The 55,520-nt window shown below is 69.5% G+C and carries 56 protein-coding genes; 30 read left to right on the top strand and 26 right to left on the bottom strand.

Annotated elements, in window-relative coordinates; translation table 11 throughout:
- Positions 1-78: 78 nt before the first annotated feature.
- On the top strand, positions 79-711 hold the full coding sequence (locus tag ACZ7SW_RS34260; protein ID WP_470234512.1) for a class I SAM-dependent methyltransferase: 633 nt from the start codon (positions 79-81) through the stop codon (positions 709-711).
- A 94-nt stretch (positions 712-805) separates the two neighbouring features.
- Complete coding sequence (locus ACZ7SW_RS34255) at positions 806-1,681, top strand: SGNH/GDSL hydrolase family protein (protein ID WP_470234511.1); 876 nt, start codon at positions 806-808, stop codon at positions 1,679-1,681.
- A gap of 313 nt (positions 1,682-1,994) precedes the next feature.
- Here the strand turns inward: ACZ7SW_RS34255 and ACZ7SW_RS34250 are convergent, their stop codons facing one another.
- Positions 1,995-4,622: a valine--tRNA ligase gene (locus ACZ7SW_RS34250; RefSeq protein WP_470234510.1), complete on the bottom strand. Its 2,628-nt coding sequence runs from the start codon at positions 4,620-4,622 to the stop codon at positions 1,995-1,997.
- Positions 4,623-4,682: 60 nt separating this feature from the next.
- On the opposite strand from ACZ7SW_RS34250, the gene ACZ7SW_RS34245 reads away from it, so the two are divergent.
- The 4 genes from ACZ7SW_RS34245 (at position 4,683) to ACZ7SW_RS34230 (ending at position 9,476) form a co-directional block, all read left to right on the top strand.
- Positions 4,683-5,024 carry a hypothetical protein gene (locus ACZ7SW_RS34245; protein ID WP_470234509.1) on the top strand — a complete coding sequence of 114 codons (342 nt, stop codon included), beginning with the start codon at positions 4,683-4,685 and terminating at the stop codon, positions 5,022-5,024.
- Between the two features lie 232 nt (positions 5,025-5,256).
- Complete coding sequence (locus tag ACZ7SW_RS34240) at positions 5,257-5,703, top strand: MarR family winged helix-turn-helix transcriptional regulator (protein ID WP_470234508.1); 447 nt, start codon at positions 5,257-5,259, stop codon at positions 5,701-5,703.
- A 70-nt stretch (positions 5,704-5,773) separates the two neighbouring features.
- The gene (locus tag ACZ7SW_RS34235) at positions 5,774-7,117 is read left to right on the top strand and encodes an MFS transporter (protein ID WP_470234507.1); all 1,344 of its coding nucleotides are present in this window, start codon (positions 5,774-5,776) and stop codon (positions 7,115-7,117) included.
- 46 nt (positions 7,118-7,163) lie between these two features.
- Positions 7,164-9,476, top strand: coding sequence for an FdhF/YdeP family oxidoreductase (locus tag ACZ7SW_RS34230; protein ID WP_470234506.1), 2,313 nt, complete (start codon positions 7,164-7,166; stop codon positions 9,474-9,476).
- A 206-nt stretch (positions 9,477-9,682) separates the two neighbouring features.
- Here ACZ7SW_RS34230 and ACZ7SW_RS34225 read toward each other — a convergent pair whose 3' ends face one another.
- The 3 genes from ACZ7SW_RS34225 to ACZ7SW_RS34215 all read right to left on the bottom strand — a co-directional run bounded on the left by ACZ7SW_RS34225 (position 9,683) and on the right by ACZ7SW_RS34215 (position 12,325).
- Positions 9,683-11,068: an LCP family protein gene (locus ACZ7SW_RS34225; protein WP_470234505.1), complete on the bottom strand. Its 1,386-nt coding sequence runs from the start codon at positions 11,066-11,068 to the stop codon at positions 9,683-9,685.
- Positions 11,069-11,162: 94 nt separating this feature from the next.
- Entirely contained in the window at positions 11,163-11,906 is a 744-nt protein-coding gene (locus ACZ7SW_RS34220; protein ID WP_470234504.1) for an SDR family NAD(P)-dependent oxidoreductase, read from the bottom strand.
- Entirely contained in the window at positions 11,903-12,325 is a 423-nt protein-coding gene (locus tag ACZ7SW_RS34215; protein ID WP_470234503.1) for a VOC family protein, read from the bottom strand. Before ACZ7SW_RS34215 ends, ACZ7SW_RS34220 begins: the two co-directional genes overlap by 4 nt.
- Positions 12,326-12,397: 72 nt before the next feature.
- Here ACZ7SW_RS34215 and ACZ7SW_RS34210 point away from each other — a divergent pair, with 72 nt between their 5' ends.
- Complete coding sequence (locus tag ACZ7SW_RS34210) at positions 12,398-13,075, top strand: GntR family transcriptional regulator (RefSeq protein WP_470234502.1); 678 nt, start codon at positions 12,398-12,400, stop codon at positions 13,073-13,075.
- A gap of 43 nt (positions 13,076-13,118) precedes the next feature.
- Positions 13,119-13,466, top strand: coding sequence for a hypothetical protein (locus tag ACZ7SW_RS34205; protein WP_470234501.1), 348 nt, complete (start codon positions 13,119-13,121; stop codon positions 13,464-13,466).
- 87 nt (positions 13,467-13,553) lie between these two features.
- Here ACZ7SW_RS34205 and ACZ7SW_RS34200 read toward each other — a convergent pair whose 3' ends face one another.
- The 4 genes from ACZ7SW_RS34200 to ACZ7SW_RS34185 form a co-directional block, all read right to left on the bottom strand.
- Positions 13,554-14,798, bottom strand: a complete 1,245-nt coding sequence (locus ACZ7SW_RS34200; RefSeq protein ID WP_470234500.1) for an MFS transporter — start codon at positions 14,796-14,798, stop codon at positions 13,554-13,556.
- Complete coding sequence (locus ACZ7SW_RS34195) at positions 14,795-15,337, bottom strand: ArsR/SmtB family transcription factor (RefSeq protein ID WP_470234499.1); 543 nt, start codon at positions 15,335-15,337, stop codon at positions 14,795-14,797. Before ACZ7SW_RS34195 ends, ACZ7SW_RS34200 begins: the two co-directional genes overlap by 4 nt.
- Before the next feature lie 69 nt (positions 15,338-15,406).
- Positions 15,407-15,538, bottom strand: a complete 132-nt coding sequence (locus tag ACZ7SW_RS34190; protein WP_370935588.1) for an MFS transporter small subunit — start codon at positions 15,536-15,538, stop codon at positions 15,407-15,409.
- Positions 15,538-16,890, bottom strand: coding sequence for an L-lactate MFS transporter (locus tag ACZ7SW_RS34185; RefSeq protein WP_470234498.1), 1,353 nt, complete (start codon positions 16,888-16,890; stop codon positions 15,538-15,540). Before ACZ7SW_RS34185 ends, ACZ7SW_RS34190 begins: the two co-directional genes overlap by 1 nt.
- 153 nt (positions 16,891-17,043) lie before the next feature.
- Here ACZ7SW_RS34185 and fdhD point away from each other — a divergent pair, with 153 nt between their 5' ends.
- Complete coding sequence (fdhD, locus tag ACZ7SW_RS34180) at positions 17,044-17,868, top strand: formate dehydrogenase accessory sulfurtransferase FdhD (RefSeq protein WP_470234497.1); 825 nt, start codon at positions 17,044-17,046, stop codon at positions 17,866-17,868.
- Here fdhD and ACZ7SW_RS34175 read toward each other — a convergent pair whose 3' ends face one another.
- Positions 17,869-19,182, bottom strand: a complete 1,314-nt coding sequence (locus ACZ7SW_RS34175; RefSeq protein ID WP_470234496.1) for a carotenoid oxygenase family protein — start codon at positions 19,180-19,182, stop codon at positions 17,869-17,871.
- Positions 19,183-19,247: 65 nt separating this feature from the next.
- Between ACZ7SW_RS34175 and ACZ7SW_RS34170 the strand changes: the two genes are divergently transcribed.
- Both ACZ7SW_RS34170 and ACZ7SW_RS34165 read left to right on the top strand, forming a co-directional pair.
- Positions 19,248-19,898, top strand: a complete 651-nt coding sequence (locus ACZ7SW_RS34170; protein WP_470234495.1) for a TetR/AcrR family transcriptional regulator — start codon at positions 19,248-19,250, stop codon at positions 19,896-19,898.
- Positions 19,899-19,946: 48 nt separating this feature from the next.
- Positions 19,947-20,876 (top strand): alpha/beta hydrolase, encoded by a 930-nt coding sequence (locus tag ACZ7SW_RS34165; RefSeq protein ID WP_470234494.1) that lies wholly within the window; start codon positions 19,947-19,949, stop codon positions 20,874-20,876.
- A 16-nt stretch (positions 20,877-20,892) separates the two neighbouring features.
- Here ACZ7SW_RS34165 and ACZ7SW_RS34160 read toward each other — a convergent pair whose 3' ends face one another.
- From ACZ7SW_RS34160 to tig, 6 genes are all read right to left on the bottom strand, one after another.
- Positions 20,893-21,381 carry a hypothetical protein gene (locus ACZ7SW_RS34160; protein WP_470234493.1) on the bottom strand — a complete coding sequence of 163 codons (489 nt, stop codon included), beginning with the start codon at positions 21,379-21,381 and terminating at the stop codon, positions 20,893-20,895.
- A gap of 41 nt (positions 21,382-21,422) precedes the next feature.
- Positions 21,423-21,821 carry a hypothetical protein gene (locus ACZ7SW_RS34155; RefSeq protein WP_470234492.1) on the bottom strand — a complete coding sequence of 133 codons (399 nt, stop codon included), beginning with the start codon at positions 21,819-21,821 and terminating at the stop codon, positions 21,423-21,425.
- A gap of 70 nt (positions 21,822-21,891) precedes the next feature.
- Positions 21,892-23,187, bottom strand: coding sequence for an ATP-dependent Clp protease ATP-binding subunit ClpX (gene clpX, locus ACZ7SW_RS34150; RefSeq protein ID WP_009081145.1), 1,296 nt, complete (start codon positions 23,185-23,187; stop codon positions 21,892-21,894).
- Between the two features lie 223 nt (positions 23,188-23,410).
- The gene (locus ACZ7SW_RS34145; RefSeq protein WP_009081146.1) at positions 23,411-24,064 is read right to left on the bottom strand and encodes an ATP-dependent Clp protease proteolytic subunit; all 654 of its coding nucleotides are present in this window, start codon (positions 24,062-24,064) and stop codon (positions 23,411-23,413) included.
- A gap of 25 nt (positions 24,065-24,089) precedes the next feature.
- Positions 24,090-24,695, bottom strand: coding sequence for a ClpP family protease (locus ACZ7SW_RS34140; protein ID WP_067595252.1), 606 nt, complete (start codon positions 24,693-24,695; stop codon positions 24,090-24,092).
- A 144-nt stretch (positions 24,696-24,839) separates the two neighbouring features.
- Positions 24,840-26,231, bottom strand: coding sequence for a trigger factor (gene tig / locus ACZ7SW_RS34135; protein ID WP_470234491.1), 1,392 nt, complete (start codon positions 26,229-26,231; stop codon positions 24,840-24,842).
- A gap of 175 nt (positions 26,232-26,406) precedes the next feature.
- Here tig and ACZ7SW_RS34130 point away from each other — a divergent pair, with 175 nt between their 5' ends.
- The 6 genes from ACZ7SW_RS34130 (at position 26,407) to ACZ7SW_RS34105 (ending at position 35,015) form a co-directional block, all read left to right on the top strand.
- The gene (locus ACZ7SW_RS34130; RefSeq protein WP_470234490.1) at positions 26,407-27,255 is read left to right on the top strand and encodes a fructosamine kinase family protein; all 849 of its coding nucleotides are present in this window, start codon (positions 26,407-26,409) and stop codon (positions 27,253-27,255) included.
- Between the two features lie 400 nt (positions 27,256-27,655).
- A complete protein-coding gene (locus ACZ7SW_RS34125) occupies positions 27,656-29,179 on the top strand; it encodes a sensor histidine kinase (RefSeq protein ID WP_470234489.1) in 1,524 nt (507 codons plus the stop codon).
- 39 nt (positions 29,180-29,218) lie between these two features.
- On the top strand, positions 29,219-31,030 hold the full coding sequence (locus tag ACZ7SW_RS34120) for a glycosyltransferase family 39 protein (protein WP_470234488.1): 1,812 nt from the start codon (positions 29,219-29,221) through the stop codon (positions 31,028-31,030).
- A 103-nt stretch (positions 31,031-31,133) separates the two neighbouring features.
- Positions 31,134-32,399 carry a bifunctional glycosyltransferase family 2/GtrA family protein gene (locus ACZ7SW_RS34115; protein WP_470234487.1) on the top strand — a complete coding sequence of 422 codons (1,266 nt, stop codon included), beginning with the start codon at positions 31,134-31,136 and terminating at the stop codon, positions 32,397-32,399.
- Positions 32,400-32,407: 8 nt separating this feature from the next.
- Positions 32,408-34,225: an ArnT family glycosyltransferase gene (locus ACZ7SW_RS34110; protein ID WP_470234627.1), complete on the top strand. Its 1,818-nt coding sequence runs from the start codon at positions 32,408-32,410 to the stop codon at positions 34,223-34,225.
- A gap of 88 nt (positions 34,226-34,313) precedes the next feature.
- Positions 34,314-35,015, top strand: a complete 702-nt coding sequence (locus ACZ7SW_RS34105) for a PP2C family protein-serine/threonine phosphatase (protein ID WP_470234486.1) — start codon at positions 34,314-34,316, stop codon at positions 35,013-35,015.
- Between the two features lie 6 nt (positions 35,016-35,021).
- Here ACZ7SW_RS34105 and ACZ7SW_RS34100 read toward each other — a convergent pair whose 3' ends face one another.
- From ACZ7SW_RS34100 to ACZ7SW_RS34085, 4 genes are all read right to left on the bottom strand, one after another.
- Positions 35,022-35,507 carry a DUF2127 domain-containing protein gene (locus ACZ7SW_RS34100; protein WP_470234485.1) on the bottom strand — a complete coding sequence of 162 codons (486 nt, stop codon included), beginning with the start codon at positions 35,505-35,507 and terminating at the stop codon, positions 35,022-35,024.
- 435 nt (positions 35,508-35,942) lie between these two features.
- A complete protein-coding gene (locus tag ACZ7SW_RS34095; RefSeq protein ID WP_470234484.1) occupies positions 35,943-36,416 on the bottom strand; it encodes a hypothetical protein in 474 nt (157 codons plus the stop codon).
- A 43-nt stretch (positions 36,417-36,459) separates the two neighbouring features.
- Positions 36,460-36,690, bottom strand: a complete 231-nt coding sequence (locus tag ACZ7SW_RS34090; RefSeq protein WP_470234483.1) for an HC3 family zinc finger protein — start codon at positions 36,688-36,690, stop codon at positions 36,460-36,462.
- A gap of 541 nt (positions 36,691-37,231) precedes the next feature.
- On the bottom strand, positions 37,232-37,858 hold the full coding sequence (locus tag ACZ7SW_RS34085) for a maleylpyruvate isomerase family mycothiol-dependent enzyme (RefSeq protein ID WP_470234482.1): 627 nt from the start codon (positions 37,856-37,858) through the stop codon (positions 37,232-37,234).
- 486 nt (positions 37,859-38,344) lie between these two features.
- Between ACZ7SW_RS34085 and ACZ7SW_RS34080 the strand changes: the two genes are divergently transcribed.
- From ACZ7SW_RS34080 to ACZ7SW_RS34060, 5 genes are all read left to right on the top strand, one after another.
- The gene (locus ACZ7SW_RS34080) at positions 38,345-38,683 is read left to right on the top strand and encodes a hypothetical protein (RefSeq protein WP_470234481.1); all 339 of its coding nucleotides are present in this window, start codon (positions 38,345-38,347) and stop codon (positions 38,681-38,683) included.
- 940 nt (positions 38,684-39,623) lie between these two features.
- On the top strand, positions 39,624-39,902 hold the full coding sequence (locus tag ACZ7SW_RS34075) for a DUF397 domain-containing protein (RefSeq protein WP_470234480.1): 279 nt from the start codon (positions 39,624-39,626) through the stop codon (positions 39,900-39,902).
- 153 nt (positions 39,903-40,055) lie between these two features.
- Entirely contained in the window at positions 40,056-40,934 is an 879-nt protein-coding gene (locus ACZ7SW_RS34070; protein WP_470234479.1) for a helix-turn-helix domain-containing protein, read from the top strand.
- Positions 40,935-40,965: 31 nt separating this feature from the next.
- Positions 40,966-41,835, top strand: coding sequence for an SAM-dependent methyltransferase (locus ACZ7SW_RS34065; protein WP_470234478.1), 870 nt, complete (start codon positions 40,966-40,968; stop codon positions 41,833-41,835).
- Positions 41,836-41,875: 40 nt separating this feature from the next.
- Positions 41,876-42,424, top strand: coding sequence for a phosphoribosyltransferase family protein (locus ACZ7SW_RS34060; RefSeq protein ID WP_470234477.1), 549 nt, complete (start codon positions 41,876-41,878; stop codon positions 42,422-42,424).
- Here ACZ7SW_RS34060 and ACZ7SW_RS34055 read toward each other — a convergent pair whose 3' ends face one another.
- Positions 42,425-43,267 (bottom strand): NAD(P)H-binding protein, encoded by an 843-nt coding sequence (locus ACZ7SW_RS34055; RefSeq protein ID WP_470234476.1) that lies wholly within the window; start codon positions 43,265-43,267, stop codon positions 42,425-42,427.
- A gap of 89 nt (positions 43,268-43,356) precedes the next feature.
- On the opposite strand from ACZ7SW_RS34055, the gene ACZ7SW_RS34050 reads away from it, so the two are divergent.
- Complete coding sequence (locus ACZ7SW_RS34050) at positions 43,357-43,734, top strand: winged helix-turn-helix transcriptional regulator (RefSeq protein WP_470234475.1); 378 nt, start codon at positions 43,357-43,359, stop codon at positions 43,732-43,734.
- On the opposite strand, the gene ACZ7SW_RS34045 is transcribed toward ACZ7SW_RS34050, so the two are convergent.
- Both ACZ7SW_RS34045 and ACZ7SW_RS34040 read right to left on the bottom strand, forming a co-directional pair.
- Positions 43,731-43,883 (bottom strand): hypothetical protein, encoded by a 153-nt coding sequence (locus ACZ7SW_RS34045; RefSeq protein WP_470234474.1) that lies wholly within the window; start codon positions 43,881-43,883, stop codon positions 43,731-43,733. The two genes, ACZ7SW_RS34050 and ACZ7SW_RS34045, sit on opposite strands and share 4 nt — an antisense overlap.
- A 236-nt stretch (positions 43,884-44,119) precedes the next feature.
- Positions 44,120-44,959, bottom strand: coding sequence for an MmyB family transcriptional regulator (locus ACZ7SW_RS34040; RefSeq protein WP_470234473.1), 840 nt, complete (start codon positions 44,957-44,959; stop codon positions 44,120-44,122).
- Positions 44,960-45,060: 101 nt separating this feature from the next.
- Here ACZ7SW_RS34040 and ACZ7SW_RS34035 point away from each other — a divergent pair, with 101 nt between their 5' ends.
- The gene (locus ACZ7SW_RS34035; RefSeq protein WP_470234472.1) at positions 45,061-45,825 is read left to right on the top strand and encodes an SDR family oxidoreductase; all 765 of its coding nucleotides are present in this window, start codon (positions 45,061-45,063) and stop codon (positions 45,823-45,825) included.
- 10 nt (positions 45,826-45,835) lie between these two features.
- Here the strand turns inward: ACZ7SW_RS34035 and ACZ7SW_RS34030 are convergent, their stop codons facing one another.
- On the bottom strand, positions 45,836-47,290 hold the full coding sequence (locus ACZ7SW_RS34030; RefSeq protein WP_470234471.1) for an amidohydrolase: 1,455 nt from the start codon (positions 47,288-47,290) through the stop codon (positions 45,836-45,838).
- A gap of 322 nt (positions 47,291-47,612) precedes the next feature.
- Here ACZ7SW_RS34030 and ACZ7SW_RS34025 point away from each other — a divergent pair, with 322 nt between their 5' ends.
- The 3 genes from ACZ7SW_RS34025 to ACZ7SW_RS34015 all read left to right on the top strand — a co-directional run bounded on the left by ACZ7SW_RS34025 (position 47,613) and on the right by ACZ7SW_RS34015 (position 49,034).
- Positions 47,613-47,948: an ArsR/SmtB family transcription factor gene (locus tag ACZ7SW_RS34025; RefSeq protein ID WP_470234470.1), complete on the top strand. Its 336-nt coding sequence runs from the start codon at positions 47,613-47,615 to the stop codon at positions 47,946-47,948.
- Between the two features lie 130 nt (positions 47,949-48,078).
- Positions 48,079-48,414, top strand: coding sequence for an SRPBCC domain-containing protein (locus ACZ7SW_RS34020; RefSeq protein ID WP_470234469.1), 336 nt, complete (start codon positions 48,079-48,081; stop codon positions 48,412-48,414).
- Entirely contained in the window at positions 48,414-49,034 is a 621-nt protein-coding gene (locus ACZ7SW_RS34015; protein ID WP_470234468.1) for a dihydrofolate reductase family protein, read from the top strand. Before ACZ7SW_RS34020 ends, ACZ7SW_RS34015 begins: the two co-directional genes overlap by 1 nt.
- Here the strand turns inward: ACZ7SW_RS34015 and ACZ7SW_RS34010 are convergent.
- Complete coding sequence (locus ACZ7SW_RS34010; RefSeq protein ID WP_470234467.1) at positions 49,029-50,258, bottom strand: alkaline phosphatase; 1,230 nt, start codon at positions 50,256-50,258, stop codon at positions 49,029-49,031. The genes ACZ7SW_RS34015 and ACZ7SW_RS34010 overlap by 6 nt on opposite strands.
- Positions 50,259-50,393: 135 nt before the next feature.
- On the opposite strand from ACZ7SW_RS34010, the gene ACZ7SW_RS34005 reads away from it, so the two are divergent.
- Positions 50,394-51,116 (top strand): dienelactone hydrolase family protein, encoded by a 723-nt coding sequence (locus tag ACZ7SW_RS34005; RefSeq protein ID WP_470234466.1) that lies wholly within the window; start codon positions 50,394-50,396, stop codon positions 51,114-51,116.
- On the opposite strand, the gene ACZ7SW_RS34000 is transcribed toward ACZ7SW_RS34005, so the two are convergent.
- Positions 51,113-52,246: an ROK family transcriptional regulator gene (locus ACZ7SW_RS34000; RefSeq protein WP_470234465.1), complete on the bottom strand. Its 1,134-nt coding sequence runs from the start codon at positions 52,244-52,246 to the stop codon at positions 51,113-51,115. The genes ACZ7SW_RS34005 and ACZ7SW_RS34000 overlap by 4 nt on opposite strands.
- Positions 52,247-52,325: 79 nt before the next feature.
- Between ACZ7SW_RS34000 and xylA the strand changes: the two genes are divergently transcribed.
- Both xylA and aspS read left to right on the top strand, forming a co-directional pair.
- Complete coding sequence (xylA, locus tag ACZ7SW_RS33995; RefSeq protein ID WP_470234464.1) at positions 52,326-53,474, top strand: xylose isomerase; 1,149 nt, start codon at positions 52,326-52,328, stop codon at positions 53,472-53,474.
- Positions 53,475-53,865: 391 nt separating this feature from the next.
- Positions 53,866-55,110, top strand: a complete 1,245-nt coding sequence (aspS, locus tag ACZ7SW_RS33990; RefSeq protein WP_470234463.1) for an aspartate--tRNA(Asn) ligase — start codon at positions 53,866-53,868, stop codon at positions 55,108-55,110.
- Positions 55,111-55,156: 46 nt separating this feature from the next.
- Here aspS and ACZ7SW_RS33985 read toward each other — a convergent pair.
- A partial coding sequence (locus ACZ7SW_RS33985; protein ID WP_470234462.1) for a transposase occupies positions 55,157-55,520 on the bottom strand: 364 nt, incomplete at its 5' end.

The raw sequence follows: 55,520 nt of genomic DNA, 5'->3' as shown, positions 1-55,520 counted from the left end.
CCGGGCCCGCCTCGCGCCCAGCGGCCCCGGGGCTTCGGCGTGATCACGCCCGCAACGATCCGTGGCAAGGTCGGGTCCATGCCCTTCGACCACAACCATCACTATCACCCGACACTGCTCCGGCTCCTGCCGCCAGGCCCCGGCCGAGCCCTGGACGTCGGCTGCGGCGAAGGCCGGTTCGCGCGCGGGCTCGCCGCCGCCGGGATGACCGTCGAAGGCATCGACACCTCGGACGAAATGGTCACGCGAGCGACCGCCGCCGGTTCTCCAGGACCGGGCACTGTGGAATACCGCCGCGCGGACGTGACCACCGAACCCCTGGAACCCGATTCGTACGCGTTCATCTCCTGCCTGGCGTCCCTGCACCACGTCCCGTTCGAAACCGTCACGAGACTCCGCGACGCTCTCGCCCCCGGCGGCGTGCTCGCAGTGCTCGGCTGTGCCCGCCCGAGCCGTCCGAGCGACTTCGCCCGCGAGTTCGTCGCCGCCCCCGCGAACGCACTGGCCAGGCTGGTCGTCTTCGCCGGAGACCAGCTCAACGGCGGTCCCGACCCGATCGCCAAGGCTCCCGTGCACATGAAATTCCCGCCGCTGAACGACGTCCGCCGGGACGCCGCGCGCCTGCTCCCCGGCAGCACCGTCCGCCAGCTGGTGTTCTGGCGGTACCTGCTGACCTGGCGGAAACCCGCAGATCACCCCGCAGCCGGGTGAAAACCCGCCCCGACCACCCGATCGGCGGAGAGCGCTCATGCCCCGGTTGCCGAAAGGTAAAGCGGGTCGTACCGCTCGGGAGGACGGGGTTCGCATGCGCATCATCCGGATAGTGCCGGCCGCAATCGCCGCGGCCGCACTGCTTCTGTCGACGGCGGCGGCCGCGAGCGCCGCGCCCCGGCATTACCGCCACTACGTCGCCCTAGGCGACTCGTACACGTCGGGGCCGCTCATCCCGCTGCCCCGGCTGGATCCGTTCGGCTGCTTCCGCTCGACGTCCAACTACCCGTCGATGGTGGCTGATTCCCTGGACGTGGACCGCTTCACCGACGTCAGCTGCGGCGGTGCGGACACGTCCGACATGACCAACCCGCAAAACGTGCCGCTAGGCCGGAACGCCCCGCAGTTCTCCGCCCTGCGCCCAGACACCGACCTGGTCACCGTCGGCATCGGCGGCAACGATTCGGGCCTGTTCGGCAAACTGGTAGACACCTGCCCGACCCTGCGCGGCTCGGACCCGACCGGAAACCCGTGCCAGCAGCACTTCACGGTCGACGGCGTAGACACGATCAAGGCGCTGCTGCCCAAGACGCAAGCAGCCATCCAGCAGGTACTGGCCGGAATCCACGCCCGCTCACCCCACGCCAGGGTGCTCGCCATCGGCTACCCGCGCATCGCCCCCGCGACGGGCTACTGCCCCGATGTCCTGCCCTTCGCGAACGGCGACTACGCCTGGCTCTCCAGCGTCGAACAGGCCCTGAACTCCGCCGTAAGCAACGCGGTCGCGGCCGACGGCCAATCGTCCTATGTGGACACCTACACCCCCTCCTTCGGCCACGACGCCTGCCAAGGCCCAGGCGTCGCCTGGATCAACGGCAAAGACCTGAACCTGCTAGCCGCAGCCCCCTACCACCCGTTCTACGCAGGAATGGCAGGCGAAGCAAAAGTAATCCGCCAACAACTCCGCTGACCCCGCCGCTCCCGCCGTCTGTGAGGGGAACCCTGAGGGAATCTGATTCCCTCAGGGTTCCCCTCACAGACGCCCCGCTCACCGCCCGCCGGGACCGCGAACCGCAGCCAGAGCACCCAACCCAGGCAGGCACCCACACCACCCCCGCACCCCAATACGAAGCCAAAAACGCGGACGGCGGGTGCTTGTCAAGGCATCTTTCCCGCCTTGACAAGCACCCGCCGTCCGTCGTCACAATCAGCTTCGGGGTGCCCCTCAAACCACCCGGGCGCAATGTCGCCGCCAGGCGACGAGCCCCCCCGCCCAACCGACCTCAGGCCCCAGGCAACGCAGCCAACCGAGCCTCAATCCGCCCAATATCGGCCACCGCGGTCTCCCGCCGCACCTTGATCTTCTCGATCACCTGCTCCGGCGCCTTCGCGATAAACGCCTCATTCCCCAATTTCCCCTCAGTCTGCGCCAATTCCTTCCGCGCGGCCCCGAGGTCCTTCTCCAACCGCTTCCGCTCAGCAGCGACGTCGATGGTCCCGGAAGTATCCAACTCCACCGTCACGACCCCGCCAGCCAGCGCGACCTCCAGCGAAGCACTGGCCGAGAACCCGTCCTCCGGCTCAGTAAGCCGCACCAAGGACCGAATCGCACCGGCATGCCCGTCCGGGAACGCCTCCCCCGACAACCGAGCAGCGACCTTCTGCCCCGGCTTCAACCCTTGATCAGCCCGGAACCGCCGAATCTCGGTAATCAGCTTCTGCACATCAGCGACCCGAGCGTCCGCGACCGGATCCGCATACCCCTCGACCGCCGACGGCCAAGCCGCGATCACCAACGACTCGCCGCCAGTCAACGCCGTCCACAACTTCTCCGTCACAAACGGAACGAACGGGTGCAGCAGCCGCAGCACGGTGTCCAGGACATGCCCAAGCACCTTCCGCGTAGCCTCAACCCGCGCGGAATCCCCTTGGTACAGCTGAACCTTGGCCAGCTCCAAATACCAGTCACACAGCTCATTCCAGGTGAACTGATACAGCGCATTGGCGACCTTGGCGAACTGGAAGTCCTCGAACAACCCGTCCACTTCGGACACCAGCGCGGCGAGCCGCCCGAGAATCCACCGATCCGACTCGGTCAGCTCCGCGGCGTCCGGCAGCGAACCCTCGACGGTCGCCCCGTTCATCATCGCGAACTTGCTGGCATTCCACAGCTTCGTGCAGAAATTCCGCGACCCCGCGGCCCACTCGTCCGCCAGCGCCATGTCCGTCCCCGGATTGGCCCCGCGAGCGAGCGTGAACCGGGTGGCGTCCGCCCCGTAAGCGTCCATCCACTCCAGCGGATCGATGACGTTCCCGCGCGACTTGGACATCTTCTTGCCGTTGGCGTCGCGAATCAGCCCGTGCAGGTAAACGTGGTCGAACGGCTGCCGCCCGTCCATCTCCTGCACGCCGAACATCATCATCCGCACGACCCAGAAGAACAGGATGTCGTACCCGGTGGACAGCACGCTGGTCGGATAGAACTTCGCCAGATCCGCGGTCTCCCCCGGCCAGCCCATCGTCGACATCGGCCACAGCCCGGACGAGAACCACGTGTCGAGCACGTCCGGGTCCTGCGTCCAGCCCTCGCCCGACGGCGGCTGCTCGTCCGGACCGACGCACACGACCTCGCCGTCCGGCCCGTACCAGACCGGGATCCGGTGGCCCCACCACAGCTGGCGCGAAATCGTCCAGTCGTGCATGTTGTCGACCCAGTCGAAGTACCGCTTCTCCAGTTCGGCCGGGTGGATCTTCGTCCGCCCGTCGCGCACCGCGTCGCCGGCGGCCTGGGCCAGCTCGGCGACCTTGACCCACCACTGCAGCGACAGCCGCGGCTCGACGACCGTGTCGCAGCGGGAGCAGTGCCCGACCGCGTGCACGTACGGCCGCTTCTCCGCGACGATCCGGCCCTGCTCGCGCAGCGCGGCGACCACCGCGGGCCGCGCCTCGAACCGGTCGAGGCCCTCGAACGGACCGGGCACGGTGACCTCGGCGCGCTCGTTCATCACGGTCAGCATCGGCAGGTCGTGGCGGCGGCCGATCTCGAAGTCGTTCGGGTCGTGCGCCGGGGTCACCTTGACCGCGCCGGTGCCGAACTCCGGGTCGACGTGCCGGTCCGCGACCACCGGGATCTTCCGCCCGGTCAGCGGCAGCTCGATCTCGGTGCCGACCAGGTGCGCGTAGCGCTCGTCGTCCGGGTGCACGGCCACCGCGGTGTCGCCCAGCATCGTCTCGGCGCGCGTGGTGGCCACGACGATCGAGGCGTCGCCGTCGCCGTAGCGGATCGAGACGAGTTCGCCGTCGTCGTCGCTGTGGTCGACCTCGATGTCCGACAGCGCCGTCTGGCAGCGCGGGCACCAGTTGATGATCCGCTCGGCGCGGTAGATCAGGCCGGCGTCGTAGAAGTTCTTGAACACAGTCTGGACGGCCTTGGACAGGTTCTCGTCCATGGTGAAGCGCTCGCGGGACCAGTCGACGCCGTCGCCGAGCCGCTTCATCTGGCCGAGGATCTTGCCGCCGTACTCGGCCTTCCACTCCCAGACGCGCTCGACGAACTTCTCGCGGCCCAGGTCGTGGCGCGACAGGCCCTCGCCGGCCAGCTGGCGTTCGACGACGTTCTGCGTCGCGATGCCCGCGTGGTCCATGCCCGGCAGCCACAGCACCTCGTAGCCCTGCATCCGGCGCCGGCGGCTCATCGCGTCCATCAGGGTGTGGTTGAGCGCGTGGCCCATGTGCAGGCTGCCGGTGACGTTCGGCGGCGGCAGTACGATCGAGAACGGCGGCTTGTCCGACCCCGCGTCCGCGGTGAAATAGCCCGCGGCTACCCAGCGGTCGTACATCGGGGCTTCCTCGGCGGCCGGGTCCCAGGCACCCGGAAGGTCGGTTTTCTGCTGCGGAGCGTTCTCGGTCACAATGGACAAGTCTACGAACCCGCCGCGGCGGGGTTACGCAGGGGGAAAGGCGGTGCGCCGATGACTCGGCCGGAGGATCCGGACGACCGGATGGAAACCCATCCGGACCTCATGGACCCGGAGTGGCGCAAGCACGCCCAGCGGGACGCGTGGCTCGGCGCGAAGAAGGACTTGAAGAAGCGGCGCAAGCGCGAACGCCGCAGCGCCCCGGCCCCGGCGTACGGCCGCGGCGGCGCGGCGCCGAGCCGGTGGCCCGGCATCGCCGCGATCGTCGGCCTGGTGCTGCTGCTCGCCGCGGCGATCGTGGTGCACCAGGTTCAGCCGATCGGGGTGAACGACCAGAAGATCGGGTACATCCTCGGGCTCGGCTCTCCCGCCTCGGCCAGCAGCCAGCCGCTCTAGGCGTTCAGGATCGCGGCGCCGTCCGCGATGCTCTTCACCGTCACCAGCCGTCTGACCTCCGTGCCCGGCATGCCCTCCGGGCGCCACGCGACCTCGAAAGCGCTGCCACCGCCGAGGTAGAGGGCGGCGGTGGCAGCCTCTTTTCACGGTGGTCCCGAGGCTTCACCGTGGTCCCGAGCGGGACTGTCGGCCGAGGATGCACAGGCTGGACTCAACAGGCTAGACTGTGCTTATGTCCGAAGACCCGTCCGTCCCGCCGCGCGTCGCCGAGTCCGCCGGCTGGATCCGCGGCGTGGTCGGCCAGCTGCACCGCAGGCTGCGGCAGGTCGACAACGCCGAGATCCTCACGCCGACCCAGACCGCGGTGCTCAACCGGCTGCATCGCGAAGGCCCCGGAACCCAGGCCGAACTGGCCGCCGCGGAGCACGTCCGGCAGCAGTCCATGGCCGCGACGCTCGGCGTGCTCGACACGCTCGGCTATCTGAGCCGCACGCGCGACCCCGCCGACGGCAGGCGCGTCGTGATTTCGCTCTCCGATCTCGGGGCCAAGACCGTCATCGGGATCCGGCAGCACCGCGACGAATGGCTCGCCTCCGCGCTGGCCGACGAGCTGACCGAGGACGAACTCGAAACGGTCCGGCGCGCGCTGCCCTTGCTGCAGCGGATCGCCCAGCGCTGACCCCTGAACCCGAGGAGCACTGACGAACACCGCGACCGCCCCCGCGAAATCCCGTTTCGGCGCGCGCCTGGTGACCCCGCTGGTCGCGAGCGCCGTGCTGAATCCGATCAACTCCACGCTCATCGCCGTCGCGCTCGTCCCGATCGGACAGGCCTTCGGCGCCGGACCGGGCCGCACGGCCTGGCTGATTTCCTCGTTGTACCTGGCCACGGCGGTCGGGCAGCCGGTCGTCGGGCTGCTCGTGGACCGCTACGGCGCGCGGCGCGTGCTGCTCGGCGGCGCGGCCGTGGTGATGGTGGCCGGGATCGCCGGCATGATCCCGATCTCCGTCGAATGGCTTACTGGGGTGCGAGCCGTGCTCGGCATCGGCACCTGTGCCGGCTTCCCCGCTGCGATGGCTGTGCTGCGAAGGCGTGCCGACCAGATCGGCGAAGGCGTTCCGGCGCGGGTGTTGTCCGTGCTGGCGATGTCCGCGCAAACAGTGATGGTGATCGGCCCGACGCTCGGCGGTGTGCTGATCGCGCTCTTCGGCTGGCCCGCGATCTTCGCGGTGAACCTGCCGCTGGCTGGTATCTCCCTCGTGCTGACGCTGCTGTGGGTGCCGAAGGACACTCCCACCGAGAAGCCCGCCGAGCGGATCGACGTCGCCGGGATCGCGCTGTTTTCCGCCGCGCTGCTGGTGTTGCTGTGCTATCTGATGGCGCCCGGCATCGGCGATCTGTGGCTGCTGGCTGTGGCGATCGTGCTCGGCGCGCTGTTCACGAGGGTGGAACTGCGCGCCCGCAAGCCGTTCATCGACCTGCGGATGCTCGCCGCCAACGGTCCGGTCCTGCGCACGTATTTGCGGCAGGCACTGAGTTTCCTCGCGATCTACACGATCATGTTCGGCTACGTGCAGTGGCTCGAAGAGGCGCGCGGGTTCGCCGAATCCGCTGCGGGACTGCTGCTTCTGCCGATGTCCGGGGTCGCGGTGGGCGCGGCCGCGCTGTCCGGCCGTCCGACCGGCATCCGGCTTCGGCTGCTGCTGGTCGGCGCCGCGCTCCTGGCCGGATCGGTCGCGCTCCTGTCCGTGAACGACGGCACCGCGCTGATCTGGCTGCTCGTGCTCGCCGCGCTGTTCGGTCTGGCGCAAGGGCTCACCAGCGTCGCCAACCAGACGACGCTGTACCGCGATACCCCGGCCGAGACGATGGGCACCGCGAGCGGGCTTTTCCGGACCGCGCAATACCTCGGCGCGATAGTCGCGGCCACGGTCATCGCCCAGTGCTATGGCGGGCACGCCGACTCCGGCGGGCTGCACCGGCTGGCCGTCGTGCTGATCGTGACCAGCGGGTTGCTGCTGATCGTGACCGCCGCGGACCGCGCGCTGCCGCGGGCCGAACGCCGGGAACGAGCCCGGCAGGACGCGGTGTGACCACCCCCGTCTTGGGTTCTCGGGCGCCAAGGCGGACGATGTGCCCATGACTCGCGAAGCTCCGACTGGTGACGTGGACGAAGCCCGCCTCGAGGTGGGCAAGCCGAAAGGCTGGGCGGCCGGAATCCCGGGAGTCGCGGTTTCGCTCGCGCGCGGAGTGGAGCAGATGGGCCCGGTCCGCACCGCGCGCACGCTGCGGCTGCTGAACCAGCGGGACGGCTTCGACTGCCCGGGATGCGCGTGGCCCGAGCCGCGGCAGGTCGACGGCGAGAAGCGGAAGCTCGCGGAGTTCTGCGAAAACGGCGCGAAGGCGGTCGCCGAGGAGGCGACGAAACGCCGCGTCGGCCGTGAGTTCTTCGCCGCGCATCCGGTGTCCGAGCTGAACGAGCGCACCGACTACTGGCTGGGCCAGCAAGGCCGGCTCACCGAACCGATGGTCTTGCGCGAAGGAGCTTCGCACTACGAGCCGATCTCCTGGGACGAGGCGTTCGGCGTGATCGCCGGCGAGCTGCGCGGCCTGGCGAGCCCGGACGAGGCGATCTTCTACACCTCCGGCCGCACCAGCAACGAGGCCGCGTTCGTGTACCAGCTGCTGGTGCGCGCGTACGGCACGAACAACCTGCCGGACTGCTCGAACATGTGCCACGAATCGTCCGGCGCGGCGCTGTCGGCGACCACCGGCATCGGCAAGGGTTCGGTGTCGCTGGCCGACCTCCACCAAGCCGACCTGATCGTGGTCGTCGGGCAGAACCCGGGCACGAACCACCCGCGGATGCTGTCCGCGCTGGAGCAGGCGAAGGGCAACGGCGCGAAGGTCGTCGCGGTCAACCCGCTTCCCGAGGCCGGGCTGATGCGCTTCAAGAACCCGCAGAACGTGCGCGGCGTGGTCGGCAAGGGCACGCCGCTGGCCGACGAGTTCGCGCAGATCCGGCTCGGCGGCGACCTGGCGCTGTTCCAGGCGGTCGGGCATCTGCTGCTGCGGTGGGAGGACGCCGCTCCGGGGTCCATTGTGGACCGCGAGTTCGTGGAGAAGTCCACGCACGGCTTCGAGGACTGGGCCAAGCAGCTGCGCGAGATCGACTGGCCGGAGACCGAGAAGGCGACCGGCCTGCCCCGAGAGCAGATCGAGCACATCGCGCGGATGATCGCGACGTCCGAGCGCACGATCTACTGCTGGGCGATGGGGCTGACCCAGCACAAGCACGCGGTGCCGACGATCGCCGAGGTCGTGAACCTGGCGCTGGTGCGCGGGATGATCGGCAAGCCCGGCGCGGGCCTGTGCCCGGTGCGCGGCCACTCGAACGTGCAAGGCGACCGCACCATGGGTGTGTGGGAGAAGATGCCCGAGCCGTTCATGGACGCGCTCGACCGCGAATTCGGCATCACGGTGCCCCGTAACCACGGCTGGGACACCGTCGACTCGATCCGCGCGATGCTCGACGGCCGCGGCAAGGTGTTCTTCGCGATGGGCGGCAATTTCGCCTCCGCCACCCCGGATTCGGACCGGACCGCGGACGCGCTGCGGTCGTGCTCGCTGACCGTGCACGTGTCCACGAAGCTCAACCGCTCGCACGTCGTCCCCGGCCGCACCGCGCTGATCCTGCCGACGCTCGGCCGCACCGAACGCGACGAGCAGGAATCCGGCCGCCAGTTCGTGACAGTCGAGGACTCGATGTCGCAGGTGCACGCCTCGCGTGGCCGGCTGGCTCCGGCGAGCGACGAACTGCTGTCCGAGGTCGCCATCGTCTGCCGCCTGGCGGAGAAGCTGCTCGGCGCGGACCACTCGGTGCCGTGGCGGTCGTTCGAGAAGAACTACGACCTGATCCGCGACCGCATCGCCGCCGTGGTGCCGGGCTGCCACGACTACAACCAGCGCGTCCGCGAACCGGACGGTTTCGTGCTGCCGCACGCGCCGCGCGACTCGCGGGAATTCACCGGCACGGCGACCGGCAAGGGCACGTTCACGGTGTCGGAGCTGGAGTATCCGGAGGTGCCCGAGGGCCGGTTGCTGCTGCAGACGCTGCGCAGCCACGACCAGTACAACACCACGATTTACGGGCTGTCCGACCGGTATCGCGGCATCGAGGACGGGCGCCGGGTCGTGTTCGTGCACCCGGACGACCTGACCGCGCTGGGAGTCGCGGACGGGGAGATCGTGGATCTGGTCTCGGAATGGCGGGACGGGGACCGGCGGGCTCCGAGCTTCCGCGCGGTCGCGTACCCGACGGCTCGCGGGTGTGCGGCGGCGTACTTCCCGGAGGCCAATGCGTTGGTGCCGCTGGATTCCGTTGCGGAGAAGTCGAATACGCCGGTGTCGAAGGCCGTCGTGATCCGGCTGGAGCCGCATCGTCACGCGTGATCCGCGTTAGCCGTGCTGACTCAGGGATTGGATCGCGGGATGACAGTCGCCGTGAATTTCAGCGGCGACCGTCCAACGAACACCGGCGACTCGACACCCGGGATCACCTGATGCGCACGCTGGGCGGCTTCGCGGCCTGGACCTGGGCGGCCGCCCAGCCCTCCGACCGTCGCCTTCCTTGCCGTGCCTAAGCGCCCGCGACGCCGTCAGTCGATGCAGTTGTCGCCGTCCGACGTCAGGGGCTGCGGCTGGTCGGACTTCGCCGGCACGCCCACCGAAGACCCGCCGTCGGACACCCCCGGTCCCGAGTAGACCTTCCCCAGCACCACCTGGATCTGCCCGGCCGGAACGTCCGTTGATTCCTTAGCGGACAGTCCGCCCAGCTCCTTCGCCACCTCCGCGCCCTCGGCGGCGAGCCCTGCCGGGTACCGCACGATCGACGTCCGCTGCGACGGCGCGTTGCCCGCGGCGGTGGCGGCGAATCCCTTGCCCTTCAGCACATCCGCCACCCGCGCCGCGAGGCCGGAGGCGCCGCCGGCGTTGGAAATCTCCACCGCGGCCTTCGGCGCGGCGGGCGGGGCGGCGGGCGGCGCGGCGGTGCCGATCAGCCCGGACGCAAACGTTTTCACCTGCGCGGGATCGACCTGCACCGCGGTCGCCGTGGGATGGGTCCGGTCGTAGCGGTAGTCCGGGTTGACCACCGGGATCGTCGTGAACTGGATGCCGCCGCCGGACACCCCGCGCATCTTGCCGACGAAGTCCAGGATGTCCCACGACTGGTCCAGCACCACCGACCGCTTCACCGCGTCGATGAGATCGCTCAGCTTGCCCGGATCCGCGAGCGTCCCGGCCGAGAGCACCTGGTGCGCCATCGCGGCGAGGAACACCTGCTGCCGCCGCATCCGGCCGAAGTCGGTGCCGGGCAGGTTGTCGCGCTGCCGCACGAAAGCGAGCGCGGCGCCGCCGGAGAGCCGCTGTTTGCCCGCCGGGAAGTCCGCGCCCGAGTTCTCGTCCTTGGTGGCCTTCTTCAGGCACACCTCGACCCCGCCGACCGCCTTGCTGATCTCGGAGAAGCTCAGCAGGTTGACCTCGGCGTAGTGGTCGATGGTGATGCCGGTGAGGTCCTCGACCGCCTGCCGCGTCGCCTTGCGCGCGGCGGTCATCGAGTCCTGCTCGATCTTGTCCTTGTCGGTTTCCCCGGCCGCGCGCATTTTCGAGGCCTCGGCCGCCTTGCCGCGGCCGAAGGCGGCGTTGATCTTGCTCTTCCCGCCGGGCATGGCGACGTACGAGTCGCGCGGGATGGAGAACGCCTTGACCTCCTGCTGCCCGTCCGGGATCCGCATCACGATCAACGTGTCGGTGAGGTCGTCGCCGTTCGCGCCCGCGCGCAGTTCGTCGAGCACGCTCTGCGGCAGCGGGGTGCCGTCCGGGCCTTTGCGCGCGTCCCGGCCGACCAACAGGATGTCCATCGCCCCGTCGGCGTGCTTCTGGCCCTCGTCCACCGATCCGCCGCCGATCACGTCGCTGCGCGTGATGTCGTCGAGCGCACTCAGAGTAGAGAACCCGTAGGCCGTGCCCGCGAAAACCACCATCGAAAGCGCGCCGGCGATAACTTTTCCTGCGATCCGCACGCTCTCTGGACGTCTCAGGTCACCCATCCGCTGCATTCGTGACGCAGCTCACAGGTCAACGCAGGTGCGAGGCCCCGTTCAGGTCCAGGATCGAGCCGGACGCCCAGGGCGTCTCCGACGACGCCAGGAACACCACCGCCTCGGCGATCTCCTCCGGTTCGGCGACCCGGCCGAACGGGCTCTGCTCCCGCACCTCGCCGGTGAGCCGGCCGGCGACCCGCTCGGTCGCGGTGAAGCCCGGGGCCACCGAGGTGACCGAAATGCCGTGCGGGGCCAGCTGGACCGCCAGCGACTGGCCGAACGAATGCAGCGCGGCCTTGCTCGCCCCGTACGCCAGGTACTCCGGCTCGCCCCGGAACGCCCCGCGCGACCCGATGTTCACGATCCGGCCCGGCACGCCGCGAGCGATGAGGTGGCGGGCGACGTGGAAGGAAACGTTGGCCGCGCCGAGCAGGTTGACGTCCAGCGTGCGCCGCCACGCCTCCTGCCAGTCCGCATAGGACATTTCGCCGATCGGCGTGCGAGTGGCCGGAGTGGTCCCGACCGCGGCGTTGTTGACCAGCACGTCGACGCCGCCGAGCTGTTCCTCGGCCACGTCGGCGATCCATTGCGCGGCGTCGGGGTTGCCGAGGTCGCCGGACACGAGCACGTGCCCGGAACCGGGCAGCGCCTCGAGCGTCTCGCGCGCGGCCTCCCGGTTGGATCCGCAGTGGACGGCGATCCGGTCGCCCCTGGTGGCGAAGGCGACGGCGATGGCGCGGCCGATCCCGCGCGAGGCTCCGGTGACGAGGACGTTCATTTCGCGAACAACTGCGTCTCGTCGCGGAAAGCCTTGAACTCCAGCGCGTTCCCGGCCGGGTCGTGCAGGAACATCGTCCACTGCTCCCCCGGCTCGCCGGCGAACCGCTGGTAGGGCTCGATCACGAACTCCGTGCCCGCGGCGCGCAGCCGCCCGGCCAGTTCGTGGAAGCTGCCGACGTCGAGCACCAGCCCGAAATGCGGCACCGGCACGTCGTGCCCGTCGACCGGATTGCGTCCGGCTTCCGCGCGGGCGCCCGGGACCACGTGCGTGACGACCTGGTGGCCGTGGAAGTTCCAGTCGACCCACGCGTCCGCCGAACGGCCCTCCGCCAGCCCGAGCACGGCGCCGTAGAACTCGCGGGCCTTCGGCAGGTCGTCGACCGGTATGGCCAGGTGGAAGGCGGGGCGGACGGCCATCAGGCACTCCTTCGGCGCGGGGATCGGTCTCCTCACGTTGACTGGCTGATGTCCGAATGTCAACATTAGCCCGTGGAAGTCACCCCGCTGAGGAAGGCGGCGCGCCGCGGGCTCGCCGACGAGGCCGCCGACCGGGTGCGCGAAGCGATCTTCGCCGGCCATTTCCGGCCCGGCGCGCCCCTGCGCGAGGTCGAATTGGCCGCGTCGCTGGAGATCAGCCGCGGTTCGGTGCGCGAGGGCATCGCCCAGCTCGCCCGGGAAGGCCTGGTCCGCTGCGGCTGGCATCGCCCGACCACGGTGGTCGACGTGACCGCCGAGGACGTCGACGAGGTCTACTCGGTCCGCGCCGCGCTGGACCGGCTCGCCGCGGTCACTGCGCGCACCAGCGCGACCGACGAGGATCTGGACGCCTTGGACGCGCTGGTCGCCGATCTGGCGACGGCGGTGCGGTCAAAGGCCGACGGGCCGCGACTGCTGGCGCTGGACATCGCGTTCCACGACCGCGTTTACGCCGCGGCGGGCAACGGCCGCCTCACCGAGGCGTGGGAAGCCGTGCGGTCGCAGGTGTTTCTGTTTCAGCTGCAACGGGTTTCGCTCGGACACGAGCATTACCGGGCCCGGGTGGTCGCCGAGCATCGCGAACTCGCGGAACTGATCCGCGGCGGTGACCGGGAGCGGCTCGCCCGGGTCGCCGAGCAGCACGTGGAATCCGCCAGGGAAAGCCTGCTCGGCCGCATCCGAGCCGAGTAGTTCCCCGCATCCGCCGACGGCGACGGCCTGGCAGGATCACGGCGTGCCCGCCGAAACCGCCCAGCCGAGCCGAGTCCGCGTCGCGCTCACCGGCGCCTTGCACGGCATCAGCGCGCTGTTCGGCTGCGTCCTTGTGCTGTGCGGGATCTCGGCCGTATTGCTGGCCGCCGGACAGCTGCTCAGCGGCCCGGCCATCGTCGGGGCCATTGTGCTTGCCAGTTACGTGCACGTCGGGATCTATCTGGTGCCCATCGCCGCCGGTGCCGGGGCGGTCGCCGCCTCGCTCGGTGCGCCGGAGCGAGCGAAGCGGCGAGTGTGGATCACGGTCTCCGTGCTCGCGGTGCTGTTCCCGATCGTCGTGTTCACCACGGCGACTATGCAACTGGCGTAACGTCTTTCGGCCGAGCGCCCGGCACGTTGCACGGCCTCGGCGCGTGCCTGGTCTCCGCCCTGGCACTGTGCGTGCTCGCCGCGACGGCTACGCGACCGGCATAGCCTCCTTCGCCCGCGCGAGCGCCTCTTCGATCCGCTTGTTGCTCGTCATGCTCATCGTCACCACAGTCATCAACACAAGCACCCCCGCCGCCGCCACGTACGGCACCCGCACTCCGGCCGTCGCGGCGAGCCAGCCGCCCAGTGCGGCGCCCGCCGGTGCCGCCGAGGCCGAGACCAGGCGCGACGCCGCGGCGACCCGGCCCATCAGCCGCGCCGGGACCACGACCTGCCGCAGCGATCCGCCGAGCACCATGGTCGCCGCCATGGCGCAGCCGCACAGCGCGAACATCGCCCCGGCCAGCCACGGATCCCTGGCGAGACCGAACACCAGCACCGCGCCGCCCTCGATCACCGCGGTGACGGTGAGCGCGGTGCCGGTGCCCAGCCATTTCTCCAACGGCCCGGCGAGCATCATCGCGCCGACCAGTCCCCCGGCGGCTTCCGCGGCGAGCAGGAAACCGTATCCAGCGGAGTGCAGCCCCAGCGCGTCCTTCGCGAACACCACCAGCACCGCCCCGAATGCACCGAACGCCAGGTTACCGACCGCGGGCCGCAGGGCGAGACCGAGCAGCAGCCGATCCTTCACTACGTAAGCGAAACCCTCTTTCGAGTCCGCCCACACCGAGCGTCCCGGTTCGCGTTTCGGCACCGGGGCCGGCGGCAGCGTCCGGATCAGCAGCGCACTGGCCACGTAGGTCAGCGCGTTCACCGCGAACGGCAGCGTTCTTCCCACGGTGAAAAGGAAACTCCCGACCGGCGGCCCGGCGAACTGCCCGGCGGCGGTGGACGCCCCGCGCAGGTAGCCATTGGCCCGGCGGAGCAACGTCTGGTCCCGCGCGAGCAAATCCGGCAGGTACGCCTGCGCCGCGGTGTCGAAGAACAACGTGCCGGTGCCGAGCAGGAACGCCGCCACGAGCAGGACCGGAATGCTGAGCCAGCCGAACGCGCCCGCGGCCACCGTCAGCACCAGCAGCACTGCCCGCGCCAGGTCCGCGATCCACATCGTGCGCCGCCGGTCCCAGCGGTCGACCAGTGCGCCGGCGAACAGCCCGGCCACCGGATACGGCGCGAGCACCGCCACCGTCACCAGGCTGACCACCAGCGGGTCGCTGTCCAGCAGCAGGGCCAGCAGCGGCAGCGCGGCGGTATACGCGCCGTCGCCAAGGGAACTGACCGTCGCGGCTGTCCACAAGCGACTGAACGCGGGAGGCATCTTCGACTCGGTCATCTGGCCGCACCCGGCCCCGGACGGAAGAACGCGACCGCGACGGTGGCGGCCGCCTCGTCGGCGTCGCGCGCGTCCCGCAGTTCGTCGAGCAGTTCGGCCAGCCGGCGCTCGAACTCCTCGAACTGTGCCTCGCCGATCCGCGTGTGCTGCATCCGGACGTACCGGTGCGAGCCCTCCGGAGCTGTCGCGAGGTCGTTGATCGCGTGCTGCATCAGCACATCCCGCTGTCCCGCGGCGGGTTCGGGCAGCTCGATGCTCTTCCCGACGTGCGCGTAGTAGCGCTCCAGCACGCCGCGCACCTTCCGCGTGCGCACGACGTGCACGAGCCCGGCCCGCTCCAGCACCCGCATGTGGTAGCTGGAACTGCCTTTCGCGATGTCCAGCTGCTCGGCGACCTGCGTGATCGTCGCCGGCCCGTCGCGCAGCACCGCGAGCACGCGGTGCCGCACGACGTTGCTCACCGCGCGCAGCTGATCGGTCGTCTCCACCTGGACAGATTCTTGGGGCGGGACGTAGCCCGCCTGGTCGTCCCCAGTCATGGGGACAATGGTCAACGACTCTTGACCATTTGTCCAGCCCTTATTCCGGGCGGCGCCCTCCGGCGGCCCTCAGCCGCCGAACAGCCCGACCACCTTCCGGATCAGCTCGACCACGCCGTAGGCGAACGGGGCGAGCACCCACAGCCAGGCGATCACCAGCAGGACCGTCCGGCCGCTGGAACGGCCCTCGGCACTAGTCATCACGCCTCGCTCCCCACCGCGGTCTGCCCGGTCGGCTCGTGGAACTTCTCCTTCACCGGGCGCACGCATTCGTTCGCGACGAACCCGACCACCAGCAGGCCGATCATGATCCAGAACGACAGCTGGTAGAGGTCCGGCCCGGTCTTGCCCGCGGCCTTCTGGCTGTCCGCGATCCCGTCCACGATCAGCGGCCCGAGCACGCCCGCCGCCGACCACGCGGTCAGCAGCCTGCCGTGGATCGCGCCGACCTGGTAGGTGCCGAACAGGTCCTTGAGGTACGCCGGGAGCGTGGCGAACCCGCCGCCGTAGAAGGACAGGATCAGCATGGCGCACAGCACGAACAGGAGCTTCGACCCGTTCGTGGTCAGCGCGATCACGAGGTACAGCAGCGCGCCGACGCCGAGGTAGAACCGGTAGATGTTCTTGCGCCCCACCAGATCCGAGGCGGACGACCAGACGAACCGGCCCAGCATGTTGGTCAGCGACAGCAGCGCGACGAACCCGGCGGCGGACGCGGTGCCGACCGGGGCGGAGCTGCCCTTGAAGAAGTCGGTGATCATCGGCGCGGCCTTCTCCAGGATGCCGATGCCCGCGGTCACGTTGAGGCACAAGACAATCCAGAGACACCAGAACTGCGGCGTCTTCAGCGCGTTCGCCGCCGAGACGTTCGCCGTGGAGATCATCGGCTTGGCCGCGGCCTGCTTCACCGCGCCCGCCGGACGCCAGTCGTCGGCCGGGACGCGGACGATCAGCACCCCCATCGTCATGAACACCGCGTACACGATCCCGTGGATGAGGAACGCGGTCGCGATGTCGCCGGTCGTGGGCGAGGTGCCGAGCATCGCCGACGACCACGGCGACGCGATGAGCGCGCCGCCGCCGAAGCCCATGATCGCGATCCCGGTGGCCATGCCCGGCCGGTCCGGGAACCACTTGATCAGCGTCGACACCGGCGAGATGTAGCCGATGCCGAGGCCGATCCCGCCGACCCCGCCGTAACCGGCCACGACGAGCCAGAACTGTCCGGTCGCGACGCCGAGCGCAGCGAGCAGGAACCCGGTGGAGAAACAGATCGTGGCGACGGTCATGGCCCAGCGCGGGCCGTTCTTCTCCACCAGGGTGCCGCCGAACGCGGCGGAAAGGCCCAGCATCACGATGCCGAGCTGGAACGGCAGCCCGGATTGCGTGCCGGACAGTCCCAGGGTCTTCTCCAGCGGCGTCTTGAAGACGCTCCACGCGTAGGCTTGGCCGATCGACAGGTGGATGGACAGCGCAGCGGGCGGCACGAGCCAGCGGGTCCAGCCGGGCGGTGCGACGATGCGGGAACGGGCAAGGAAGCCGGGGACAGCCATCGGCGGTCTCCTCCCAACAGAGACGAGGTGCTGGGAATGGTTTACCAGATCCTCGGCGTTGCGCCGGATGACTGTCGAATGACTTGAAAATGTCTTGTCGATGACAACAGAAATCGACGCCGAAGACGACAACAGGGACGAGTGGAGCAGGCGATGGGCAGAGTGACGGTACGGCGGCCGGTACGGCGGATCTCCGCGGCCGGCGAACGGCGCCGGCCGGACTCACTGGCCGCCGAGGAACCGCTGGAGCTGCGCGTCGGCGGCAAGGCGCTGGCGGTGACGATGCGCACTCCCGGCCACGACGTCGAACTGGCGCACGGCTTCCTGCTGTCCGAAGGCGTGCTGGGGTCCCGGGAGGACGTGGCCGTCGCGCGTTACTGCGACGGGGTCGACGATCAGGGCCGCAACACCTACAACGTGCTCGACATCGCACTCGCCGAGGGAGTCGCGCCGCCGGACACCGGTGTCGAGCGGAACTTCTACACCACGTCGTCGTGCGGCGTCTGCGGCAAGGCCGCGCTCGACGCGGTGAAGCTGCGCAGCCGGTTCTCCCCCGGCGCGTCCGGGTTCACCGTGAAGACCGACGTCCTCACGCAACTGCCGGACCGGTTGCGGGAACAGCAAAAAGTGTTCTCGTCCACCGGCGGCCTGCACGCCGCCGGACTGTTCACTTCGGACGGTCAGCTCGTCGTGGTGCGCGAGGACGTCGGTCGGCACAACGCGGTGGACAAGGTGCTCGGCTGGGCTCTGCAGGCGGGCCGGATCCCCGCGCCCGATCTGGGCTTGCTGGTCTCCGGCCGCGCCTCGTTCGAGCTGGTGCAGAAGGCCGCGATGGCCGGCATCGGACTGCTCGCCGCGGTGTCCGCGCCGTCGTCGCTCGCCGCGGAACTGGCCGAGGAGAACGGCATGACGCTCATCGGTTTCCTCCGCGGCGACAGCATGAACCTCTACACCGGAGACCAGCGGCTGCTCACCTGATCACGCTTCGGCGGGCACCCAGTTGCCGTGGAAACCGTGCGGCACCCGGTCCGGGAGATGCACGGCGGCAACGGTTTCGAGGGTGCCCGCGTCGAGCAGGACGAGATCGCTGCGCGCCTCGGCCGCGTCGTAGACGTAGCCCATCAGCACGCCCTCGTCCTCGCCCGCGTCCGCACTGGACGGGACGAACACGAACTCGCCCGGCTCGCGCCCCGGACCGAACCGGTGCGCGTCCACGGAACCCTTGCGCAGATCGTGTTTGTACACCGCGCCAAGGCTGCGGGACCGGTCGTCGAGCGCGGTCGCGTAGCCGTACCGGTGCGGCAAGCCGACGAGCCGTTCGTCCACTCGCGGGAACTCCTGGCCGTGCTCGTCGATCCGTTCCTCGACGACCTTTCCGAGCGCGAGGTCGACGGTCCACCGGTCGAGCGTCGGCTCGCCCTCGGCCGGGCCGTGCAGCGCGAGGTCGAACATCTTCGGGTGCCGGATCACGTCGAGCACGATCCGGTCGTCCTCGTCGTAGGCGTTGAGCGGGTGGAAGACGTAGCACTGGCCGACGTCGAACCAGCGGACGTCGCCGTTGTCCCCTTCGCGCGGCATCACGCCGATGCGCGCCGGGTAGTCCGGATTCCACCGGTACGGCAAGGAACTCACGCCGCGGCCGGTGCGCGCGGTCAGCGGGTCGGGCACGTCGACCGGCACCGGGGCCTGGTCCGGATCGAAGGTGACCGGCAGGTCGTAGAACACGACATACCGTTCGGTGAGCGAGAAATCATGCATCATCGGCGCACCGGTGACCTCGACGTCGACCGTGCGCCGCGCCCGCCCGTCGGTGCCGATCACCGAATACTGCACCCGGTTCCCGAGCCCGAATTGGTACGAGACGGCGTGCAGCTCGCCGGTCCGCGGGTCGCGCTTCGGGTGCGCGGTGTACCCGGGGAGCGTACCGCCGAAGTCGCAGACGCCCAGGGTGTCCAGCTCCTCGCTGAGCTCCCATTGCGGCAGCCCGCCCTCGACCAGCGCGATCGTGCGCCCGGCGTGCCCGATGACGTTGGTGTTGGCCCCGCCCTCGTCGGTGCCGACCCGGCGGCTGCGATACCACTCGGCCCGGCCGTCGCGCAGCCGCACGCCGTGCACCATGCCCCGGCCGAGGAACCAGTGGTGCGTTTCGGGATCCGGGTCGGCCGGGTTCGGCCCGTTGCGCAGGTAGCGGCCGTCGAGGTAGTCGGGCAGTTGCCCGGTCACCGTCAGCCGGGTGCTCGTGTACTCGCGCTCGACCGGCGCGAAATTGCCTTCGAGGAACAGATTTCCCATGGCGCGCTCCGTCCATAACGTGGTTATGGTCACCGGTATAACAGGGTTATGGGATACTGGCAAGCATGAGCGAGCGGACTCGGGGCGAAAACGCGCGGACGCACCTGGTCGAGGCGGCGATCCGGCTGCTGGCCGACGGCGGCGCGGAAGCGCTGCAGGCCCGCAAACTGGCGGCCGAGATCGGCGCGTCCACGATGGCCGTGTACACCCACTTCGGCGGAATGGCCGCGCTCACCGATGCCGTTGCGCGAGAAGGGTTCCGGCGGCTAATCGCGAACATGGCGACAGTCGGGCAGACCGACGACCCGGTGGCCGATCTGTACGGCCTCGCGCTGGCCTACCGCCGCACCGCGGTGGAGCATCCCGAACTGTTCGCGCTGATGTTCCGCGAGGCGGGAGCGCGCGGGCACGCAGTGGGCGACCTGATGAAGGAGAACCCGGACACCGAGGCCGCGGCGTCGTTCCGGGGCATGGTCGCGGCGGTCGCGCGCACGATCGAGGCCGGACGGCTCAAGGGCGATCCGCTCTCCGTCGCCTCACAGATCTGGAGCGCGATCCACGGCTACGTCACCCTCGAACTGCTGGGGCATTTCGGCCGGGGCGACCGGGGCGTGACCGAGGTGCTCTCGCCACTCTGCGTGACGCTGGTCGTCGGGCTCGGAGACAGCCCTGCCGCCGCTCGGGCGTCCGTGGGTCTAGTCACAACAACCGTATGAAGATCTTCTGAAGGCAACGTTTTGTCCCTTCGCCACGTCTTACGCTATATGGGTGAGGGGGATTGGGTGAACGAGGAGACTGAGGGCCGAAGGCGGGTGAGCCGCCGGTCCATGCTGATCGCGGGCGCCTCGGGCCTCGGCATCGCCGGGCTCGCGGTGGGGAGCGCGACCGGCGTGGTGCCGTTCAACCAGGCGATGCAGCGGGCACTGGGCGTGACATCGTCGACGCCGGTCACCCAGCTCGGCAGCATGCGGGTGGAACGCGTCTACTCGCACGCCCGCGGCCGGGAAGTGGACCTCGTCTTCCAGCTGCCGAGCAAGAAGCCGCCGGCCGGGCTGCCGATGTCGCTGATGCTGCACGGCCTGCACGGTTCCGCGCGTTCCGCCGCGCCGAGCGGCCTGCTGAAGCAGCTGGGCAGCGACGTCGCGCGCAAAGCCGTGCCGGCGTACGGCTTCGTCGCGGTCGACGGCGGCGACAACTACTGGCACCAGGTCCGTCCCGGCGACGACCCGATGGCGATGCTGCTGGAAGAAGTCCCGCAGTGGCTGCGCGCCCGCGGATTCGGCGGTACGGACGGTCTGCCGTTCGCGTGCGCGGGAGTGTCGATGGGCGGTTTCGGAGCCCTGTTGTACGCCCGCCGCCGCGCCGAACGCCGCCAGCCGCCCGCCGCGGTCGCCGCGATCGCGCCCGCGCTGCTCACGTCGTGGCCGGAAATGGCGAAGCGCCGCATTTTCACCGGACTGACCGACTGGACCTCATTGGATCCGCTGCGCCACCAGTCAGCGTTGCAGGGCATTCCGACGGCGGTTTACTGCGGCACGGAAGATCCGTTCATCACCGGCGTGCGGCGCTATATCGCGGAAACGCACCCGACCATCGGGTACACGGCGCACGGGAAGCACAGCGACACGTTCTTCCGGACAACGGTGCCCAGCATGGTGGGGTTCTTGGGGAAGCATTTGCGGCAGAAGGCTTGATCCGGCCTCACCGAGATCAGAAGAGAGTCGCCAGTTCGTCGATCACGTGCGTCGGCGTGCCCAGGAACAGATCCGGCGACACCGGCCCGTACGCGATGTTCACGGTGTCCAGCCGGTAACGCCACTCGGTGCTGTAACCGCTGAAGCGGTAATTCACCTGCCACCGCAGCCATTCGCCGCGGCCCAGCCGGTGCGCCGGAGGGCGGCGCGGACGCTTGGGGCTCGTGTGGCGGATCACGTCCAGTTTCACCCGGAGCAGGTCGTCCGCCTCGTCGAGGCGAACCATCGAGTACAGCTCCGCCCGTGCTTTTTCCGGCACGCTTTCCCCGGCCTCGGACCGGGCCTCGAAATCCGTCTCTTCGCCCATCCTCACCACGTGGGTGAAGGGCGCGGTCAACGCCGGAAGCGGGAACGCGATCGGAGACGCATTACGGCGAGCCGCCTCCACGCCGCCCCGGGATTTCTTCGTCCACGAGGTGCACACCCACTGCACGACCGCATCCATCACGTCATCCTCCACGGGGGAGGACGGCTAGCGCGAGGGAATTACGAGACCCAGCGGGCCACGACCGACATCACCCAGAACCCGACCATCGCCGCGAGCGCCATGAGCAGCGACCAGCGCAGCTGCTGTGCCCGAGTCTCCGAACCACGCAGGCGGCGCAAGAACAGCCAGGACACCACGAACAGCGGGATCGGCAGCAGCGGCAGCGCCGAGAGCCGGGTGCCGACCGCGACCAGGCATACCAGCGTGCACAACGCCATCATGACCTCGGACGCGCGGACCAGCCACGGGCACCGCGTCAGCACGGACGCGGCGACCCGCTCGCTCAGCTCCACGAGGCCGGCGACCGGCGCTGCGGAAGGCTCGGTCTCGGCGGGGACCGCTTCGCCGGGGTCGGCAGTCTCGTCCCCCCGGGGTGCGGTCAGCGGCACGGTTGTCATCCTGTCCATTATCGCGCCCGCCGCCGACACCCGGACAGCCGACTCCTGCTAACGCCCGGCGACCGCCGGGTCAGGCCGACTTTTCGCCGCGCTCGCTGCGGGTGCGGCGCGACGGCTGGCGGGCCACGATCGTGGGGTTCACGTTCTCCCGCACGGTCTGCTCGGTGATCACGACCTTCGCCACGTCCTCGCGGCTCGGGATGTCGTACATCACCGGCTGGAGGACTTCCTCCATGATCGCGCGCAGGCCGCGGGCCCCGGTGCCGCGCAGGACGGCCTGGTCGGCGATGGCCTCGAGCGCGGTCTTGGTGAACTCCAGCTCGACGTTGTCCATCTCGAAGAGCTTCTTGTACTGCTTCACCAGCGCGTTGCGCGGCTGGGTCAGGATCGAGACGAGCGATTCCTTGTCCAGGTGGTTCACCGTCGCCACGACCGGGAGCCGTCCGATGAACTCCGGGATCAGCCCGAACTTGATCAGGTCCTCCGGCATCGTCTCGGAGAACACGTCGCTGCCCTCGATCTCGGCCTTCGTGCGGATCTCCGCGCCGAAGCCGAGGCCGCGCTTGCCGACCCGCTCGTTGATGATCTTTTCCAGCCCGGCGAACGCGCCCGCGACGATGAACAGCACGTTCGTGGTGTCGATCTGGATGAATTCCTGGTGCGGGTGCTTGCGCCCGCCCTGGGGCGGCACCGACGCGGTGGTGCCCTCGAGGATCTTCAGCAGCGCCTGCTGCACGCCCTCGCCGGACACGTCGCGGGTGATCGACGGGTTCTCGCTCTTGCGGGCGATCTTGTCGACCTCGTCGATGTAGATGATGCCGGTCTCGGCGCGCTTGACGTCGTAGTCCGCCGCCTGGATCAGCTTCAGCAGGATGTTCTCGACGTCCTCGCCGACGTAGCCCGCCTCGGTGAGCGCGGTGGCGTCGGCGATCGCGAACGGGACGTTCAGCAGCTTCGCCAGCGTCTGCGCGAGGTAGGTCTTGCCGCAGCCGGTGGGGCCGAGCATCAGGATGTTGGACTTGGCCAGCTCGACCGGCTCGTCCTTGGAGTCCTTCGGGCCGGACTTGTCGTCGGCCTGGATCCGCTTGTAGTGGTTGTACACCGCGACCGCGAGCGTCTTCTTCGCGTCGTCCTGGCCGATGATGTACTGCTCGAGGAACTCGTGGATGTCGGCGGGCTTCGGCAGCTCGTCGAGCTTCACGTCGCCGGCTTCGGCCAGCTCCTCCTCGATGATCTCGTTGCAGAGGTCGATGCACTCATCGCAGATGTAGACCCCTGGCCCGGCAATGAGCTTCTTCACCTGCTTCTGGCTCTTGCCGCAGAAAGAACACTTCAGCAGGTCGCCGCCGTCACCGATCCGTGCCATGGCCGTTGACCTCGTCCCCTCCGGTGCGCGGGGCGCACCTGCACTACTCTCTGGCGGCCCCGGGACTGCCAGGCGTTCCCGGGACCAACACGCATTGCCACCGACGGTACCCGCCCGAAGGCGCGGGCGGGAACACCCGACCCGCATAGGGCACGTCGACGACCGACAGTAGACCAGCGGACCGGTGCGCGTCGCGGATTCGCCGCGCACCGGCCCGTCGCGGTCAGTTCGCCGAGGCCTTCCGGTACGGAAGCACCTCGTCGATCAGGCCGTAGGCCTTGGCCTCCTCGGCGGTGAGGATCTTGTCCCGCTCGATGTCGGCCTTGATCTCGTCCGGTTCCTTGTTCGTGTGCTTCGCCAGGATGACCTCCATCTGGCGGCGCACGCGCTGGATCTCGTTGGCCTGGATCTCCAGGTCCGAGACCTGCCCGTAGGTGCCCTCGGTGGCCGGCTGGTGGATCAGCACGCGCGCGTTCGGCAGCGCCATGCGCTTGCCCGGCGTGCCCGCCGCCAGCAGCACCGCGGCGGCCGAGGCGGCCTGGCCGAGGCACACGGTCGAGATGTCCGGGCGGATGTACTGCATGGTGTCGTAGATCGCCATCAGCGACGTGAACGACCCGCCCGGGGAGTTGATGTAGATGCTGATGTCGCGGTCCGGGTCCTCGTGCTCGAGGTGCAGCAGCTGGGCCATCACGTCGTTCGCCGACGCGTCGTCCACCTGCACGCCGAGGAAGATCGTCCGCTCCTCGTACAGCTTGTTGTACGGGTTGGACTCCTTCACGCCGTAGCTGGTGCGCTCGACGTAGGACGGGAGGATGTACCGCGACTGGGGGGTCTGCGGAGCCCGGAAGTCACCCGGGAGCCGGAAATTGCTCATGACGCTCTCCTGTGTGCTTGCGGGCTCAGTTGCTCGAGGTCAGGCCGCTGTCGCGGGTCAGCACGTGGTCGACGAAGCCGTAGTCCTTCGCCTCCTGCGCGGTGAACCAGCGGTCGCGGTCGCCGTCCTTGATGATCTGCTCGGTGGTCTGGCCGGTCTGCTCGGCGGTGATCTTCGCCAGCTCCTGCTTCCACTTGTTGAACAGGTCCGCCTGGATCGCGATGTCGGAGGCGGTGCCGCCGACGCCCGCGGACGGCTGGTGCATCAGGATGCGGGCGTGCGGGAGCGCGTAGCGCTTGCCGGGGGTGCCCGAGGAGAGCAGGAACTGCCCCATCGAGGCCGCCATGCCCATCGCGTAGGTCGCCACGTCCGGCTTGATCAGCTGCATGGTGTCGTAGATCGCGAACCCCGCGGTCACCGAGCCGCCCGGCGAGTTGATGTAGAACCGGATGTCCGATTCGGAGTCGTCCGCGTCGAGCAGCAGGAGCTGCGCGGTGAGCCGGTTGGCGACCTCGTCGTTGACCTCGGAGCCGAGAACGACGATGCGCTCCTGGAGCAACCGCTCGAACACCGAGTCGGTGAGGTTGAGCCCCGCGGTGCCGGTCCGCCCCTCGGGCATGTGCTGCTTCACGTCTGCCTGCCTTTTCACCGGCGGCGGGCCGCCTGTGAGAGCCGCGCCGCCGCTGTCGTGTTCAGATGCTTGAGATCTTGCAACCGACCCTAACGAACTTGGGCGGTGCAGAATGCCTGACACCGCCCAAGTTCGCTTACAGCTTTACTCGGCCGGGGTCGCCGCCGCTTCTTCGGTGACCTGCGTCTCCTCTTCGGCGGCCGCGGTGTCCGCCTCGTCGGCGCCGAACAGCTCGGTCAGGTCGACCTCCGCGCCGGACTCGTTCTTCACCGTGGTGCCGCGCACGACCGAGGCGAGCGCCTTGCCGCGGCGGACGTCGGCGTAGATCGCGGTCAGCTGGCCCGACTGCTGGGCCCGCTGCACGTACTCGTCCGGGCTGACGCCGAAGCGCTGCGCCTGGTAGATGATCCGCTCGGTGAGCTCGCCGTCGTTGACCGACGTCTTCTCCTTGTCGGCGATGGTGTCCAGCAGCAGCTGCGTGCGGACGGCCTTCTCCGACTCCTCCTTGACCTCGGCGTTGAACTCGTCGAGGGTCTTGCCCTCGGCCTCGAGCGCCTTGGCGAACTGCGCCTCGTCGTGGTCGAACGGGTGGATCGCGTCGTGCTTGCGGTTCTCGATCTCGGCCTCGAGGACCTTCTCCGGCAGCGGCACCTCGGTGCGCTCCAGGAGGATCTCGAGGACCTTGTCGCGCGCCTGGACGCCCTGCTGCATCGTCTTGACGCGGCCGAGCCGGGTGCGCAGGTCCTCGCGCAGCTCGTCGATCGTGTCGAACTCGCTCGCCAGCTGGGCGAACTCGTCGTCGGCCTCGGGCAGCTCGCGCTCCTTGACCGACTGCACGGTGACGGTGACCTCGGCGTCCTGGCCGGCGAACTCGCCCGCGACCAGCTTGGTGGTGAACACCTTGGTCTCGCCGGCGCTCGCGCCGACGATGGCCTCGTCGATGCCGTCCACGAGCTGGCCGGAGCCGATCTCGTAGGACAGGGCGGTGGTGGAGGCCTCCTCGACGGCCTTGCCGTCGACGCTGGCCGAGAGGTCGATCGACACGAAGTCGCCGGTCTGGGCCGGGCGCTCGACGCCGGTCAGGGTGCCGAAGCGGGCGCGCAGCTCGTCGAGCTGCTCGGCGACCTCGTCGTCGGTGGTCTCGACGTCGTCGACGCTGATCTCGAGGCCGGCGAGGTCGGGCAGCTCGATCTCCGGCCGCACGTCGACCTCGGCGCTGAACTCCAGCACCTCGCGGTCCTCGAGCTTGGTCACCTCGAACTCGGGCTGGCCGAGCGTCCGGACCTCGCCCGCGCGGACGGCCTCGATGTACTTGGCCGGGATGGCCTCGTTGACGACCTCGTCGAGCACCGGCGCGCGGCCGATCCGGCTTTCCAGGACGCGAGCGGGGACCTTGCCGGGACGGAAACCGGGGACGCGCACCTGCTGGGCGATCTTCCGGTACGCGGCGTCGAAGTTCGGCTTGAGCTCGTCGAACGGCACCTCGACATTGATCTTCACTCGCGTCGGGCTGAGCTGCTCGACGGTGCTCTTCAAGGTCTTCTCCTCGAGCGGTAAACGATGGGGGCGGACAGTCCCTCAGGACCGCCCCGGTCACCTGCTGACCGGGATATCCGAGTCTAGGCCAGAGGGTTGACAAGACCGGCTGCGGGGCACCTGCCGCCGCGGAGCCGATCAGCACGCGCCGGTGCGCGCCCGTAGCGTCGGGGACGTGGTTTCCGGGCAGCAGAGCGAAGGTCCGGCCGCGGCGGCGGCGCGGCTCACCGGGTTCGAGGCGTCCGCACGAGGCGCTTCGGGCACTCTCAGTGAGGTCACGTTGACCGACGGCGTCCGGAGTTTCGACGCGGTGGTGAAGCGCGGCCACGCTCCGGGCGCGACCCGAGCCGAGGCAGCCGGGCTGCGCTGGCTCGCCGAGGCGGACGCGGTGCGGATCCCCCGGGTGCACGGCGCGGACGACACATGGCTGGTGCTGGACCGGGTGGCCGAGGCCAGCCCGTCGCGCGCGGAAGAGTTCGGCCGCGACCTCGCCCGGCTGCACTCGGCCGGAGCCCCGGCCTTCGGCGCCCCTCCCCCGGACGGCTTGCCAGGCGCGTGGATCGGAACCGCGCCGATGCGAAACTCGCCGGGCGGGTCGTGGCCGGAGTGGTACGCGGAATACCGGATCCTCCCGTACGTCCGGATGGCCTCCGAGATTCTCGACACAGCGGTGTTCGAACGGGCCTGCGCCCGGATCCCGTCGGTGGCCGGCCCGGCCGAACCGCCCGCCCGGCTGCACGGGGATCTCTGGAACGGGAACGTCCTGTGGGACACCGGCGGAGCGGTGCTGATCGACCCGGCCGCACACGGCGGACACCGGGAGACGGATCTCGCGATGCTGCACCTGTTCGGCTGCCCGCAACTGGAGCGGATCATGGCCGCCTACAACGAAGCCGCACCGCTGGCCGACGGGTACCGCGAGCGGATCGCGCTGCATCAGCTTTTCCCGCTCCTGGTGCACACGGTCCTGTTCGGACGGTCTTACGCCAGACAAGCGACCGAGGCCGCACTCTCCCTGGGCTGACCCCGCCCCTCGCTGTCTGTGAGGGGCCCCCTCACAGACGCTGATTCCCCCAGGGTTCCCCTCACAGACCGGCATTCCCTCAAGGAGCCCCTCAAGGAGCCCCTCAAGGAGCCCTTCACGCCCGACCGCACCCGCCGCACCCAACCATCGAGGCACCCAGCCCCTCCCCCACCCCGATACGAAGCCTCCCTGCGGTTCGGGGGTGCTTGTCAAGGCATCTTTCCCGCCTTGACAAGCACCCCCGAACCGTCAGCACAATCAGGCTTCGGGGTGCCCCACGCAACCCCCGGGCGCAACGTCGCCGCCAGGCGACGAGCCGCCCACCCAATCCCGCCCCCCGCACAGCGCACTCACAGCGAGCACACATCGCCCCCACACCCGCGAACCGCACCCTCGACCCATGCCCCTCCGCGCAAGATTCACCGCCGCCCACCCGCGACGGCGATCCCTGCGCACAAAACTCACCATCTCCGTAGTCATCCTCCTTTCCCTGGTCTGCCTGGCCATCGGCGTCATCAGCGAATTCGCCCTGCGCGCCTTCCTCCTGGCCCAAACCGACACCCAGCTCTCCGCCGCCACCGCCCGCGCCCTCGATTTCGCCACCCACCCAGGCCCTCCCGGCGACGACGGACGCAACCCCCTCGACGCCCCGGGCCAAGGCGCGGGCACCGTCAACGCCCGCTTCTCCTCCGACGGCACGAACGGCACCGGCGGCTGGCTCTCCCCGCACGGCCAGCGCATCACCCTGACCGCCGACGAACTGACCGCGCTGCAAGACCTCCCCGCCAGCGGCCGCCCCTACACCCGCACCATCGGCTCTCTCGGCGACTACCGCCTCACCGCGATCCCGATCCCCGACGGCATCGTCATCACCGGCGTCCCCCTGGCACCGATGCAGCAGACGCTGCTGACCGTCGGCCTGATCCTCTTCGGTGTCGCCGCCGCTGGAGTGACTGGCGCGGCGTTCCTCGGCGCCTTCGCCGTCCGCCGAACCCTGCGCCCGCTGGAACGCGTCGCGGAGACCGCGTCGCGAGTCTCCGAACTTCCCCTCGACCGAGGCGACGTCGACCTGTCCGTACGGGTCCCCGCCCAGGACACCGATCCCCGCACCGAAGTCGGCCAAGTCGGTGCGGCACTGAACCACATGCTCGGGCACATCTCCTCCGCGCTCGAAGCCCGGCACGCCAGCGAACTGCGTGTCCGCCGGTTCGTCGCCGACGCCAGCCACGAACTGCGCACCCCGCTCGCCGCCATCCGCGGGTACGCCGAACTCGCCGGCCGATCCGGAAGTCACGCACCGCCGGACGTCGCGCACTCGATGACCCGGATCGAATCCGAGGCCGACCGGATGACGGCGCTCGTCGAAGACCTCCTCCTGCTCGCCCGCCTCGACGCGGGCCGTCCGCTCGACGTCGCCGAAGTCGACCTGACCCGGTTGGTCGCGGACGCGGTCGGCGACGCGCACGTGGCCGGCCCGCACCACGTCTGGCAGCTCGCCTTGCCGGACGAGCCGATCTTCGTACTGGGCGATGTCCAACGGCTGCACCAAGTTTTGGCGAACCTGCTCGCGAACGCCCGCGTCCACACACCGCCCGGCAGCACAGTCGTCACCGCCCTCACGCGATCCGCAGATGGCAGCGCCGTGGTGACCGTGACCGACAACGGTCCGGGCATCCCGCCTGAACTGCAGCCAGCAGTATTCGAACGCTTCGCGCGCGGGGATTCGTCACGGTCGCGGGCGGCCGGGTCGACCGGGCTGGGGCTGGCGATCGTGTCGGCAGTGCTGACCGCACACCACGGCGCCATCACGATGCACAGCCGCCCTGGCCAGACGTCCTTCGCCGTGCGGTTGCCGATCGCGGTCCCGGCGCAGCGCACGCCGGTCGCCCATGACCCCAGGTCCCACAGCGGGCACACAGGGTAGGCACATCCCGGCCCCAGGTCGCGCCGCGAGGCTGTCCGCATGACCGCAGTCGCGACCCATTCAGCCGTTCCCGCCGCGTCACTGCAGCGCGCCGAGCCGAGGTGGGTGCGGCCGGGCCTCGTGCTGTTGCTCGTCGCGACCGCCGCGCTGTACCTATGGGATCTGAGCGCATCCGGCTGGGCCAACGCGTTCTACTCCGCCGCCGCGCAAGCCGGATCGCAGAGCTGGAAGGCGCTGTTCTTCGGGTCCACTGACGCGGCCAACGGCATCACCGTGGACAAGACGCCCGCTGCGCTCTGGCTGATGAGCCTGTCCGCGCGGCTGTTCGGGGTGAACGCGTGGAGCATCCTGGTGCCGCAAGCATTGCTGGGCGTCGGATCCACGTGGCTGCTGTACGCGACTGTCCGGCGGACTTCAGGCGCGGCAGCGGGATTGCTCGCTGGTGCGGTGCTCACTCTCACCCCGGCCGCGGCATTGATCTTCCGCTTCAACAACCCGGACGCGTTGCTGGTGCTGTTGCTGATCGCCGCCGCGTATTGCACGGTGCGGGCGATCGAGAAGGCCAGCCCTCGATGGCTCGTTTTCGCTGGCGTGGCAATCGGATTCGGCTTTCTCGCCAAGATGCTGCAAGCGTTTCTCGTGCTTCCCGCTTTCGCGCTTGCCTACCTCGTCGCCGCGCCTGTCGCACTGAGCAAACGGCTTCTGCATTTGCTCGCCGGGCTCGCCGCGGTGGTGGTTTCCGCAGGCTGGTACCTCGCCGTCGTGGCGTTGTGGCCTGCCGCCGACCGGCCGTACATCGGCGGGTCGCAGAACAACAGCCTGCTCGAACTCACCTTGGGGTACAACGGTTTCGGCCGGATCACCGGCGACGAGACCGGCAGCGTCGGCGGAAGCCCCGGCGGTGGCTGGGGCAGCACCGGGTTGTTCCGGTTGTTCGGCGGCGAAATGGCGGGCGGCATCGCGTGGCTGCTGCCCGCGGCGGTGCTCGGACTCGGCGCTGGCCTGTGGTTCACCCGTTACGCGCCGCGCACCGACCGAAGCCGCGCCTCGCTGTTGCTCTGGGGTGGCTGGCTGATCGTGACCGCCGCGGTGTTCAGCTTCATGGGCGGGATCATCCATCCCTACTACACCGTCGCGCTCGCCCCGGCGATCGCCGCGCTCGTCGGCACTGCCGCCGTCCAGTTGTGGCGGATCCGCGGCAATCCGGCCGCCGTCGGGCTTTTGAGCGGCGGTGTCGCGCTGACAACGGTAACGGCATATCTGTTGCTGGACGGTTCTTGGCAGCCGTGGCTTGCCCCGACTGTGCTCATCCTCGGGCTTTTGGCGGCTATCACGTTGTTTTTCGTCCAGCACTTCGGCCGGATCGCCGCTGTGCTGGGGCTGATCGTGCTGCTCGCCGGAACCGGCGCGTACAGCCTCGCCACCGCGTCGGTTCCGCACACCGGCGCGATTCCTTCCGCCGGACCGAATACGCGGCGGATGTTCGGCGGCGGCGGGTTGCTCGGCACCACCCTGCCCGGCGCGAACCTCACGGCGTTGCTGCAGAAATCCGGCGATCACCGATGGGCCGCGGCGACCGTCGGGGCCAACAACGCCGCCGGATACCAGCTGGCCAGCGGCGAACCGGTGCTCGCGGTGGGCGGATTCAACGGCACCGACCCGTATCCGACGCTGGCGCAATTCGAGCAGTACGTCCACGAAGGACAGATCCGCTATTTCCTCGGCGACGGCATGACGATGCGCGGCTCCAGCAGCGGCAGCGACGAGGCCGCCCGGATCGTCCAGTGGGTGGCCGAGAATTACCAAATGACCACAGTGGACGGTGTCACCGTCTATGACCTGACTGCCTGATTCCGTGCCGTGCGGCCAAGAGCACCCGAGCGGGCGAAAGTCGCACAGCGCAGGCACAGGAACACCACAAGGTGGCCAAAGCCCGGCAGACGACGGTGAACCCATGAACGCCACCGCCCCCTCCCGCAGCGGCGCCCCGCGGCCCGGGACGACTCCGGTCGGCCTCGGCGGCCCGCATCCCGTCCTCGACGTCGTCATCCCGGTCCACAACGAGGAAACCGACCTCGAACCTTGCATCCGCAGACTGCGGGCGCATCTCGCCGAACGCGCCGGCTATCCGTACCGGATCACCGTCGCGGACAACGCGAGCACCGACAAAACCCTTGCGGTCGCCGAAGAACTGGCCCGCGAGTTCCCCGAGGTCGAGGTGCGCCACCTGGACGAGAAGGGCCGCGGCCGCGCGCTGCGGGCGGTCTGGTCGTCCTCGGACGCCGCCGTGCTGGCCTACATGGACGTGGACCTGTCCACCGACTTGGCCGCGTTGGACCCGCTCGTCGCGCCGCTGTTGTCCGGACATTCGGACGTCGCGATCGGCAGCCGCCTCGCCCGCGGCGCCCGGGTGGTGCGCGGGCCGAAGCGCGAGTTCATCTCCCGCTGCTACAACCTGATCCTCCGCGGCACACTGGCGGCGCGATTCTCCGACGCGCAATGCGGGTTCAAGGCGATCCGCGCCGACGTCGCCCGCGCACTGCTCCCCCACGTGCGCGACACCGGCTGGTTCTTCGACACCGAACTGCTCGTGCTCGCCCAGCGCGCCGGGCTGCGGATCCACGAGGTGCCGGTCGATTGGGTCGACGACCCGGACTCCTCGGTCGACCTGATCGCGACCGCCACCGCCGACCTCAAAGGCATCGCCAGGGTCACCCGCGCGACCTTCACCGGCGAGATCCCCGTACACCGGCTGCGCGAACAGCTCGGCCGCGAACCGATCGGTGTGGAGGCCCCCGGAGTGTCCCCGAGCCTGGTCAAACAACTCGTGCGCTTCGCGGCGGTCGGCGTCGCCAGCACCCTCGCGTATCTGCTGCTTTTCCTGCTGCTGCGGACAATGGTCGGCGCGCAGGCGGCGAACTTCACCGCGCTGCTCGTCACCGCCATCGCGAACACCGCGGTGAACCGGCGAGTGACGTTCGGCGTCCGCGGGCGGGCCGGTGCCGGACGGCATCAGTTCGAAGGGCTGCTCGTGTTCAGTCTCGGACTGGCGCTGACCAGCGGTTCGCTCGCCTTGCTCAACCACACCACCCATCCCGGGCTCGCGCTGGAGACGACCGTGCTCGTGCTGGCGAACCTCGCCGCCACGGTGCTCCGTTTCCTGCTGCTGCGGGGCTGGGTCTTCAATCCGCGCCGTACCGCTACCGAGGAGTCGTCTTGAGCACTGTCATGTCCGCCCGGCCCGCTGCCCCGGACGTGCCGGATCGCGCGGCGCCTCGCTGGGTCCGTCCGTCGGTGTTCGGCCTCTTGGCGCTCACCGCTGTCCTGTACTGCTGGAACCTGACCGCTTCCGGGTTCGGCAACTCGTTCTACGCCGCGGCCGTGCAATCGGGCACGCAGAGCGTGAAGGCGTGGCTGTTCGGTTCGCTGGACGCCGGGAACGTGATCACTGTCGACAAACCGCCTGCCGCGTTGTGGGTAGGGACGGCTTTCGCGCGGCTGTTCGGGTTCTCCAGCTTCACCGTGCTCGCCCCACAGGCGCTCATGGGCGTTGGCTCGGTCGGGTTGCTGTACTTGACGGTGCGCCGGGTTTCCGGGCCGCTGCCCGGATTGCTGGCTGGTGCGATGCTGGCGCTCACGCCGGTCGCCGCGCTGATGTTCCGCTTCAACAACCCGGACGCGTTGCTCACGCTGCTGCTGATCGCCGGTGCCTACTGCACGGTGCGAGCGATCGAGAAGGCCAGCCCTCGATGGCTCGTTTTCGCTGGCGTGGCAGTCGGATTCGGTTTCTTGACGAAGATGATGCAGGCTTTCCTGGTGCTGCCCGCGTTCGCGCTGGCGTACCTGATCGCCGCGCCGACCGGTTTGGGAAAACGGTTGCTGCACCTGGTTTACGCCGGGGTCGCGGTGGTGGTGTCGGCTGGCTGGTTCGTGGCGTTGGTGGAGATGTGGCCGCCGGGGTCGCGGCCCTACATCGGCGGATCGACCGGGGACAGCCTGCTGGAGCTGGCACTCGGATACAACGGGCTCGGGCGGATTTTCGGCGGGCAGGGCAACGGCGGCGGCATGGGCGGCGGTCCTGGCGGCGGCGGGAACAGCGCTTTCGGCGGCAGTTCGGGTCTCGGACGGATGTTCGGCGCGAGCTTCGGCACCGAGGTTTCCTGGCTGCTGCCCGCCGCGCTGATCGGCTTGGCGGCCGGGTTGTGGTTCACCCGGCGGGCCGCGCGCACCGACCGGACCCGGGCGTCGCTGGTGGTCTGGGGCGGGTGGCTGCTGGTGACCGGGCTGGTGTTCAGCTTCATGAGCGGCACCGTGCACCCGTACTACGCGGTGCAGCTCGCACCCGCGATCGCCGCGCTGGTCGCGATTTCCGGGCACGCACTGTGGCGCGGCCGGGCGCACGTCGCACCTCGGATGGTGCTGGGCGGGATGATCGCGGCGACCGCGGTGTGGGACTTCATTTTGCTCGACCGCACACCGGACTGGCTCCCTTGGCTGCGCTGGGCGATCGTGGTGCTGGGGTTGCTCGTGAGCACCATAGTGGTGGTCGGGGTGCCGCGGGCGCGGACCGCGCTGATCGGGCTGGCGGCGGCGATCGTCCTGACACTCGGGGTCGGCACCGCCGGATACGCCGTGGAGACGGTTTCCTTGCCGCACAGCGGTTCTATCCCGACTTCGGGTCCGCGGACTGGGGTTATGGGCGGCTTCGGGGGCGGCATGGAGGAAGCCAGCGGCTCCGTCGGTCAGTTGTTAGGCGGGACGACGACGAAGTGGGCCGCCGCGACCACCGGATCGCAGTCGGCGGCGAGCCTGGAGCTGGCGAGCGGCAAGTCGGTGATCGGCATCGGCGGGTGGGACGGCAGCGATCCGGCCCCGACGCTGGAGCAGTTCAAGCAGTACGTCGCGGCGGGAGAAGTGGCGTACTACGTGGACGGCGGGCGCGGCGGCGGTCCCGGCGGCGGGTCGAACGACATCCCCGAGTGGGTGGCCGCGAACTTCACCGCGACCACGGTCGGTGGCGAAACTGTCTACCAGCTCACCTGGTGAGACGGCGGATCCTCAGCCTCCTCCCAGGAACGAGGCGCATTCTGGAAAGCACGGAGAGTCATCCGCCGCGAACGCCCGGGAGGTCACGATGGCCGGATATCCACGCTGGCACACCGCGAGCGAGCAGGGGCCGCGCGAGCGCAATGCCGACGCGGTGAGCGCCTTCGCGGCCGCCGGGGCGCGCGGAATCACCTTCGCGCTCGCCGACGGCGTCGGGGACGACCCCGGCGCCGGACGGGCCGCGCAGGTCGCCGCCGCGGCCGCCGCGCGCACCCCCGTCGAAGCCGGCCCGGTGAAGGCGATTTTGGCCGCACAGCAAGCAGTTCACCGGCTGGGCGGCACCGGAGACGCTGTCCTGGTGGTGGCGATGCCCTTCGCCGGCGGATACCGGATCGCGTGGGTCGGCGACGCGCGGGCGTACGCCTGGGATGGGTCGATGATCCATAAGCTCACGCGGGACCACACGATGGCGGAGTACTTCCGCTCGCGGCACCAGCCGTACTCGCCGCGGATGGAGCACCTGGTGACCACGAGCGTCCGCACGACGAAACCGGAGGAGATCGGCACGACGGAAACGTCGAGCGGCGGCCTCCTGCTCACCAGCGACGGCGTCCACAAGGTCCTGACACCAGCCACGATCGACGAAATCCTGGCCGACCCGGCCCGCGGCGCGTCCGCTTTGGTCGCGACCGCTATCGCCCTGGGCGGCCGCGACAACGCGACGGCCCTGTTCGTGGAACCCGCGGACGTGACGACGCTGGTGACGGAAAGGTTTCCCGCTGCCGCCTGAGCGAGGTCAGGCGTGATCGCGTTTGAGGTTCCGGTACTCGCGATAGACGAGCACGATGATCACCGCGTCGAGCGCGGCGAAGAACGGCAGCGCGATCGAGTGCGTTTCGAAGGCACGGTAGATCTCGTACACGACGAACGCCGCGAGCACGACCATCGCGACCGGATAGGCACGCACCCACTTGCGCGCGAGCGCCCACACGAGGCCGAGCTTGAGCAACCCGTGAGCCAGCAGGTACGCGACGGCGAACGTCTTGGTCCCCCCGCCAGCGAAGTGCTCGGCGGCGGTCTCCAGATGCCGCGCGAGCGTGCCGGAGGGATCGCCGAGCAGGTCGCGGGTGATGACCGCGTTCACGAACCCGGTGACGACCGTCGCGGGGATGAACGCCAGGATCAGCGCCCCGATCAGCTGAAGGGCTCCGTCGAGGCCCTTCAGCGTGATCGCGATCCGGAACAGCCGCTCGGTGGAACGGGTGGAGGTCTCCTCGCTCATCGGTACAGGAAACCGGAAAAGCCCGGGGAATGCTGGGTTGATGGCCGGGTTTCGGTCGGGTGATCCGGTTTGCGTGCCCTGGCTCCCAGGGTTTCGGTGCCGTGCTCCGGTTCAGGTGCCCATGGCTGGGAACTCGGCCCAGCGATCGGGTTCGCCGCGCCCGGCCGCTCGGATCTCGGGCCAGGGATCTGGTCTCCGCACCCTGCCACCCGGATCTCGGGCCAGGGATCTGGTCTCCGCACCCTGCCACCCGGATCCAGCCGCGCAAGCTCAGACCCGCGCCAAGCAGCCTTCCCGACAACTCGCGAACCCGAGTTCACGCACCGGACAAGCCGCTTCTCGGCAACAACTCGCCCCGCCCCCCAGCCAAGCCCGTTCCGGCCCGCGGCTCAAGCTCCACCGCTCGATCCGTTCCCACCGCCTGGCTTCTCCCCTTCACTCGCGGCGCATCGCGGCACCACCCTTGCTCAGGCATTCCGCGCACCGCTCGTACCGTTTCGTGTGATTGTGCGGATCCCGCCCGAACACCGGAAAACACGCCGCCCCGCACAGCCCTAGGTACACCGGCCCGCAGCGCAGCGGATGGCGTCCGACTTGGTGCGCCAGCCGCGTCGCGTTCTCCGGTGCGCCCGCCTGAGGCAGCCAGCCGTGCGCGGGCAGGCTCGCCAGGACGGCCTCGTTCAGGTGATCGGCCCGCCGGATCAACGCCCGGCCGAGGTCGAGGAGCCGCTCGCCGAGGTCCCGCACCGCGTCCGGTCGCGGGGATCGTTCGTCGAGCGCTCGGGTCAGGAACGCGAGGTCGAGTGCCAGGGTGGCTTGCAGGTCTCGAATCCAGGTGACCAGTTCGGGGCCGGTGAGCCCGACCGCCGAACCGCGCTGCTCCGGCAGCCTGCTCCAGCGTCCCGTCATGCGCCGTTCCCGGTGAGTGCCGGGCGTCGGCCCTCCGCACCGCTCACGCCAGGCACCGTTCGCCGTCCGAGCGAACCTGTCCCTCCCGACGGAGCCATTCCCCCGCGCATTCGGCACACGTCGGATCGAACCAGTGGCCGCCGAGTTGCGGCACGTCCCTGCGGGCGACCGCGACTTCGGCCCCGCACAGCGCGGTGAACGTTTCCCCGGGTCGCGGTGCGAACGGCCCGTCCAGTGCGTGCCGTTTTCCTTCCGCCTGCTGCCATCTGAACACCGGACTCCTCCCCTTGTGGTGCTTGGAGTCCTATTTGGCGTGTCGCCGCCGCGTAACGCAAGCCCCGGCCCGGGTGATCATCGGGACCGGGATTTTCCCGCCGCCCCAAGCACTTTCCCCGCGCGCCGGGTTCCGAGCGCGGGTTACCGGCCGGTTAGGTGTCACCAGCTGGTGACACCCCGGAGCGCGGACGCCGCCGCGGTTGTTACGGCGCCCGTGCTGCCTCAGCGATGCGAGGCGCGGCAGCAGTCACGGGTGCCGCGAGGGGGAAGAGCGGCGGGCGTCCGCGGGGCATCACCTCGCTTTCCGGAGTGCGGTCGCCGCTATGACTGCTGTCGCCAAGCGCATACGCAACCCCCGCGCGAGGGTTGTCACACGACAGTGGTCCGAATGATCAGCGCGCGGGTGCATCGGCGCAGCTGACAGCACTTCGGATCATGCGGCAGGGCGAGGTACCCAGCGCTCAGAAGCAGGCCGGAACCACCGCAGCCCAGCTGGCAACGCGCCGCAGAACAAAGACTCCGCAACCGCCCAGACCAGATCAAGCCACGATCGTGCGGCTGATCAGCACGTCGAGTCCCGGTCCGGTCAAATCGTCCGCCGCCGCGCGACGACCGGCCAGCGCGAGCAGCAGCGCCTCCGCCGGGCCGCGGACCTCGATGCCCTTCCCGGACGTCCAGTCCAGGTCGGTCGCGACCGCGCGCAAACCTCGCAACCGGCGCGACACCCCGACCGGCGGCGCGCGCAGCGACAGCTCCAGCGCCCGGCGCAACCGCGCCGCCGGGACCGTCCGCGGCAGCCCGAGCGGGCGGCGGATGTCCTGTTGATGGATCAGGCCGTCGAGAAACCCGACCATCCCGCCGAACTTGCCCAGGATCCGGCCCGGCTCCGGGTTCTGCCGCATGATGCCGATCAGCTTCTCCGGCGCGCGCACGCGGTACTCGGCGAGGCCGATCTCGTTGGACCGTTTCAGCGACAGCCCCGCACGGACGAACCGCTGCGCCAGCTGGCGTCCGCCGAGTTCGTCATAGCTCACGACGTGAGCGACGACCGAGCGCACGTTCCAGCCGGCGCACAGCGTCGGCTCGTCCCATTGCTCCGGGGTGAGCGTCTCGAGGAAGTCCGCGAAGTCGGTGCGCTCCTCGCGAGCGAACGTCCGTACGTCCATGTCCTCCCCCATCTGCGACGAGTACTCACCGTAGCAGCGGTCCCGTCGCGTTCGCCGGGTTGATCAAGACGGCGAACCCCAAAGGGGGCCTCTGCGCACATTCACCCGATTGGGTTGTATATGCGCGCATTGATAACACCTGGAATAGTCCGGCAGATCGTGAATACCCGTTCCGGAAACACCGGGACGGACGGGTTCGGCGAAGATTTTTCCGCCCCGGGTTAGCGCGACCGGCAGCGGGCATGCAAAGATGGCGTTGCCGCAGGCAGGAGGGGTTAAGAGGGTGGAATATTCCATTCCCCGGACGCCCGCCGCGGCCGCCGGAACCAGTTCCCCTCGGGGGCGGGCTGGGAACTGTGTTCCGGCACTTTTCCGGCGGACAAGAAAGGATGCGCAATGACCGTTCCTGGCGCGGAAAATGCAGGCCAGGCATACCGTCGGACAGAAAAATCGGACAACGGCGACGACAGACCGTATGCCGTCGCCGTGAGTCAACGCCCCGGCCGGGTGACCGTGACGTTTCACGAACCGGGCATGCCGCAACCAGCGCCGGCAGTCCCGTCGCCGCGGCCGAGCACGCGCCCGGCGTATCCGTCGTGGAAGACCGCGCGGACGTCGGTCGACCTGGCCGCGCGGCAGCCGGACGACGGGACGCAGCCGTGGCAGCTGATCGCGCTGCTGCTGATCTTGCTCTTCGGCGCGACCGCGCTCGTCTTCGCGACCGCCGGAGTACTGGCCGGGCTCGCCACCGCGGGCGGAGTCGCCCTCGTCCACGTCACCGGCGCCGCGCTCCGGAAGCGGCACACCGCGCACCGGGACGCCTGACCACCCTCGAAGCGGACGCCGGCGGCGGCTCACGGCCGCCCGCGTTCTGCGCTCCCGGTGCCCGGCCGGGCAGGGCCGGGCACCGGGAGACGAGGGTTGCTGTGGCGGGACTGGTTCCGGAGCCGGGGCGGGTGCCGCTCGACGCCCGGCCTGCGACGGCGGTCAGCCAGCGACGAGGCGACGGCGGTCGGCGGTGAGGGCCAGGCCTGGGATCGCCGCAGAACAGGCATGACGCGACTCGACTGGGCCCGGCTCGGCGCACCCGCTCGGCCCCGGCATGCCCGGCTCAGCACGCCCACTCGACGCCGATCTGCCGGATCCACCGGCTCTGCCCACTGGCGAGCGCAAGACTCAGCCCATCTCGCCCACGCGACTCGGCCCGTCGCCCCAGTCCCGGCTCGGCACTCAGATCCGCACCGGACTGCCGAAGCTCGCCACTCCGAGCCGTCAACCCGCGACTCCCCGCCCGGACGCAGGCCTCCGCACTACCAAGCCGCGACGCAGCCACCCCCGCACCCCCGCAGCCACCCGGCACCCGGCACCCGGCACCCGGCACCCGGCACCCGGCACCCGGCACCCGGCACCCGGCACCCGGAGGCAGCATCGCAAGCGGCACAACCGAATCAGCACCCCTCAACCCAGCTAATCAACCGCTCAACAGGTGTTATCAACTGCAGACACCCCCCACCCAGCCATCACCCCAAAAAACCACGAAAAAAGCACCCCGAACCCAAAATATCAACGAAATTCGCACCACAATTCCCCATTGCACGTGCGAAAGCACCGCCCAATGCACGAGAAGTGTCCATTCAGGTGAAATCCCCGAAGCACAGCGCCATTGATCCACGAGCCCACTACCCTCAGGAATATTCCGAACACATTCCGTGCATCGCGGAATATTCCATTACCCGAACCGAAAACAGGAAAACGAGGGGTTGCAGTGGACACCTTCGACCCGCACGAGCACCAGCACGCGCACCCGGCCCAGGCGCACCGCACTCCGGCGGCCGGTCCGGGGGCGACGTTCCCCGACCACGCCTGGCGGAAACCCGCCGCCTGCGGGCCGAATTCCGGCAATTGCGTCGAGGTCAACCTGGGCGCCGACGGGCTCGTCGGGGTGCGCGACAGCAAGATCGACACCTCCCCCGTCCTGGTCTTCGACCGGGGCGAGTGGGCCGGCTTCGTCGATGCCGTGCGGCGCGGGGAATTCGACGGCTGACCAGGCACGACAACGAAAGCATCCCGCCGAAACCGCCGTCCGGCCCAGTGAACCTTGCGAAAAAGGCGCCGACCCGGCGAGCACCACACCGGGTCGGCGCATTATCATCGGAGGTTCTCACATCGGCCCCTGGACGAAATGACGGAGCCCCTGGTGACCTCCCCGATCCGGCAACCGCCGCCCTCCCTGCGGACCCAGCGTTCCCGGCTGGGGTCCCGGATCCTCAAGTGGCGCACCGAACGCGGGCTGACCCAGGTCGAGCTCGCCGACGGGATCGGCTGCAAACAGCCCAAGATCCAGAAAATCGAATGCGGCAAGGCGGGCACCCGGCCCGACGACCTCGAGCGGATCGTCGAGGTGCTGGGCATCCCGCCCGCCGAGGCCGACCAGCTGCGGGAACTCAACCAGGCCAACGATCCTTCCGCCCGCCGCGCCGAGCGGAGGATGATCACGCCGCAGTGGTTCCGCGAGGTCCTCGAACGGGAACAAGCGGCGGCGGAAATACTCAGCTGGACCGGAAACCGCATCCCGGGACTGCTCCAATCGGAGTATTACATGCTCGCGCAGTTCCAGGCCAGCCGTCAGGAGCGGGTCACCGACCGGGTCGCCGAACGCAAGGCGCGGCAACGGCTTTTCGACGCCTGCCCCGGTCCGCGGGCGGTCTTCATGATGGAGTACAGCTGCATCGAGAAACTCGTCTACGGCACCAAGGCCAGCATCGCCACCGATCAGCTCGAGCACATGATCCGGATCGTCGAAACGCATCCCTTCGCCGAGGTCCGGATCCTCCCGCGCGACGCGGCCGCCTACCCCGACGAGGACTTCACCATCCTCCGCTTCGCCCAGCCCGACCTTCCCGATTTCGCTTACCAGGAAAGCAAGGTCAAGCTGATCACCGTGGCGCAGGGCCAGGACGAGTTCGCCTCCTACGAGGAGTCGTGGGAAGCCCAGCTCGCCGCCACCCTCTCGCGCGATCTGTCCCTGCAGTACCTCAAGGAATGGGCGAGCAGCTGCGCGACGCCCTCCTTCTGACCGAAGTCCCGACCGAAAGGAACAGCCACCGGTGGCCGACGAACCCTTCCCGCCTCCCGGGGTCGACCTCGACCACCCGAGCGTCGCGCGGGTGTACGACTACTACCTCGGCGGCACCACGAACTGGACGATCGACCGGGACTTCGCCGACGAGGTGATCCGCGAGTTCCCCCTGATCCGCCCGATCGCGAAGGCCAACCGGCTGTTCCTGCACCGGCTCGTGCGGCATCTGGTGAAACAGGGCGTCCGCCAGTTCGTCGACATCGGCTCCGGCGTGCCGACGATGGGCCACGCGCACCAGGTCGCCGACGAACTCGCGCCGGGCGAGAGCCGCGTCTGCTACGTCGACTACGAACCGGTCGCCGTCGCGCATTCGGAAACCCTGCTGCGCGAATCGGGCGACCTCGACCGGCACGCGGTGATCCACGCCGACATGCGCGATCCGGAACGGCTGTGGGAGCAGATCGCCGCCACCGGCGTGATCGACGTCGAGAAACCGCTCGCGCTGCTGCTGATCGCGGTGCTGCACGTCCAGCAGCCGCCCGCCGACGACAGCGGCGGCACCGACGATCTCGGCCCCGCCATCGTCGAGCAGTACCGCGATCTCCTCGCCCCCGGCTCGTTTCTCGCGATCTCGCACATCACCGACCAGGGCGTCCCCTCCGACGTGGACGCCGGGCTGGTCGAGCTGAAGCAGCTCTACGACCGGTCGAGCAGCCCGGTGATCTGGCGTTCGCGCGAGGAGATCCAGGCGCTGTTCGGGCCGTTCGAGATGCTGGAACCGGGGCTCACCTGGACGCCGTCGTGGCATCCGGAGGAGTCCGGCGAGGGCGCTCCGCAGGTGGAGTTCCTGACGCCGGCGCATTCGGTGATCCTGGCCGGGGCGGCGCGGAAACCGTAATTCGCTCGCTCCGCGCAGGCGCCCCTGCGACCATCGACACATGCGCACGAGCACTGTGGCGGACCGGATCCGCGAGGCCACCGTCGTGCTCGGGGACCGGACGGACCACGGCCGCTACCCCGACCCGACGGGCTGGTGGCGTGCGCCCGAACTGCTGCGGGAACTGGGACCGGCGCTCGCCGGGTTGTTCGCCGGCGAGCGGCCGAACGTCGTGCTGGGCCCCGAATCCCGCGGGTCGCTGCTCGGGCCGCTGGTCGCGGTGGAGCTCGGCGCGGGCTTTGTCGAGGTGCGCAAAAACCGGTACCCGGCCTGCGATTCGGACCGGTGGCTCCAGCGCACCTCGCCGCCGGACTACCAGGACCGCCACCTCCGGCTCGGCTTCAGCCGCCGCCTGCTCCAGGCGGGCGACCGCGCGCTGCTGGTCGACGACTGGATCGACACCGGCGGCCAGGCCTTCGCCGCGCAAGCCCTGGTCGCCGACGCCGGGGCGACGTGGATCGGGGTCGCGGTGATTGTCGACGGGCTCCGCCGCCACGAACCCCGCCGGCAGCTCGGCGTGCGATCCCTCCTCCACTCCCGCGACTTCTGATCACCGGAACGCATCGACGCTGCGGCTGACCCACGAAGCGAACGACGTAGCCGGGCGGCCAAGCACCTTCTCGACGTCGGGGCTGACTCGAAGCTCCTCCGGCGTGGGTTCGCCGAGGATGGCGAGCGTGCCGTCGGCGACCGGCTCCGGCATCTGCTGCAGCATCGGCTCCCGTGCCTGCTCACGGCTGAGTTCGACGAACTCCAGCGGCTCGCCGAGCGCAGCGCCGAGAATTCCCGCGCGCTGCCGCGGGCTCGTCGCCTCCGGTCCGGTGAGGACATAAGTCCGGCCCGCGTGACCGCGATCAGTCAGCGCGGAAGCGGCGACTTCAGCGATGTCGAGCGGATCCACCGCGGGGAGCGCGACGTCGCCAAACGGCGAGAAAACCTTGCGCTGCGCCCGAATCGACGGGATCCACGCGAAGGTGTTGGTCGTGAACCCGCCGGGACGAAGGACCGTCCACTCCAGACCGGACGACCGGACCGTCTCCTCCAACGCGGCCAGCGGCGCGTGCGAAACCGCGCCGGGCCGAGTACCGGCAGCCTGTGACGACTGCAGGACAACCCGCTCGACTCCAGCGTCGACGGCGGCCTTCAGAACGGCTTCCCCGTCGACGTGCGCTCCCGCGCCGGAGACCAGCAGAAACAGTGCTTCAGCGCCCTTCAGCGCCGGGGCCAGGCTGTCCGCGTCAGCCAGATCCGCGACCATCGGGGTGACGCCGGGCAGCGAAGGCTGCGGCGAGGTCACCCCTCGGGAAACGGCGGTCACGGCGTGGCCGGATTCGGTCAGAGACTCGACAAGCAGGCGGCCGACGTTGCCCGTGGCACCAGTGACGACGATCAAGACTTGCTCCTCAGCTAGGGGTCGGAAGCGACACAGCGAGGCTAAAAGCCGTCGTACAGTAGGTTCCCCATGGAAAGTATTGGAGCCGCATGACCGCCGTCTCGGACACCGGGGCCGATCCGCTCGCCGCGTGCCGGATCAGCCCTGCCGTCGACCTGCTGTTCAGCCGGTGGACGACCCCGATCCTGTGGACGCTCAGCCAGTCCGGCCCGGTGCGCTTCGTGGAACTGGAACGGCGGCTCGGCGCGACCGGGAAGGTCCTCACGCAACGGCTCCGGCAACTCGAGCGCGACGGCTTGGTGCGGCGGCACTACTACGCCGAGGTGCCGCCGCGCGCGGAGTACGAGATCACCGAACTCGGCCGGAGCCTGTCGCCGGTTTTCGCCGCGCTTGCCGAGTGGACTGACGAACACCTGCCAGCGGTTGAGCAGGCTCGCGACGCCTATACCGGCCCGCTTCCGCGCTAGAGTGTTTCTCCGTCTGCAGCCGATCTTGGACTGCTCTTCTGGAAATCAGGGGCGGGGAAGCCGGAGAAGCCGAGAGTCAGCACGCCGACAACCGTGACCTGCTCGAGCGGCTGGGTGGCGATGAAGAGATTCGCGACGCGTTCGACCATAAATTCATCGCAGCGAGAGACCAGCCGTTTGAGATCCCTCAGCGAATCTCCTTAATCAGCTCTGGAGAATTCCGAGAATACTTGGACAATTACCACGCCGCCCCAATGCTGGCGATGGCGCCGGTTCCAGTTTCTTCTTCTGACCTGGAAGCTTCCGCAGAGCATCGCACCCCAGCAGGAAATGCATTCCAGCACCTCCGGAGCCACCTCCGGCGCCAAGCACTCACCAGACCCAGCTAACCCGCGAACTGCTCGTTCCCCAGCACCCCCAGCAGCTGGATCTTCTCGAACGCCTCGCTGCGCGGCGGGGCGGTCAGCACCAGCAACGCCTGCGACTGGTCCTCGGTGAACAGCACCTGGCAGTCCACCTCGATCTCCCCCAGCTGCGGATGCACGAGCACCTTGTGGTCCTCGAACCGTTTGGCCACCTGGTGTTCTTCCCACAACCGCGCGAACTCCGGGCTTTCCCGGGTCAACGCGCGCACCAGCTCGCCCGCGCGCGAGCGCGGGCCCACCGACCCGTGCACCACCCGCAGGTTCGCGACCAGAGCCCGGCTCTGCCTGTCCCGGTCGTGTGCGGGGTAGACCAGCCGTTCGCCCGGGTCGGTGAACCAGCGGTAGATCTCGCTGCGCGCCAGTCCGGTGTACTGCGACCGGTCGCCGTACAGCGCCTCGGCGAGCCGGTTTTGCACCAGTACCTCGCCGAGGTTCGACAGGATGAGCGCGGGAGTGTCCGACAGCCGGTCGAGCACCCGCATCAGCGCCGGCGCGACGTGCGTCGCCGCCACGATCGGCGACGGCGCGGTGCGGCCCGCGAGGTGGAACAGGTAGTCCCGCTCGTCGTCGGTCAGCCGCAGGGCCCTGGCCAGCGCGGCCAGCATCTGCTCGCTCGGCTGCGGTCCGCGCTGCTGCTCCAGCCGCGTGTAATAGTCGGTGGACATCGCCGCCAGCGCCGCGACCTCCTCGCGTCGCAACCCGGCCGCCCGCCGTCGCGCGCCCGCGGGCAGTCCGACGTCCGCAGGCCGCAGCCCCTCGCGGCGGCCGCGCAGGAAGACAGCCAGCTCAGCTCGATCCATGTGTCCAGTATCGACTCGGCCGGGCGTGCCAGCCAGGGATCGCCGATCCCCCGATACACGGTCTCTGCCGCCGCCGCTTCGGGCCGCCGAAACTCAGTGGCATGAACATCACCGGAAACACCGTCTTCATCCCCGGCTCGACCAGCGGCATCGGCCTCGCTCTCGCCCGTGAACTGCAAGCGAAGGGCAATACCGTCATCGTCGGCGGTCGGCGCACCGAACTGCTCGCGCAGATCGCCGCCGACCACCCCGGTCTCGACACCGTCCAGATCGACACCACCGATCCGGCGAGCATCGAAGCCGCGGCGAAGGAGGTGCTTGCGAAGCATCCGGATCTCAACGTGCTCGTGCCGATGGCGGGCATCATCCGCGTCGAGGACTGGCATCGGCCGGAGTCCTTTGCCGACAGCGCGGAAGCGACCGTGACCACCAACGTCCTCGGCCCGATCCGGCTCATCGCCGCGCTTGTCGAGCATCTGCAGACCCGTCCGGACGCCACCATCCTCACCGTTTCGTCTGGCCTCGCCTTCGCGCCGCTGAAGGCCACCCCGAGCTACAACGCGTCCAAGGCCGCGATCCACATGCTCAGCGAATCGCTGCGGCTGCAACTGGCCGACACCTCGGTGAAGGTGGTCGAACTGGTGCCGCCGTCCGTGCGCACCGCACTTCTGCCCGGTCAGGAGGAAAGCGAGTTCGCGATGCCGCTGGACGCCTTCGTCGCCGAGGTCATGACGCTGCTCGAAACCCAGCCGGACGCCACCGAGATCCAGGTCGAGAACGTCAAATTCCTCCGCCACGGCGAGGCCCGCGGCGACTACCACCAGGTGGTGGCGATGCTCAACGCCGCGGACCCGCACGGAAAGTAGTCCGCGGCCGCTACGCCAGATGCGTCGGCCTCCCCGCCACGATCGTCGCGGACACCGGCATTTCCCGCAGTTCCTTTGTGGACAGTCCACTCGGGTCGGCCGCCGTCAGCACCAGATCGGCCACGTCGCCGACCCGGACGCCACGCCGGCCGCCCGACGACGCCGCCAACGCGTCCGCCAGCGGAATGGCCTGCTCCGGATGCCACGGTTCCCGCTCGTCGTCGGTCCGCCCGACCGCGGCGGCGATCCCGTCCCACGGATCGAGCGGCGCGACCGGAGCGTCCGAGCCGAGTTCCAGCCGGGCCCCCGACTCCAGCAAACCGCGATAGGCGTACGCGCGCTCGGTGCGGCCGGGCCAATGCCGGTCGGCGACGTCGCGGTCGTCGGGCTGGTGCGCGGGCTGCACACTCGCGACCAGACCGAGCGCGGCGAACCTCGGCACGTCCTCGGGCCGAAGCAGCTGCGCGTGCTCGATCCGGCCCGGGCAGCCGACCTCCGCGAACGCGTCCAGCGCGATGGTGTTGGCGTGGTCGCCGATCGCGTGCACCGCCGGGGTCAGCCCGTGTTCGTGCGCGCGGCGCAGCAACGGCACCAGCTCCTCCGGTGGCAGCTCCAGCAGCCCCTTCTCGCCGGAGCCCGGGTATGCCTCGTGACAGTAAGCGGTGCGGGTGTTCAGCGACCCGTCGACGAAGAGCTTGAACGGGCCGACCGTGAGCAACCCGTCGCCCGCTTCCAAGACGTCGCCGGTTCGATGTCCTCTTTGGATAGTCTCGTCCAGCAGATACCGTGCGATGACACAGGAAACCCGGGCCGCCGGTTTCGCGGTGGCTGCCCGGCGAGTCCAATCCGCGACTGTGTCCGCGTATTCGTAGTCGACTACCGACGTCACGCCCCGCTTGGCCGCAGCGGCCAACGCGTCGGCGACCCAGCCGTCCTGGACCTCGACGGGTGCCGACGGCAGCGCGGCCGTGGCGCTCATGCAGTCGTTCTCCAGCAGGACGCCGGTCGGATGCTCCCGCCCGATCAGCTTCAACGCCGCCGGACTGAGCCAGAGGGTATGCAAATCCGCGCTGAACAACGCCACCGCGCGGCCGGGAAGCGCCCGCTGCAGCAGATCCTTGTGCGGGCGGTCCGGCCAAAGCGCGTCCCGGAACCCGACTCCGACGACGAGTTCCCGCGCCGGAGCGTCGAGCAGCTTCTCCATCAGCAACTCGACCGCTCCCACGGCGGACCGCGCGCTGTCCAGCGGGATGCGCCTGCGGAAACCGGCCCACTGCACGAGATGAGCGTGCGCGTCGATTAGCCCGGGCAGGAGCGTGCCGCCGTGCCCGTCGAGCACGCGCGCAGCGAACCCGGTCCCCGCGCCCGGTTCCTCGACGGCAGACACGACACCGTCGCGCACGCGGACGTCGGCGAGCGGCCCCTGCAACCCGACCCGGACCCGGCGGAGGAGAAGATCGTCCATGCGCCCAGCCTGCCAGCCCGCGCCCGTTCGGGTGAAGCGGGAATTCCGGTGCGGGGGCGGACGTTGAAGCGGGTATACGCAAAGCAAGGCAGCCGTCGCCCGCCGAAGGGTCAGGGCCGGTCAGGAGCGCCGCCTTCACAAGCCGCGCAGGGTTCGACTCCCTCGGTTGCCACTTCTTCTCGCTGGACCGCGCCCGCTGGTCCGCCCCTCTCCGCACAGATCGAGCGATGCGCGGGACGCGGCCGGCTTGCCCGACCACGGCGTCGACCCTCCAACACTTAGCCCTTGCGCTAACTATCCTCCTCCCGTAATACTTAGCCTCATGGCTCAGTATTCGACCACCCTCGACGGGGTCTTCGCCTCCCTCGCCGATCCGACCCGGCGGGCCGTCGTGCGGCGGCTCGGCCAGGGACCGGCGAGCGTGGGCGACCTCGCGGGCGAGGCGCCGATGACGTTGCCCTCCTTCATGAAGCACGTGCGGATGCTCGAATCGCACGGGTTGATCCGCACCGTGAAGTCCGGGCGGGTGCGGACGTGCGAGCTCAATCGCGAACGGTTCGCGCTCGTCGAGGACTGGCTCGCCGAGCAGCGGCGCGTCTGGGCCGGGCGCACCGACCGGCTCGAGCGGTTCGTCGCCGGCCAGGAGGACCAGCCGTGAACCCCGACCTCGATCTTTCCCTCGACCGCGTCATCCGCGCGCCCCGCGAGCGCGTCTGGGACGCCTGGACCGACCGGCGAGCCTCGCACGGTGGTGGATTCCCGCGCCGCTGCGGTGTCGCGTCGACGAATTGGACGTGCGCGCTGGGGGTGCGTTCGTCACGAGGATGAGCGAGGACGGCGAGACCTTCGTCCCGCATCTGGACGCGTGTTTCCTCGTCGTCGAAGACTATGAGCGGATCGTATTCACGAACGCGCTCGACAGCGGCTGGCGGCCGGCGAACCCGCAGCCGGTGGCGATGACGGCCGAGGTTCTCCTCCGAGATCATCCGGACGGCACGGATTACCGCGTCCTGGTTCGGCACGGGGATCCGGCAGCGCGGGAACGGCACGCCGATCTCGGATTCGCTGACGGGTGGGGCACCGTCACCGCCCAGCTCGCGCGAATAGCGGAAAGCGGTTCCTGATGCGGATCACGAGCACCGCGTTCGTCACTCTCGACGGTGTCAGCCAAGGGCCCGGATCGTCCACAGAGGACACCAGCGATGGGTTCGGTCGCGGCGGCTGGTTCGTTCCGCATCTCGACCAAACCTTCGTCCAACGAGCCTCCGAGTGGCTGGACCGCGCCGACGGTCTGCTGTTCGGTCGCCGGACCTACACCTCGTTCGCCCGGGACTGGCCCGCCGTCGACGATCCGTTCGCCGAGCGGATGAACTCGCTGCCGAAGTACGTCGTGTCGAACACGATCGAAACCGGCGGCTGGGCGCCGACCACCGTGCTGCGCGGCGATCCCGTGGCCGCAGTCCGAGAGCTCAAGGCGCAGCCGGGCCGGGAGCTGCAGATTCACGGCAGCGCCCGGCTCGGCAACACCCTGCTGTCCGCGGGAGTCGTGGACAAGGTCCGGTTGGTTGTCGCACCGACAGTGCTTGGCGCGGGACGGCTGCAGTTTCCGCATCCCGCGGCGGCGACCGGGTTACGGCTCGCCCACCACGAAGCCACACCGAGCGGGTTAATGCTGCTGGAGTACGACGTCACCGGAGAAGCCGCGGTCGGCGACTACGACGGAGTCACGAATCTGGCTTCATGAAAGGTGTGCGGCGGAAACCATCGCACGGTAGACGTCGGTGTTGTCCAAGGTTCCGTCGAGCCGGTCCGAGCCGGGGCCGGTCGCGGTGACCGGAGTCGGCACGCCGCTGTGGTCGCCGGTCGTCCAGTCGACGGTCAGCGAAAGTTTGGTGCCGGGAACGGGGAACGGACCGTCCTCGTTGCCTTCGGGAGCACCGTCAGTGTCCTCAATGGCCAGTCCGCCGGTCTCGTGGTCGCCGCCGATGATCACCAGGGTGTCCGGGTGCGAGCGGGTGAAGCGAAGCACCTCGGAGACGGCCGCGTCGAGCGCTCGGCCCGCGTCGAGGACGCCGTGGGCGTTGTTTTCGTGGGACATTCCGTCGATGCCTTCTTCTTCCAGGAACAGGAAGAAACCGCGCGGGTTGGCGGAAAGCGTGTCGAGCGCCTTCTTCGCCATCACGGGCAGCGCGACTTTCGGTTGGTACGCACCCTTTCCGTCCGTACCGTAGTCGACCATGTCCTCGTTCGCGAACAGCCCGAGCAGCCGCGGCGCGCGGGTCGCGGCGAGTTCGCCGGCATTGCGCACGTAGGTGTAGCCGGACCGCTTCGCCCGCTCGACGAGATTCCCGTGCGTGCTGCGGCTTTCCTCGCCCGGCTTGTCCGGCCACGCGCCGGGATCGCCCTTCGGCAGCCACCAGTCCTCGCCGCCGCCGAGAAGGACTTCCGGGCGGCTCTCGGTGATGTACTGCTTGGCGATGTCGCTCTGCAGGTCGCGAGAAGGAACGTGCGACGCGAACGCGGCCGGCGAAGCACCGGTGACCTGCGCGGTCGTGACCAGGCCAGTCGACTTCCCAGCGCGTTTCGCCTGCTCAAGAACGGTCAGCAGCCGACGGCCCTGCGCATCCTGGCCGACCGCGCCGTTGCGGGTCTTGTGCCCGGTAGCCAGCGCGGTCGCGGCGGCGGCCGAGTCGGTGACGAGTTCTTCCGGGTCGCCGGGGTCGGTGTGCACCATGCCGGTGACCGGGAGCCGGTTCATCACCAGGTCGCCCGCCCGGCCGGTGGTCGCGAGCCGGACGAACTCCCGCTGCGCCGCGCCCATGCCGTCGCCCTGGATGTAAACGATGTTGCGCGCCTTCGGATGCCAGCCGCTGGAGTCCGCCGCGGGACTGTCTCCCGCCGTCGCGACCGCGGGCACCGCTCCGGCCACCGCGAGCACGGCCGCGGTGAGCACCATCGTCTTGCGCATCCGGATCCTCCTTTAGTTAGGAAGCTTTCCTAACATGTTTCCGGGAGTCCCTGCGAGGGGGTCACCTGAATGGACGTGTCCGCCGACGGTGAACAGCACTCCGCCGGGACCCGGCGCTCACTACGGTGGGTTCTCATGGAGACCGTCACGACGCGCACCGTCGAGTACCCGGCCGACGGCCTCACCATGGTCGGGCGCCTCGCGCTCCCCGCGGGCTCCGGCCCTCGGCCCGCGGTCCTGATCGGCCCGGAGGGCACCGGTCTCAACGACTTTCAACGCGCACGGGCCGACGCCTTGGCCGAACTGGGCTACGTCGCGCTGGCCTTCGACATCCACGGCGGTCGCTGGTTCACCGATCCCGACGAGATGCTGGCCCGCTGCCTGCCGCTGCTCGACAACCCCGACCGCATGCGCGAGATCGGCCACGCGGCGCTCGACGTGCTGCTCGCCGAACCGCGGACCGACCCGAGCCGGATCGCCGGGATCGGCTACGGCACCGGCGGCGCGATCGTGCTGGAACTCGGCCGCGCGGGCGTCGATCTGCGCGCGATCGGCACGATCAACGGGCTGGTCACCGGACGGCCGGGCGAGGCGGCGAACATCCGCTGCCCGGTGTGGGCGGGCGTCGGCTCGGAGGACCCGATCATGCCGCCCGCGCAACGGGACGCGTTCGCCGCCGAGATGCAGGCCGCGGGCGTCGATTGGCGGCTGACGGTCTACGGCGGCGCCCTGCACGCCTTCCACCACCCGCCGGTCGGCCAGAAGCAGAGGATTCTCCCCGGCGTCGGCTATCACGCGGTACACGCCGAGCGGGCCTGGCGCGACGTCGTGACCCTGCTCGCCGAAAACCTGGGCTAACGGGCGAGGAACGGCCCTGGATCAGCTAAAACCTGATGGATCGTCCGGCCCGCCGCGCCCAGTGTCGCGGCGGAATCGCCGAGGGCGGAGGGGCTCAGCACCGGCACCGATCCACGCAAGCCGGTCAAGCGCGCCCGCAGCACCGCTTCCGCGGCGGGGGCCAGCCAGGAAAACAGCGGCCCGAACACCCCGCCGAGCACCACTCGGTTCACATCGACGAGATTGACCGCCGACGCCAGCGCCAGTCCCAAAGCCTCCCCCGCCGCCGAAACCGCTGACAACGCCGTTGCGTCGCCCGCGCTCAACGCACCGCAGAGATCGTCCACTGTGGATACTCCCGCCGCGGTCAGCATCGCTTCCTGCCCGGCAAAGGTCTCCAGGCAGCCGACCGCGCCGCAGCGACAGGACGGGCCGGACGGGGAAACCAGTACGTGCCCCAGCTCTCCGCCGGTGCCGCGAAACAATCCGGAGTCCACCACCAGCCCCGCGCCGATGCCGATCTCGCCGGATACGTATAGGAAATCCGCCGTCCCGGCTCCGAACCACAGCTCGCCCAGCGCACCGAGATTGGCCTCGTTGTCCACCGAAACCGGGACCGGCAGGTCCAGCGAAACGGGCACATTCCGCCAGCCGAGGTTCGGCGCGCTCAGCACCACGCCGTCCCGCACCGGACCGGACACCGCGAGCACCGCGCCCGCGACCGTCAAGCCCAGCTCGCGCGCCTCCGCCAGTTCCGAGGAAGCCAGCTCCCGCACCGCCGCCAGGACGGTTTCCGCTGGCACCGCGCGGTTGTCGCGCTCGATCCGAACTGACCGACGGACCGCGCCAGTCAAGTCGAGGACGCACGCGGCGAGATAGTCCACATTGGCCTCAAGCCCCAGCGAAGCGATCCGCCCGCCGCTCAGCGACACCTCGACACCGGGCCGGCCGCGTTCCCCCGCCCGCACGGCGGCGGTCTCGGCCAGGAAACCAGCGTCCAGCAGCGACCCGACCAAAGTGGACACAGTCGACTTTGTCAGCCCGGTCAGCTCCGCCAGCGCGGCGCGGGTCAGCGGGCCGCCGCGGCTGATCTCGCCGAGCACCAGCTCGAGGTTCCGCGCGCGCATCGCGTCATGCCGAACCGGCTCCATCTCAACCTCCGCTCTTGACGGCCGGGGCGGCCGCGGCGCAGTATTTAGTCTACATCGTGAACTAAATGAAAGGACGGGCATGGCCGACTACGCCCCCGTGCCGGAGGACAAATTCTCATTCGGGTTGTGGACCGTCGGCTGGCCCGCGGCCGACCCGTTCGGCGTCGCCACCCGGCCGCCGCTCGACCCGGTCGAGAGCGTGCACCGGCTGGCCGAACTGGGCGCGTACGGGGTCACCTTCCACGACGACGACCTCCTCGCCACCGAGCCGGACCGCGACGTCGCGATCGGCGAGTTCAAGCAGGCGCTGGCCGAAACCGGCCTGCGCGTGCCGATGGCGACGACGAACCTGTTCAGCCACCCGGTCTTCAAGGACGGCGGCCTGACCAGCAACGACCGCGACATCCGGCGGTACGCGCTCACCAAGGTCCGGCGCAATCTCGACCTCGCCGCGGAACTCGGCGCGGAAACCTACGTCCTGTGGGGCGGTCGCGAGGGCTCGGAATCCGATGCGGCGAAAGACGTCCGCGCCGCACTCGCCCGGTACAAGGAAGGTCTCGACGTCCTCGCCGACTACGCCGTCTCGCAAGGCTACGACCTTCGCTTCGCGCTGGAGCCGAAGCCGAACGAGCCGCGCGGCGACATCCTCCTGCCGACGATCGGCCACGCGCTCGGCTTCATCTCGCAGCTGGACCGGCCCGAGCTGTTCGGGCTGAACCCGGAGGTCGGCCACGAGCAGATGGCCGGGCTGAACTTCGTGCACGGCATCGCGCAGGCGCTGTGGCAGGGCAAGCTGTTCCACCTCGACCTCAACGGCCAGCACGGCCCGAAGTACGACCAGGACCTGATCTTCGGCCACGGTGACCTCACCAGCGCTTTCTTCCTCGTCGACCTCCTGGAGCACGGCGGCTACGACGGCCCGCGGCACTTCGACTACAAGCCGCTGCGCACCGAGGATCCCGAGGACGTCTGGGTTTCCGCGGCGGCGAACATGCGCACCTACTTGATCCTGCGCGAGAAAGCCCGCGCGTTCCGGGCCGATCCGGAGGTCGCCGAAGCGCTCGCCGCGTCGCGGGTGCCGGAGCTGGCCACGCCGACGCTCGCCGCGGGCGAGACCCTGGACGATCTGGCTGCCGACGAGTTCGACGTCGAGGCGGCCGGGCGGCGCGGGTACCACTTCACCCGGCTCAACCAGCTCGCCCTGGAGCATCTGCTGGGCGTCCGGTAGCGGGCCGGTCGTTACTGATCCGACCACAGCCACGGCCTAACGGCTTCGTAGCAACAGTTACGTGCCGGGTGGGGGTCGGCCTGCTTTTGGCCGGATCGGTAAATCAGGCGACGCGGGCGGCGGCGGTGCTTTACCGTCGCGGGCAACACGTTGACGGAGACGAGTAGCGCGGGGCACGGCGAGGGACAGAGAGCTGCCGCCGGTGAGAAGGCAGCGTCGCGGCCCAGCGCGAAGACACTCCCGAGTGCGGGGAGGAAATGCCCCGCCGGCCCGGCCGCCGTCACCCGGCCAGAACGAGGCCGCCCATCCGGCGGCGAAGGTGCGGTGGCACCGCGAGTGTCCCTTCTCGCCCGCACCCCCAAGGGGTCGCCGAGTGCGCTCAGGAGAAGGAATGAGTACCCGCACCCCGGTGGCCTGCCTGCGTGACCGCGTGGGCTCCACCGCAACGATCGCCGGCTGGGTGCACCGCCGGCGAGTGCTGAAATCCGTGGCGTTCCTGGTCGTTCGCGACCGGTCCGGGACCGCGCAGGCGGTTTTCGCCGAACCGCCGGAGGTCGCCGAGGAGACCGTTGTGCGACTCACTGGCGAAGTGGTCGCCAATCCTCAAGCACCGCAAGGGGTTGAGCTGCGCGAGCCCGCGGTGGAGGTGTTGTCCGCACCGGAGAAGCGGCCGCCGTTTGATCTTTACCGGCCTGAGGTGGCCGCTGGTTTGCCTGTAGTGCTGAACAATGCCGCGGTCGCGTTGCGACATCCGTTGCTGCGCAGGCGGTTTGAAGTAGCTGCAGCCAGCGTCGCGGCGTTTCGGCGAGCGCTGGACGGTCAGGGGTTCACTGAGATCCACACGCCGAAGATCGTCGCTACCGCGACGGAATCCGGAGCGAATGTGTTTCAGCTGGACTACTTCGGACGTCCGGCCTATCTCGCGCAGTCGCCGCAGTTTTTCAAGCAGGCCATGGTCGGGGTGTTCGAGCGGGTGTATGAGGTGGGCCCGGTTTTTCGGGCCGAGCCGCACGACACCGCCCGGCATCTGGCGCAATACACGAGTCTCGACGCGGAACTGGGCTTCATCACCGACCACCGCGAAGTGATGGCAGTGCTGCGCGACGTCCTAGCGGAGATGGCCGCCGCGGCGGGCCCGGACGCGCCGGTGGTGCCGGAGGAGATTCCGTCGATCGATTTCGCCGCGGCACAAGAACTTCTGGCCCGGCACACCGGCGAGGACCCGCGCGGCGAACCAGACCTCGCGCCCGCGCACGAACGGTGGCTGTGCGAGTGGGCCGAACGGGAACACGGGTCGGAATTCTTGTTCGTGACCGGATACCCGATCGCGAAACGGCCGTTCTACACCCATCCGGACCCGGCGGACCCGGCCCGGTCGAACAGTTTCGACCTGCTGTTCCGCGGCCTGGAACTGGTGACCGGCGGCCAGCGGCTCCACCGGTACGCGGACTACCTGGCCGTGCTCGGCGAGGCAGCCGGGCAGTACGCGGACTACCTCGACGCGTTCGCGTACGGAATGCCTCCGCACGGCGGGTTCGCGATCGGGCTGGAGCGGTGGGTCGCGCGAGTGCTGGGCGTGGCCAACGTGCGCGGGGCGACGCTCTTCCCCCGGGACCTGCACCGCCTGCGGCCCTGATTGTCCGTGAGGGGAACCCTGAGGGGGTGTTGCGGAACCTGGGTGGTTAGTCGTCGTGGTCTTGGGCTAGGCGGCGTGCTGCTTCGGTTTCGATGGGGCCGCGGGGTTCGATGTGCTCGTCGGCGAGGCGGGCGGCCATCAACCGGATCATCGCGAACTGGATCATCGCTTCGGCGTGGGCGGTTTTTCGTTCGTAGTCGCGGGTCAAGCGCCTGCACCTCGTCAGCCAGCCGAAGGTTCGTTCCACCGCCCACCGTCTGGGCAGCACCTGAAAGCCTCGCATATCCGCGTTCCGGGGCACCGCCACGATCTCCACGTTTTCTTCCCGGCGGGCCCAGTCCACCAGCATCGCGTCCTTGGAGTTGACGTAGCCGCCGTCGACCCGCACCAGTTCCAGGCGCGGGAACCGT

Source organism: Amycolatopsis sp. NPDC114484 (genome assembly GCF_055633755.1).
The sequence above is the reverse complement of the archived record's forward strand: the minus strand, read 5'-3'. Positions and strand labels throughout refer to the sequence as shown.

Bases quoted from the DNA above. Each gene is read 5' to 3' on its own strand.
- ACZ7SW_RS34260 (WP_470234512.1), top strand. From the start codon at position 79: ATGCCCTTCGACCACAACCATCACTATCACCCGACACTGCTCCGGCTC.
- ACZ7SW_RS34255 (WP_470234511.1), top strand. From the start codon at position 806: ATGCGCATCATCCGGATAGTGCCGGCCGCAATCGCCGCGGCCGCACTG.
- ACZ7SW_RS34245 (WP_470234509.1), top strand. From the start codon at position 4,683: ATGACTCGGCCGGAGGATCCGGACGACCGGATGGAAACCCATCCGGAC.
- ACZ7SW_RS34240 (WP_470234508.1), top strand. From the start codon at position 5,257: ATGTCCGAAGACCCGTCCGTCCCGCCGCGCGTCGCCGAGTCCGCCGGC.
- ACZ7SW_RS34230 (WP_470234506.1), top strand. From the start codon at position 7,164: ATGACTCGCGAAGCTCCGACTGGTGACGTGGACGAAGCCCGCCTCGAG.
- ACZ7SW_RS34225 (WP_470234505.1), bottom strand. From the start codon at position 11,068: ATGGTGGTTTTCGCGGGCACGGCCTACGGGTTCTCTACTCTGAGTGCG.
- ACZ7SW_RS34220 (WP_470234504.1), bottom strand. From the start codon at position 11,906: ATGAACGTCCTCGTCACCGGAGCCTCGCGCGGGATCGGCCGCGCCATC.
- ACZ7SW_RS34215 (WP_470234503.1), bottom strand. From the start codon at position 12,325: ATGGCCGTCCGCCCCGCCTTCCACCTGGCCATACCGGTCGACGACCTG.
- ACZ7SW_RS34200 (WP_470234500.1), bottom strand. From the start codon at position 14,798: ATGACCGAGTCGAAGATGCCTCCCGCGTTCAGTCGCTTGTGGACAGCC.
- ACZ7SW_RS34195 (WP_470234499.1), bottom strand. From the start codon at position 15,337: ATGACTGGGGACGACCAGGCGGGCTACGTCCCGCCCCAAGAATCTGTC.
- ACZ7SW_RS34190 (WP_370935588.1), bottom strand. From the start codon at position 15,538: ATGACTAGTGCCGAGGGCCGTTCCAGCGGCCGGACGGTCCTGCTGGTG.
- ACZ7SW_RS34185 (WP_470234498.1), bottom strand. From the start codon at position 16,890: ATGGCTGTCCCCGGCTTCCTTGCCCGTTCCCGCATCGTCGCACCGCCC.
- fdhD (WP_470234497.1), top strand. From the start codon at position 17,044: ATGGGCAGAGTGACGGTACGGCGGCCGGTACGGCGGATCTCCGCGGCC.
- ACZ7SW_RS34175 (WP_470234496.1), bottom strand. From the start codon at position 19,182: ATGGGAAATCTGTTCCTCGAAGGCAATTTCGCGCCGGTCGAGCGCGAG.
- ACZ7SW_RS34170 (WP_470234495.1), top strand. From the start codon at position 19,248: ATGAGCGAGCGGACTCGGGGCGAAAACGCGCGGACGCACCTGGTCGAG.
- ACZ7SW_RS34165 (WP_470234494.1), top strand. From the start codon at position 19,947: ATGGGTGAGGGGGATTGGGTGAACGAGGAGACTGAGGGCCGAAGGCGG.
- ACZ7SW_RS34160 (WP_470234493.1), bottom strand. From the start codon at position 21,381: ATGGATGCGGTCGTGCAGTGGGTGTGCACCTCGTGGACGAAGAAATCC.
- ACZ7SW_RS34155 (WP_470234492.1), bottom strand. From the start codon at position 21,821: ATGACAACCGTGCCGCTGACCGCACCCCGGGGGGACGAGACTGCCGAC.
- clpX (WP_009081145.1), bottom strand. From the start codon at position 23,187: ATGGCACGGATCGGTGACGGCGGCGACCTGCTGAAGTGTTCTTTCTGC.
- ACZ7SW_RS34145 (WP_009081146.1), bottom strand. From the start codon at position 24,064: ATGAGCAATTTCCGGCTCCCGGGTGACTTCCGGGCTCCGCAGACCCCC.
- ACZ7SW_RS34125 (WP_470234489.1), top strand. From the start codon at position 27,656: ATGCCCCTCCGCGCAAGATTCACCGCCGCCCACCCGCGACGGCGATCC.
- ACZ7SW_RS34120 (WP_470234488.1), top strand. From the start codon at position 29,219: ATGACCGCAGTCGCGACCCATTCAGCCGTTCCCGCCGCGTCACTGCAG.
- ACZ7SW_RS34115 (WP_470234487.1), top strand. From the start codon at position 31,134: ATGAACGCCACCGCCCCCTCCCGCAGCGGCGCCCCGCGGCCCGGGACG.
- ACZ7SW_RS34110 (WP_470234627.1), top strand. From the start codon at position 32,408: ATGTCCGCCCGGCCCGCTGCCCCGGACGTGCCGGATCGCGCGGCGCCT.
- ACZ7SW_RS34105 (WP_470234486.1), top strand. From the start codon at position 34,314: ATGGCCGGATATCCACGCTGGCACACCGCGAGCGAGCAGGGGCCGCGC.
- ACZ7SW_RS34100 (WP_470234485.1), bottom strand. From the start codon at position 35,507: ATGAGCGAGGAGACCTCCACCCGTTCCACCGAGCGGCTGTTCCGGATC.
- ACZ7SW_RS34095 (WP_470234484.1), bottom strand. From the start codon at position 36,416: ATGACGGGACGCTGGAGCAGGCTGCCGGAGCAGCGCGGTTCGGCGGTC.
- ACZ7SW_RS34085 (WP_470234482.1), bottom strand. From the start codon at position 37,858: ATGGACGTACGGACGTTCGCTCGCGAGGAGCGCACCGACTTCGCGGAC.
- ACZ7SW_RS34060 (WP_470234477.1), top strand. From the start codon at position 41,876: ATGCGCACGAGCACTGTGGCGGACCGGATCCGCGAGGCCACCGTCGTG.
- ACZ7SW_RS34050 (WP_470234475.1), top strand. From the start codon at position 43,357: ATGACCGCCGTCTCGGACACCGGGGCCGATCCGCTCGCCGCGTGCCGG.
- ACZ7SW_RS34045 (WP_470234474.1), bottom strand. From the start codon at position 43,883: ATGGTCGAACGCGTCGCGAATCTCTTCATCGCCACCCAGCCGCTCGAG.
- ACZ7SW_RS34040 (WP_470234473.1), bottom strand. From the start codon at position 44,959: ATGGATCGAGCTGAGCTGGCTGTCTTCCTGCGCGGCCGCCGCGAGGGG.
- ACZ7SW_RS34035 (WP_470234472.1), top strand. From the start codon at position 45,061: ATGAACATCACCGGAAACACCGTCTTCATCCCCGGCTCGACCAGCGGC.
- ACZ7SW_RS34030 (WP_470234471.1), bottom strand. From the start codon at position 47,290: ATGGACGATCTTCTCCTCCGCCGGGTCCGGGTCGGGTTGCAGGGGCCG.
- ACZ7SW_RS34025 (WP_470234470.1), top strand. From the start codon at position 47,613: ATGGCTCAGTATTCGACCACCCTCGACGGGGTCTTCGCCTCCCTCGCC.
- ACZ7SW_RS34015 (WP_470234468.1), top strand. From the start codon at position 48,414: ATGCGGATCACGAGCACCGCGTTCGTCACTCTCGACGGTGTCAGCCAA.
- ACZ7SW_RS34010 (WP_470234467.1), bottom strand. From the start codon at position 50,258: ATGCGCAAGACGATGGTGCTCACCGCGGCCGTGCTCGCGGTGGCCGGA.
- ACZ7SW_RS34005 (WP_470234466.1), top strand. From the start codon at position 50,394: ATGGAGACCGTCACGACGCGCACCGTCGAGTACCCGGCCGACGGCCTC.
- ACZ7SW_RS34000 (WP_470234465.1), bottom strand. From the start codon at position 52,246: ATGGAGCCGGTTCGGCATGACGCGATGCGCGCGCGGAACCTCGAGCTG.
- xylA (WP_470234464.1), top strand. From the start codon at position 52,326: ATGGCCGACTACGCCCCCGTGCCGGAGGACAAATTCTCATTCGGGTTG.
- aspS (WP_470234463.1), top strand. From the start codon at position 53,866: ATGAGTACCCGCACCCCGGTGGCCTGCCTGCGTGACCGCGTGGGCTCC.